This is a genomic window from Paenibacillus sp. FSL H8-0168 (assembly GCF_038592955.1).
In the GTDB taxonomy this organism is placed as follows: domain Bacteria; phylum Bacillota; class Bacilli; order Paenibacillales; family Paenibacillaceae; genus Paenibacillus; species Paenibacillus polymyxa_B.
Genome location: NZ_CP151948.1, coordinates 4,839,263 through 4,896,933 on the forward strand (window position 1 = coordinate 4,839,263; position 57,671 = coordinate 4,896,933).

Here is a 57,671-nt window from a genome sequence, read left to right on the forward strand (position 1 = left end):
CACATGCCAGAGCTGCGGTATAATCTTGCCACCTACCGCATGAACCTCCTCAACTACCTTGGCCCACCCCTTTAATCCCTCACCATAAAAATTAGGAATGCTTGTGTGCTCCACAGCTGCGGGATGATTAATAGCAGTCCCCTCTGTAATAATCAATCCAACTGCATTTTCGGCACGGCGACGATAATACGCAGCCACGTCAGGCCCTGGAATACCTTGAGGAGAAAAATTCCGTGTCATTGGCGCCATAACAATCCGATTGGGAAGAGATAAATTACCTAACTTAAAAGGTTTAAACAGTAATTCTGTGTTCATTACTTTTTCCTCCGCTCTCCACTAGTATTATCGTTTTCACTCTACTGTTATACAATTCCATTTTACACATATGTAAACTTGAGTTCAAGAAGCCACAGTTTTTATTTTAATAAGCTACACAAAAAAAGAAGAAGCGGCTCTAAGTCCGCTTCCTCTTTCCTAATTCGTTTGTACTTGAGTGATTTTGCAAAAATTTCAACTTATTAGTGTGCTACCATGTTGTATTCCATAATCCATACAGAACCACCAACAACAGTCAACAGGATAACTACCCCGAAAATCAAAGTCATGACATTCCAGCGCGGTCCATTGCTCTCACGAATGTGCATGAAGAAGAAAAGCTGAACCAGAAATTGCAGCACTGCCGCGGCTAAAATAACAACCATGGTCGAAGTGCGGCTCAACATATGATTCATAACCACACCGAGAGGAATGATGGTCAGTACGATGGACAGAATAAACCCGATAACATAGGATTTCACTGAACCGTGAGAATCATCATGACCATGCGAACCCGCTCCTGTTTGATGCTGTGCCATCTACATCACCCCCATCAAATAGACGACTGTCAGCAAGAAGATCCAGACAGCGTCCAAAAAGTGCCAGTACAAGCTCAATGCCGAAACTTTCCCCTTCGTCTCTGGTGTAAGCCCGCGTTTTTTCAACTGGAACATGAGTCCAATCATCCAAACCAGACCTAACGAAACGTGAAGTCCGTGCGTTCCGACTAAAGTGAAGAATGCCGACAAGAACGCACTGGTTCCAAAATTGGCTCCTTCGTGTACCAACTCAACAAACTCGTAAACCTCAAAACCGATAAAACCAAGACCCAGGATCGCCGTCACGATTAACCAGTTAATTAATCCCTTCATGCTTCCTTTGTTCATGGCCAACACAGCCAGACCACTTGTGAAGCTGCTCGTGAGCAAGAGGAACGTTTCAATAATAACGCCCGTCATGTTAAACAGCTCTGCGCCACCCGGTCCTCCGGCTGTGTTGTTCCGAAGGACGACGAAGGTTGCGAACAAGGTACTGAACAGGATTACGTCCGTTACGAGGAAGATCCAAAAACCAAGCATCTTCAATTCTTGCGGATCGTGATGCCCGTGGTCATGATCATGGCTTTGGTGTGCTGCAGCTTGTGCCATTATACAGACCCCCTTATTGCCGCTTCCGTGCGTTTTACTTCATCCGCAGGGATATAGTAGTCGCCATCATAGGAGAAGAACGAACGGCAAATCATACAAATTGCCACACCGATCAGTCCTGGAATATAGAAGAACGACCATCCGAATACGAACCCGAAACCTGCAATGAAAAAGAATACCGACATAATGAATGGAATCGCCGAGTTCTTCGGCATATGAATCGCTTCAATTGGCGGTTGCTTTCTGAAAATACCTTTTGCACGTTTATCTTTTTCTGCCCACCAGTCATCACGTTCTTCTACTTGTGGAATGGTAGCAAAATTGTACTCCGGTGCAGGTGAAGGAATCGACCATTCCAACGTATGGCCACCCCAAGGATCGCCTGTTGTATCCTTCAGCTTACGGTAATTCTTGATGCCCAAAAGAATTTGAAGAACCTGGAACAAGAAACCAATCCCCATCAAAAATGCCCCAACGGTCGAAACGAGGTTAAGCGGCTGCCAGCCGGTATCCCAGCCGTAAGTGCTCAGACGACGCGTCATACCCATCAGACCGAGAGAATATTGCGGAATAAAACATACATAGAAACCGATGTTCCAGAACCAGAAAGCCCATTTACCAGGCGTTTCAGGCAATGTGAAACCGAACATTTTAGGCCACCAATAGTACAGACCTGCCAAGTAACCGAACACTACACCACCAATCAGAGCGGAGTGAAAGTGAGCGATCAGGAAGTAACTGTTATGGAACTGGAAGTCAGCAGGCGCTACAGACAACATGACGCCCGTCAAACCAGCAATCAAGAAGTTCGGAATAAAAGCAATTGACCACATCATAGGAGTCTTGAATGTAATCTTACCCCGATACATCGTGAACAGCCAGTTAAATACTTTAACCCCTGTCGGTATTGCGATAACCATCGTCGAAATCGCAAAGAATGCATTAACATCTGCGCCTGATCCCATCGTGAAGAAGTGATGCGCCCAGGTGAAGAAGGACAAGATCGCAATAATGAACATGGCGTAAACCATGGACTTGTATCCAAACAATTTCTTTTTGGAGAATACGCTGATGACCTCGGAATAAATACCGAAGGCAGGCAAAACTACAATGTATACCTCAGGGTGACCCCACATCCAGATTAAGTTGATATACATCATCGGGTTACCGCCGAAATCAAGCGTAAAGAAGTGTCCTCCTCCGAAGCGGTCAAGGAACAGCAATGCCAAAGTAACCGTCAGAATCGGGAATGCGAAAATGATAATAACACATGACGAAAATACGGACCACGTAAAGACAGGCATTTTCATCCAAGTCATACCAGGTGCACGCATTTTAATAATGGTCACAATAAAGTTGATCCCCGTAGCCAATGAACCTATACCCGAAATCTGAATACCCCAGATATAGAAGTTCTGACCGACGCCTGGACTAAATTGCAGTTCTGAAAGCGGTGGATAACTCAACCAACCTGCGTCTGGCGAACCACCGATAACGAAGGACAGGTTGAACAACATCGCTCCCATAAAGAAAAGCCAGAAGCTCAATGCGTTCAGGAAAGGGAACGCAACGTCACGCGCACCAATTTGAAGTGGTACGGCAATGTTAAACAAACCAAACATCAACGGCATCGCCATAAACAGGATCATGATCGTGCCATGTGTTGTGAAAATCTGGTTGTAATGCTCAGGATGCAGTAGTGTAACATCCGGTGTAGCCAGTTGAACACGCATCAATAATGCATCCACGCCTCCGCGGAATAACATCAAGATGGCCGCAAGAATATACATAATACCGACTTTTTTATGGTCAACAGTAGTCAACCAGTTTTTCCAAAGCCAGCCCCATTTTTTGAAATAAGTGAGCACAAACACGATCCCGATCGTCGCTAATGCGATGGAGACGTCCGCTCCATAGATCATTGGGTCTCCAGTAACGAAGAAAGTGGATGCAAACTCTTTTATTTTGTCAAGCATTGGGGGCCTCCTTCCCTATAATCATTTAATTGTGTCCGCTCATATTCATATGACTCATGTCCATTGCCGCATGATCTTCTGTGCCGGACTGAGAAGAACCTTCTGTGGATGTAGCTTCACCATGTCCAGCATGTGGGTTAGAAGCACCCTCCACTACATACTTGTTAACAATGTCTTTGAACAAGCCATCTGGAATCGAAGAATACTCATCAGGCTGGGACAAACCTGGTTTTGCAAGCGCCAAATAGCCGTCTTTCGTCAGCGGCTTAGACTGCTTTTTGATGTCAGCGACCCAGTTTTTATACTCTTCATCCGACTGGACTTCTACATCAAAACGCATTTGTCCAAAATGCTCACCACTAAAGTTTGCACCCGAACCAAAGTAAGTTCCTTCGTGATCGGCCTGCAAATGCAGTTTCATAGCCATGCCTGACATGGTGTAGATTTGTCCGCCCAATTGCGGAATCCAGAACGAGTTCATCGGGGCGTCAGCAGTCAGTTCAAAACGGACTGGAACACCTTTAGGAATGTGAACTTGGTTAACTGTAGCTATACCTTCCTCTGGGTACATAAAGAGCCATTTCCAGTCCAGTGAAGTCACTTGAATGGTTACTGGCTTTTGCGTACTTGCCAACGGCTTGGAAGGCTCCAGCAAGTAGGTATATCTTGCAGTAATGACCGCAATAATACAGATAACGATAATTGGAATAGCCCACCATGTGGTCTCCAGCTTTTTGCTGTCATCCCAGTGGGGTTGATACTTCACCTTGTTTGTCGGTGTATCACGATACCGCCAAATGATGAAGAAAGTCAAAATCATGACCGGTACAATTATTAGCGCAGACAATGCCGTTGTAAGAATGATCAGCTCTTTTTGTGCTTGCCCAACGGGTCCTTTCGGATCGAAAACAACGTATTTTCCGCCAGCATAAAAACACGTCCAAATGAGCAATGCTACCGTGAGCACGGTCAAAACCAACGCAATAATCGCTTTTGGTTTTTTGTTCATGTTGTTCCCCTCTCCTTAAATAATAAATTACTCAAAACTTTACGAACTCCTGTAATGTTGCCCCTATATAAGATAGCAGAAAAGTGGCCACTTTTTTTATTGTTAACAGAATTGTCGATTATTTGTCCGTTTTTTGTGAAAAACATCTCTAAAAATAAAATTTCTCTTGCAAATTCAAAATTTCTTATTAATACAAAGATGACATAATAAAAACGTTATTTGTGTATCTTAAAGAAGTTATATTAAAGAAAAAAGCGGGACTCCTTACAGTTATCATCCTACACTGCTCGAAGCCCCACATTGTTGTTTTCAGCATATATTTGCTTTAAATCATTTTTAAATTGTATTAACTGCGGCCGTTTTCCTGGTCTTCCTTCTTGCGGGCAATGACAAATGATTTCCCAACTAGAAAAATAAAAATCCCGGCAACAACGCAGCCAATACCTGTCATTAAATATATATTCCGATCAGTTAAATTACCTATATCAAGCAAAATAAGGATAATACCTGCAATACAGGCGATCCAAGCGATAACAGATACCGTCCGGCTCATTTGCCCGTCAGTTGATCCTGATTTCCTAAAATTTGCAGCCATACCCTCCACTCCCTTCGGTCTAAAATAATTTTCAACGCCCTCGTCCGGTATTTTTGTCAGTATGCACATATCTTGCTTCTTTATTCCTTGGTCTCTACATACCTGAAACAACCCTCTGCATATCTTGACTATTATTACCCCGGAAGACCCAGTGTTCAAACAAAAGGGAGCAGAGACAGGCCTAAATCTGCCTTATTTTCAAAACATCTCTTCGTTTATCGTTTAACGTCTGGTCTCCAACCAGTTATTACTTATTACATTTCGATACCAATAGTAACTTTCCTTCGGGGTGCGGACCTGTGTGCGGAAATCGACATGAATCATGCCAAATCTCATATTATATCCCTCTGCCCACTCAAAATTGTCCATAAGTGACCATGCCATATATCCTTTGACATGAAGGCCGTCATGAATAGCCCGGTGCACCTGCACCAAATGCTGCTGCATATACGAAATACGACGGTCATCCTGAATCTTGCCATTCACGACATCATCATTGATGCAAGCCCCATTCTCTGTGATATAAATATCGAGGTTACCGTATTTTTGCAAATAATGCAGTACCTCGTACAGCCCACGCGACTCCACTGGCCAACCGATATCCGTTACAGGTAGCCCCATATTGATTTCTTCAGATTGAAGAAACCCGGCTTCAGGATTAAAACGATTAACTGACATAGCATAGTAATTGATACCGATCATATCAATAGGCTCGCCGATAATATCCATATCCCCATCCTGAATAGGCACGGTGGCTCCCTGCTCCGCAAACCAGTCTACCAAAAACTGAGGATACGAGCCTTGATAAATAGGTTGAAGAAACCAGTCACTGTGCAGGGAAATGGTGCGCGCACAAGCGGCTTTATCTTCCTCAGATGTGCTGTAAGGAACAGCCCAGGAGACATTGGGAGCGATACCGATCTGACCACTGGTGCCCAGCTCGCGGAAACGGCGCACAGAAAGACCATGCGCAACTAGCAAATGATGTCCTACATCAATGGCTGTCTGAAGATTTGTCAGACCCGGAGCATGAGCACCCAGCATATTAGATAAAAAGGCGATGCACCATGGTTCATTGAATGTTAGCCAATGGTGTATTTTACCGTGAAACTCGCGGAACATCGTTTCTGCAAACTGGACAAACGCTTGAATCGTGCGACGATTCTCCCATCCTCCAGCATCCTGAAGCGCTTGAGGCAGATCCCAATGGTACAGTGTACAAAACGGTTCAATCCCATTTTCGTTCAACAAATCGACTACGCGATGATAATAGTCCAATCCTTCTTGATTGACTTCACCGTCACCATTGGGAAATATACGCGGCCAGGACACTGAAAAACGGTATGTACGAATGCCCAGTTCCTTCATTAGGCGGATATCTTCCTCGTAGCGATGATAGCTGTCACAAGCTACATTGCCGTTATCACCGTTGAATACTTTGCCAGGCGTATGGGCAAAGGTATCCCAGATTGACAAACCTCTCCCATCCTCCTTATAAGCTCCCTCGATTTGATAGGCTGCCGTCGCGGTCCCCCACATAAAGTCCTGCGGAAATTGAAAAATGGTCATATTGTCTCTTCCTCTCTTTCAATTATAATCGTATGTCTGTTCGTTATTTCCTGCTCTTTGGTAAAAATCCATGACAAAATAAATCCTCCATGCTCAGGATCAGGCAGAGCCTGACGAGCATCTGCGCTAAACGGATGTGAATAGCGAATCGTGCAGCTTCCCGTCTGGACAGACGCGGTCAATTCAGCACGGACGAGCCTGGAACCAGACCATTCCATGCCGACCGTCATCCCGCCATGCCCCTTCAATCCACTGACCCGTCCCTCCGACCATGCCGTTGGCAAGGCAGGCAGTAACGTCAGCTCTCCCGGACGGCTTTGTAGCAGCATTTCTGCAATCCCCGCCGTCGCACCAAAATTACCGTCGATCTGAAAAGGCGGGTGAGCATCGAATAAATTAGGATAGATCGATCGCGACAGCAAGGTGCGAACATACCGATGTGCGGCGTCGCCATCTTCCAGCCGAGCGTACAGGTTAATCAACCAGGCACAGCTCCATCCGGTATGACCACCACCGTGATCAAGCCGTCGACGCAGCGATATGCGGGCTGCCTCAGCCAGCTCCGGGGTATCACGGATGTGAATTTGTCGACCGGGATATAACCCATATAGATGCGAAACATGTCGATGCCCAGGCTCCGCTTCCTCAAAATCGACAAACCATTCCTGTAACTGGCCGTGACGTCCGATTTGATAGGGCATTAACCGTGCCCGTGTCTCCTCGCAGCGGTTGCGGAATTCATCGTCTAATTCCAGCAGGTCCGCAGCTTGAATGCAGTTATCCAACAGCTCCCGAATCAGCGTCATATCCATGGTGGAGCCCATAGAGATACTGCAATCCTCGCCGTCCGACGTTTTGAATTTATTTTCAGGTGATGTAGATGGACATGTCACAAGCCGACCCTCCGGGCCTTCCACGAGCCAGTCCATGCAAAAGGCTGCCGCCCCCTTCATGAGGGGATAAGCTTGTTCTGCCAAATAGGCTGTATCCAGGGTAAACAGATAGCGCTCCCATAGGTGAGCAGTTAGCCATACACCCCCAAGCGGCCAAAACGCCCAACTGGCATGGCCCCCTGAAGGTCCGGCGTATCTCCACACATCTACATTGTGATGAGCTGCCCACCCTTGAGCACCATAATGGATGGAGGCTACCCTCCGTCCCGTACGAGCCACTTCTCCAATCATGTGCAGCAATGGTTCATGGCACTCGGCAAGATTGCATACCTCTGCGGGCCAATAGTTCATCTGAGTATTGATATTGGTTGTATAATTACTGTTCCACGGCGGCTGCACACGGTCATTCCAGATGCCCTGAAGATTGGCAGGCTGACTCCCCGGACGCGAACTGCCCATGAGCAAATAGCGGCCATACTGAAATAACAGCACCTCCAGCCCCAGGTCGGCCTGACCTTTCTGATAACGTTCTAATCGCAGATCGGTCGGTAGAACGGAGTCGTCGGTTAGAGTATCACCTCCCAGTTCTAATGCAACGCGGTCAAACAGCTTTCGATGATCCTGTTCATGGCGTTGCCACACCTGCTCACTTCCCAGCGAAATTGCTTCGTCTAAAATGACTTGACATGCTTCTGCTGATTCCGTTGCATCACTATTCGGCATAGCATGAAATCCCTGAAATCCGGTAGCTGCTGCCAAATACACCGTGATTTTATCCGCGCACGAGATGATCAGTGCTCCATCAGCACCCTTCGTCAAGGTTCCTCCCTCAGGAATAACCCTCGCCTGAACTGCAAAAGCCATCCCCAAATCATTTTCATAAACGACAGACTGTGGATGATTGCCATGATAATTAGATTCCACATGACTGGGCGCTCGCCCAGTCAACGTAATAAAGTCCCTGATCGGCTCATCGGATGGATCGCCATTATCGCTATCCCATTTGGATGAATCACCAAAATGTGCATCCTCTTCAACCTCGTCTTCACAAGGATGGGGGGAAGTGATGCGCACAGATGCATGGATCTTCCCAAGCTTATTCGCAGTCAGTGACACCATCATGATTCCATCTGGCGCACTGGCGATAACTTCACGAGTATAGCGGACTCCATCACTTTGAAAAGTGACCGCTGCCGTTCCAGTCAGCAAATCCAGTTCCCGTTCATAATGCACAATTTCCCCTAGGCCCTCCTGCGTAATCCACAAATCTCCCAAAGGCTGATAGGCTTCCGTATCGCGACCTAGCATATTCGCATTAATCAGTTGTTCCGCTTCCTTGTATTTTCCATCTGCAATCAGCTTTCTGACAGGTTGCAAATATCGCAAAGCATCATACTGAACGCCGTCTCTGGGAAACCCGGACCAGAGCGTATCCTCGTTTAATTGCAAATGCTCCTCTCTGATTCCGCCAAATACCATAGCTCCCAGTCTTCCATTGCCGACTGGCAATGCTTCCTCCCATGCCTCAGCAGGCTGGCGATACCATAAACGCAGGGACTGTGGCCTTTTGCCTTTCGTCACATCAAACCCTCCCCCATCAAGATGAAACAGAGCGCTAATCCCGTATGGACCATAAGGACAAGCGCTCTGTCATTCCGGCATTCAAATTTTCGTTAAAAGCAGTCTGCTACTTAGAAGCCTTACCGCTCCATAACTCCACTCTGTCCTTTACCAGTTGCGTGTATTGCTGTTCCATTTGGACAGCTCCGGCGGCATCCAGTTCTTTAATCATGTTGTCGTATACCGTATCAAAATTGGAAGCTGGTGCTAAAATAGCTTCGGGTATACGTTTGCGGATAATGTCTGTCGTTTTTTTGAATGTAACGTTATAGTTGGATTCATTGTCTGTTGTCAGGTTATAGGCTGCGCCCCAAGGCTTTACATCAAATTCTTTCTTGTCCGGGAACAGATCTTTCCACGTTTTTACGCCATACGCTTTAAGCGATTCTTTCTCTGGCTTCGAATAAGCCGCGATAATTTGTTCCGGGAATTTGGCAGTATAGTAGTTGCCTGTAGGGTCCTTCACGCCGTCACCATAGTGTCCACTGATGAGCGTGTACAAATCTATACCCGTGGATTTGTTGAAGTTGGTTGTATTGTTCGTTTTTTGCTCCAGTACATCAGCCGGAATGACGCGTTTGCCGTCTTTGATCTCATAATGCTTGCCCTCGATCCCCCAGTTCACTAGCACCTGTCCTTCATCGGAAGCTAAATAATCAAGGAATTGAATAGCCCGCACCGGGTCCTTGCAATTTTCCGTAATACCTACACCATAACCGGACGCGAAGCCCGTATCCTGAAAGGAGCTATCCTTGTATTTCTCCGAGAGTGTAACTGGAAAATGCGCGTAGCTGGAATCGGCCTTGCCTGAAGCTTTTAACGCATTTTCGGCATCCTGATACCCCCACTCCTGATCAATTAGACCGAGGACACGGCCGCTGGCAATTTTGGATTTGTATTGATCACTTTTTTGCACAAACGAATCTTTATCGAGCAGCCCTTCATTGTACATGTGGTTCAACCAACGGAAATATTCCTTTTCTTCAGGACGTTTGTAATGAAGCTTCGCTTCAAATGTTTTGGGATCAATAAAATATTCACCATCATCTGGCGCTCCAGTCGTCTGGAAGGCAGGATTCGTTACGGTAATCATAATTCTCCAGTCGTCTGCATCCAGCGTGAGTGGGATCGTTTTTTTGCCATTGATCGTTGGGTGCTTGGCTGTATAGGTTTTGAGTACGTTTTCATAATCCTGTAGCGTTCTTACCTTTGGATAACCTAACTCCTTGAGCACCTTATGCTGAATTTCAAATCCGCCCGTCGCGTCAAAACTCTCCTGTCCCACACCTGCATACGTAGGAAGGACATAGATGGATTGATCTTTATTACTGTATTTCAAACGATCCATATAGGGTCCATATAGCTTTTTGAGATTGGGTGCGTGATCGTTGATCAGATCTGTCAGATCAATCATGGCCCCCGCATCCACAAGCTTGTTAATATTTGCTTTAGGAGAAACCAAGTCCGGGTATTCTCCACTTGCTGCCATCAAAGCAATTCGGTCATCTCCACCTCCGCCGCTGACATCAAATTCCGCATTCAAGGTTACACCTGTTTTCTTGGTGATTTCCTTGCCTATTTCATCCTTCATTCCATTCCATTGCGGGCTTGTATCTGCTCCGAAGAAGCTAAACGTAATCGGGTCTGTGCCGCTGGACGTGCCTTCCTTCGCTGCTTTATCGCTTCCTCCACAACCTGCGAGTGCGGTAAGAGACACCGCGAGCAAGGGAATCAGTGCAAATCTGGACCAGTGTTTTTTCATGTATAAATCCTCCTATATTCCTATGATGACTTCTCCTGCAAATAACTTCTATTTCACTACCGGTATCCCGATTTTTATGATTTCACTGCCCCCAGCGTCATACCGCCTACAAAATATTTTTGCAAGAACGGATACACCATCAGGATGGGGAGCGTAACTGTAATCGTGATTGCCATTTTAATCGACTCTGGTGAAATTTGAGCCATTTGCTTAGCCATATCGTTACTATTCGTCATACTGGAGCCGCCTTGCTGCGTACTTTGCAGTATCTTCATCAGCTCATACTGTAGCGTCGTCCATTGCGGCGCCCCACCATTATACAAATACGTATCAAACCAAGCATTCCACTGACCTACTGCCAGAAAAAGAGCAATCGTCGCCAATACTGGTTTGCACAGCGGCAAAATAATTCTCCAGTAAATCGTAAAATCATTCGCCCCATCGAGTTTGGCAGACTCCTGCAGCGCATACGGCAAACCGTCCATAAAGGAACGAATAACAAACACGTTAAATGCGCTAATTAAGCCTGGAAAAATGTACACCCAAAACGAACCCAGCAGATGCAGATCCCGCATCAAAATAAACACGGGCACCATCCCGCCGGAAAAATACATCGTCAACGCCAAAAACGTAGAAATAAACTTACGAGCGCGAAACTCGACCCGACTCAATGTAAAAGCAAGCATAGACGCGCAGATCAATCCAAGTACCGTCCCGACCAAAGTACGAAGAATAGATATTTGCAGGCCCTGAAGAAGGCCATCGTACTGGAAAATCGTTTTGTAATTTTCGAGTGTAAATTGGCGAGGCCATATATAAATACCACCGCGAACCGTGTCCGTTGAATTGTTCAGGGAAATCGCAAGTACGTTCAGAAACGGGTACAGCGTCAACACCACGATCAGAGCCATGAGGATATAGTTGAACAGATCAAACAGCTTCTCAGACCGGGTAGCATTAAATGCCTTATTCGTCATTTCGCTTCTCCCTCCCTACATGATGCTTTCTTTGGTCAGTTTTTTAAATATACCGTTCGCCGTAAACAACAGCAGAATGCTAACCAGCGAGTTGAAAATACCAATTGCCGTCCCATAAGAGAAGCGACCCAAATTAATCCCGTAATTGAGCGCGTACAGATCCAGCACCTCGGAATAATCCGTCACGAGACTATTGCCAAGCAAGAACTGCTTTTCAAAACCATTGCTCACCAGATGTCCAATTGCCATAATGAACAGAACGGCAATCGTCGAGCGGATACCCGGCAGTGTAATATGCCACATCTGTCTCCAACGGCTCGCTCCATCTACGCGCGATGCTTCATACTGTTCTTGATCAATTCCGGTGATTGCAGCTAAATAAATAATCGTATTCCAACCTGTCTCTTTCCATATGTCGGAAGCGGTTACAATGTACCAGAACCAGCTCCCCTTTGCCATGAACTGAATCGGCTCATCCACAATATGAAGCGCTACCAATATATCGTTGACAATGCCTCCGTCAATGGACAGCATTTTCGTGACCAATCCAGCCACAACTACCCAGGATACAAAATGCGGGAGGTAGGATATCGTCTGTACAAACCGTTTGAACAACATACCACGCAGCTCATTTAACAGAATTGCAAAGAAGATCGGTACGACAAAACCAAATATAATCCCCATCAGGCTCATCGCCAGTGTATTACGTAATACTAGATAAAATCGTTCGTCCTGAAATAACTCAATAAAGTTATTCAGCCCTACCCATTTCTGGTCCGTAAAGGATTTGGCTGGCTTATAATTTTGAAACGCCATCGTCCAGCCCCAGAGCGGCAGATAGCTGAAAACAAACACCCATATGACGAAAGGAATGGACATAAAATAAAGATACTTTTGCTGCTTCACACTGTCCCACAAGCCTTTTCTACCACGTTCAGGCTTCGGTCCGCGAGCCTTGCGCGGTCTTCCCCGGTTGGATTCAGGAATCACAGCACCATTGTTGGAAGCGGTTTCAGTTGAAGATCCCATAACAAGCTCCTCCTCATCTCTAGATACTATTATCATACTTTGCTGGCTTGAAAGCGGGTACCCGACGAATTAGGAGAAAAATCAGTTCAAAATTAGATATATGGGATGAAAAAAATTACATTCGTGCCACTACGCATGCGGATGGTGCTTCCCTCGCTGTTGTCCCCGGATTTCTTGAATAAGCAACCAAAGGTAGAAATCCGGGGACAAAGGCGACCGCTTCGCTTGTCCAGCACCATTCCGCCTGCTCCGTTCTCATGTAAATTTTTTCTGAGAGAAGTCTTGTAAAAAACAAAAGATCAGCAATGTAAGCTGATCAGAGGTAAAGGATAAAGGATAAAGGATAAAGGATAAAGGATAAAGGATAATGCATATTGCACCACAGGTGGATGATGGTATATACAGACTGTCGCAATTAACCTGATTGATTAAAGGAAAAAAATAGCTTTCTAGCATCAAAGTGCTAGAAAGCTATTTTGATTTATTTTACCGTGATCGTCCCGAAGTACATGTACATGCCACAATTATACTCATATACCCCTGGCTTCAAATCCTTGACGGTAAAATAATTATTTTCGTGATCCAGGTAAACGTCCATTCCGATCTTCAACGACTGCACTTCATCAATGCAAGTAAAGGATGTCATTTTCTTGAAATTGATTTTGGTTGGAACGCCGGATTTCACTTCAATATTTTTAGGATAGAAACCGTCCCCTTTTACACCCACTGTAACAATCTCATATTTGGTCTTGTCTGGCTCTTCCTGAGCTTGTTTAGGTTGACTGGCCGGAAACGACGACACGCTCCCCTGAAAATAAAACAAGACAAACCCGCCCATGCTCAGGGCTACAAAACCAATCAGCATCAAATGCCAATGCTTAGAGATAAGTGTTTTCATTCATATCAGCCCCTCCTGTTGAATGTCTACATGTGACGCATCAACTCTAACCAGTATATAAAAGTTAATCAAAATTTTAAATACCTCATTTCACAGGCTCGGATGATCCAGCTCATACAGGTTGCGGTATCGGGGCTGCTCCTGCCACAGCTGTTCATGACTGCCCCGCATGGAAATGGTGCCCTGTTCCATAAAGATCACCTCGTCCATATGCTCCATTCCTGTCAGATGATGCGTGATCCAGATCAATGTTTTGCCTTTCAGCACACGAAACATCGTCTGCATGAGTTCATGCTCTGTCAGTGGGTCAAGTCCCACTGTTGGCTCATCCAGCAAAACAATCGGGTGATTTTGCAGCAAAATCCGCGCCAGTGCAATTCGCTGTTTTTCTCCACCGGAAAAACGAAGCCCCGTCTCCTGCATTCGGGTATCGTAGCCCTCTGGCAAAGAATCAATCAGGGCTCCAAGCCCTACCTGCTCTGTTACTGCACGAACCTCATCCAGCGTAGCATCGGGTCGTCCCAGCCGAATATTGTTCGCTACCGTTGTATCGAATAAATACGGCTGTTGGTTTAGCACTGCAAATAGACTGGAGTATGCTCCACCTGTATATACGGGAATCCCTGCGACAGTGACGCTACCTTCATCAGGCTGCAATGCTCCCTGAATCAGGTTCAGCAGCGTGGACTTGCCCGCACCACTGCGACCAAGCAATGCAACCTTGCCCCCCTGTGGTACGTGCAAAGAGATATCACGAACGCTCCATTCCTGTGTTGCCGCATAGCGGTAGCTTACGTTGCTCAGCAGCAGGTCTCCTCCGTGGCCCAATCGCATAGCGGTAGCCTGTTCCTCTAGAGTGTCTGCTGTTCCACCTGCTCCAGGTGTAGGTGTGTCTTTCTCCGAATCCTTTAACCGTCGAAGTGAATCCTGATACTCCGGCGCATGAACCACTGCTTCTCCAGCGCGAACGAAGGCATCCAGCAATGGAAAAGCCACAAGGGCAAAGGATGCCAGCCATGTGGCTTCTATACGATTCTGTGCTACCAGTCCCCCGGCCCACACAGTCATAATCACAACCCCGCCACCTACAACGCATTGTGCGATCCAATGAGAACGCCACTCGCTCCGGCGAAGTGAATTTTCCATTACGGCAGCGCTATTGTGTCGTTGTGTAAAGGTGCTCAGGAAATGCCCAGTCCGTCCGCTCAGCACCAGATCACTCATGCCGAACAGAGCATCCATTAGCTCCTGATAGGCTTTACTCCGTTCCTGCTTGAACACTCGCCGTTTGGCGAGTGAGGTCCATAGTGAGATAGCTGGGGCAATAAAAAGCAAAAATCCACCATATAGTGCCATGAGCAAGGCAAAGGTAACGTCCATCCGTCCGAGCGCCGAGATGCCTGCTGCATAAATTAGCAAAGCCGATAGCGCAGGCAGAACTAGCTTCAAATAGATGTTTTGAAGCTGCTCAATATCCTCTGCCAGCAGTCCCAAGAGGTCCCCTGTACGGAATTTGCTGCGAATCATCAGCGCCTGCGGTTCCACTGCCCGATATAAGCGTACCCGCATACGGGACACAAGGCGCAGTGCGGCATCATGCCCTACCAAGCGCTCCAGGTACTGAATAACTGCTTTACTAAAGCCAAATGTTCGCACAAGCACAATGGGAACGTACACCATTAATATATTTTCCGGTTTTAAGGCCGAACGGGTAATCAGATGACCGGACGTAAAGAGCAACGCGCCCGCACATCCAATGGCCAATGCACCCATAAGAGCAGCTACCAGAAAGGCCCAAAAATATTGTCTCAGATACGTCACAAACCAGCCTTGTCTGCTATTGTCCGTTACTCTCATATCGTCCGTTCCCTCCTTCCGACATCCCCGTCAGCAATCGGTAATATGCCCCCTTACGGGCAATCAATTGTTGATGGGAACCTACTTCTTCCAGACGACCTTGATTCATCATCCAGACACAGTCCATATCTGGCATCCAATGTAGCCGGTGGGTGGCAAGAAACACTCTTTTGTGTTTCAAAACCGATAAAATCGTCTGTTTTAGCTCCCACTCTGTCTCAATATCCAGATGCGCCGTAGGCTCATCCAATAAAATGACCGGACGGTTACTGAGCAATGCCCGCGCCAATGCAATCCGCTGCGCCTGCCCTCCGCTCAGTGTCCTACCTGCTTCACCAATGGGTTCATTCATTCCACCCGGAAGACCGTCTACCAGTTCACGCAGTCCAACCGCGTCAATCGCCCACTCTACCTGCTGGTTGGATGCCTCAGGTTCATAAAAGCGGATATTATCTGCCAAAGAAGCGCTAAACAGGTAAGGATGCTGTGGAATATAGGCAATATGCCGTTGCCATTCAGTTTTGGCTTCCCCAGCCAATCCGCATCCATTCAGGAGTAGCTCGCCTGAAGTCGGATCAGCAAAGCCGCCAAGCAGACTAAGCAGCGTCGTTTTACCTGCACCGCTAGCTCCAACGATGCCGATCATGTTCATGTGCGGTTCAACATGTGCAGACACATGTTCAAGCCGAGCCGAACCGTCTTCATTCAGGAGGCACACATCAGACAGCTCAAGAATGTCCTGTCCCGTGATGTCCAATCCTTTATCGTTAGCTGCCTGTTTATTCGGCTTGGTCGCATCATCCTCTGTACTGAGAATGGAGCGTATTGCTCCCCAAGCCTCCTTACCATCCAGTGAAGCATGATAGTCTGATCCCAACTGGCGTATGGGCATAAAATATTCTGGTGCCAGAATAAGCACCGCAAGCGCTGCCTCCAGACCCACCGAGCCACTAATCAGGCGCAGCCCCAAGCCTACCGCGACAAAAGCGACCGATAGCATACTAAAAAAATCGAGGGCAAATGAGGAAAGAAACGCTACCCGCAGCGTGCGCATCGTTGCTGTGCGGTATTGGTCGCTGACCTTCCCAACCGTTTCCCCATGCTCTTGGCTACGACCCAAAAACCTTAGTGTCTGAAGTCCACGTAGCGAATCCGTGAAATGGTGAGATAACAAACGATAGGAACGCCATTGCTTGTCTGCCTGCTTCCGCGCCGCCAAGCCGAGCAAAATAAAGAAACCCACCAGAATCGGCATCGTAGTCGTCAAAATCACACCTGAAATGACATCCAATGTGAAAACATACACAAGTACAAGTATAGTTACAGCCATCATGTCAATCATTCGAGGAATGGACAGTTCCAAATACGTGCGAAAACGATCCATGCCGTCCAGCGCTAGCGTCACCAATTTGCCGCTGCCTTCCTGCGCTGCAAAACCCGGCCCCCGTTCGAACAAACGTGCAAGCAGACGCTCCCGTAAGGAAGCGCCTGAAACTTCGGCAAAACGGCCGGCTGTCCGGCGTTGCAGCCAGATCATCGTATGCCTCATTGCAAAAGCTGCGAAAAACAACGCCAGCGACGGCCAAGCCATCACCAGCGGATTTTTATCAAATAAAATCGTAACAGCCTTTGCTAAGAAGATTGCTTGTGCAATCACAGCGGCCCCCTGGAGCAGGGAAAGGGCAGCCAGTAGCAGCATCACTGGCCGAATGCCCTTTAATTCAAACCATGCCTTATCCATTAGTATTCCAAATGATCCTTCTCACTGAGGCGCTTATGGAAAACAAAATAGCTCCACGCCTGATAAGCCAGCACAAAGGGTAAAAGCGTTGCTGCAACAATCGTCATGGCTTTCAGTGTGTAATGACTGGAGCTTGCATTATAAATCGTCAAATCAAAAGCACTGTTAATCGAGCTCACCATAAATCTTGGGAACAAACCGACGAATAACGAAACGAAGGTCAGTAAAATCACTGCACCTGTCATCCCGAAGGCCCATCCTTCGCGGCGCTGCTTCAGGAAGTACCATGTCAGCACATAGGCGACAATTCCCACTGCTACCGCAGCATACATAAAGGGACCGCGACGTGCAAATAAATCCGTTGCAAAATAAGTCCATACCACCATGCCCACAAGTAAAATGCCCAATACCGGAAGAAACTTGGACGCAATCACACGAGCGCGATCCCGTACTTCTCCAATCGTCCGCAGGGAAATAAACGTCAGTCCGTGCATTAGACACATTCCGACCACTGTCAGTCCAATCCATATGGTGTATCCATTGAATACATCGGAAAATCCAGCTTTCAAATCCATGTTTTGCTGAATAGGTACACCTTTCACCAAAGCCGCAAAAGCCATACCGAACAGCATCGGCGGTAGAAAGCTACCAATCAGAATGCAGGCATCCCACGTTCCTGTCCACCATTTCCCTTCAGCCTTGCCGCGGAACTCAAAAGAAACTCCACGCAAGATCAAACCTAGCAAAATAAAGACAAATACCAGATAATATCCGCTGAACATAGTTGCATAAAAATGCGGGAAAGCGGCAAACATCGCACCTGCTGCTGTAATCAGCCACACTTCGTTGGCATCCCAAAATGGACCAATCGTATTGATCATCAAACGTTTTTGTTGGTCATTGCGCGGTACCAATCCCGTGGCCATCCCCACGCCAAAATCAAAGCCCTCCAGAAAAAAGAAACCAGTAAACAACACTGCGATCAATAAGAACCATAAATCATTTAGCGACAATGGTGTCACCCCCTTGAGCAAAAGGATCATGAATTACCGTTTGCTGATGCGGCTCAATATCTGGACCTTTGCGAGCCGTACGGTAAAACAGAAACGCCAGCACACCTGTTAAAATTAAATACAATGTGGTAAATGAGATGAACGAGAACAACACTTCTCCAGCCACAACAGTAGGCGAAACAGAATCTTTCGTTTGAAGTAAACCAAATACAGTCCACGGTTGGCGACCTATTTCAGTCATGATCCAACCTGAAGTATTCCCAATGAATGGAAGGGATATCCCCCATATCATAAGACGGAAGAACCAGCGATGTGAACCTTCCAACTTTTTACGGAACGTCAGGTAAGCTCCGTATAAAGCGAGTGCAATCATGCCACATCCCGCCGCAATCATAATGCGGAAGCTCCAGAACGTGGTTCTTACTGGCGGGATATAATCTCCCGGACCATAGGTTTTCTCATATTCTGCCTGAAGCTCATTCATACCAGGCACAGAGCCGGTAAATTTACTATAGGATAGAAAACTCAAAGCAAAAGGAACTTTAATCTCAAAGGTATTTTCCTTGTTTCCAGGATCAATCCATGCGATAACTGTCCAAGGAGCGGGGTCACCGCTGTTCTCCCATAAGCCCTCACTGGCAGCCATCTTCATCGGTTGTGTTTTCACTAAATATTGAGCCTGACCATGACCAAACAAAGGAATAGCTATGGCGCTGATTAAGGCAACAATAATGCTCAATTTGAAAGAAGGTTTAAAAAAGTCCATATTCTTTTTTTGCATCAGCTTCCATGCACTGATACCCGCGATCAGAAATGCTCCTGTCGCAAAAGCAGCAAACAGCGTATGGGGAAATTCCCATAGCAGTTGTTCGTTCGTTAGCAGAGCGGCAAAATCTTTCATTTCTGCACGTCCATTTTGAATCTCATATCCTACGGGACGCTGCATGAATGAATTAGCAGCTAGAATCCACAATGCCGATAACATCGTACCGATAGATACCAACCACATACAGATTAAATGGACCGTTTTGGACAATCTTTCCCAACCGAATACCCATAATCCGATAAACGTCGATTCTAGAAAAAATGCAAGCAATGCTTCAATCGCCAGCGGCGTACCGAATACATCACCGACAAAACGGGAAAAGTCCGACCAGTTCATCCCGAACTGGAATTCTTGCAAAATCCCGGTGACTACGCCCAGTGCAAAGTTAATCAGCAGAAACGTTCCCCAGAATTGAGCCATTTTTTTGTACAAGTCATTTTTCTTGATAACATACATAGTCTCCATAATTGCCACCAATAACGACAATCCAATAGAGATCGGCACATAAACAAAGTGAAGAATCGTTGTGGTTGCAAACTGCAACCGTGCCAAATCCAATACGTCCATGATGTTGCTCCTCCCCCTGCACTTCTCTTAACAATGATTTATAGTGTCTGTAATCTGAAGTCTTCTACATTTGTGATAGTATTCACATTCTTACATATGCAGCGGTCACTTTTTAGAAAATGACTCACTCCGTACCTTCACCATGGCTGTCATGATCCGGCTTCAGATTATCCCCATTATATAGAATAAATTTAAATGAAATAGAATCGAAAATGTGAACATCGTGTCGAAGCTGTGTCATAATGGTGTCGATTTGATGAAAACGCCCTAAACTCCATAATAAATGTGACATTTTCGATTGATCTATCCATTTTTTCACCATAAAAAAAGAGCCTCTCTTCGTTCGAAGGTTATACCTCCGACATCTGCAAGAGAGACTTCATAGCGTTAAACCTAGGAATCTATCAACAGCCATCTGTTCCTCCATTCTTTTGAACCCGATTACGGTAGGAGGAAGGTGACATTCCAGCATACTTTTTAAATTTACTATGAAAATAATCTGCATTCGCATATCCCACGCGTTCCGCCACCTGGTGTACCTTAATTCCTTGTGCAAGCAATTCCCTTGCTCGCTCAATCCTCACCTTATCCAGATAGGCATTAAAGGCCTCGCCAGTATGACTTTTGAACAGTTTGCCCAAATATCCACTATTGTAATTGAACATATCTGCCAGTAACTCCAGTCGCAAATTTTCATCATAATGACTATGTATAAAGTCAATCATTTGTTTCATGATGATGCCCTTGCCACCAGATTCAGTCTGGCCAATCCATTGCAACACATGCTCCAGCGAGTGATCCACCAGCTCGCCCAATGTGGAATAAGCATATACATCGGTTATAAAGCTGGAGTGCTCCTCCACCACGGTTCGGCTGTGATCCTGTCCGGCTGCATACTTGTTCAACGCCAGTGTGAATGTTTGGGCGAACGCCGCCTTGATTGCAGATTCTGTGCGATAAATCCGTGGAAATTGGTCTTCCATTTCCTTAATGACACGGGTTGCAGCTTCACTATTAGCCATATCTAGCGCATAGTACAGCTTTTCTGCATAACGTAGGGGATCATTTGTAGCACGATCAGACGCTCCACTCATTTCAGCCTCAACTGTCTCCAATTCGTGTAGGTCTCCAGAAAGCAAGACTCTTTCTGCCCGGAACAAAAACGTACGTTCTAACAATCGTAGTGCCTGCTCAAAAGATCTGGGAATGTCGTTAAGAATGGATACAGGATCACCGGCAGCCACATAAATTTCCGTTGCCCACGGCTTTAGCTCCTGTCGCCAAGCAGCCAGTAACTGAAAAGCATCTTTCTCCGTTTTTAACGTGGCGGGAAGCAAAAGACCCATATATATTCCAGCCTCAAACACGATACCTCTGCCCTGCTCATGGCACAATTCCGTTAGCCGCTGCTTTGCTGCCGACTGCCGAGCTTGCCGATCCCAGTCAGGAATACGTAAATCCAGCAGAATAACCTGATAGCTACTCCAGTCCAACGCTGGTAACGCAGGCTGTTGTCCATGTTTTCCGTTACCGCTTTGATGTTCAGCTTGCTCGGATGCTTTGTGCGGAGAATCGCTGCTTTCTACGGCATTACGAGCATGCTCTCGATGAACCGGAAACAATAATGCTTCGATCCAATTACGCTCATGGGAAGGCGTACTTCCCCATTTACCGTCTTCTTTCTCGTCCTCAATGTTTTGCCATACCCGTTTCAACTCTGTCGTCATTTCTTCCTCATCAACTGGCTTCAGTAGATAGCCATCTACCCCGAAGCCCAAGGCTTGCCGTGCATAATCAAAGTCTGCATATCCGCTTAATATGAGAAAATGAAACGGCTCTCCGTTCTTTTCACGTATGCTTCGTATGACCTCCAGTCCACTCATCCCGGGCATACGAATATCTACAATGACCAGCTCCGGCCGATGCTCTCCGAACTTATCCAGAGCCTCGCGTCCGTTCCCTGCCGTATCAACAATACGGAAGCCACAATTCCCCCAGTCAATAATAGAGGACAATCCTTCACGAATCGCAGGCTCATCATCTACAATCATTGCTTTATACATTTGACTCTTCCTCCCTTGGTATGGAAAAGTATACGGTTGTTCCTACTTGTAATGCGCTTTCAATATGCAGACCATTACGTTCGCCGTACATCAATGTCAGACGTTGGTGTACATTACGCAGGCCAATACTGCTCCCTTCCGGCTCATCCGCCCCCCTGATCCGAGCTAGCAGACGGGTCAGTTGCCCAGCTTCCATGCCGATCCCGTCATCTTCTACTTTAATTTTCAACTCTCTTTGTTCTATTGTAATATCTACCTTCACGGTAACTGGCTCTTCCTTATTTTCCAGGCCATGAATGACTGCATTTTCCACCAGCGGTTGTATGATTAAGGGAGGAATCGACATGTCCGTCGCGCTTTCTTCCAAATTCACTTCATAGATCAAACGATTTCCAAATCTGAACTGCTGAATTTGCAAATAGGATCGCACCATATCCAGCTCCTGTAGTACCGTCGTTTTACCACTGCCAATCTCCAGATTCCGGCGCATCAGCCTGCCAAGCAAACGCACCGTCGTTGCAATTTCCGCTTCCCCATTCAGATGTGCTTTCATTCGAATGGACTCTAGCGCATTAAACAGAAAGTGCGGATTAATTTGGCTGGCCATCATTTTTAGCTTGATATCCTTTTGTGCCAATTCCAGCCTGTTGTTGTGCTCACTCGTCTCATAGACCTGCGCCATGAGTTGGCGAATACTACTCACCATATAGTTGAAACGGCGGGATAAATCCCCGATCTCATCTCTTCCCTCCACACTCGATACCACATGAAAATCGCCCGCGGCTACCTTACCCAGCTCATAGCTCAACCGCTGTAGTCGTTTGGTAATCAGCCAGGAAATGATGGTGATTAGAATCAGTGCCATAACCAGCACTGCAAGAACACATAAAGCACCAATCAGGCTGATTCGGTTGGCTCCCTGTACAATATGCTCCGTCGAAAACACTGAAATAATCGTAAATCCGCTCACACTGGAGGCGGGCAGCAGCTCATCCACGATGATGTTGGAGGGCACTCCGTTGATTTTCGCTTCATATATTCCCTTACCCGCACGCTGGACGTCAAAGCCCAAATGTAAATCTCCCAACGTCTGACCCACCGACTGTGGACGAGTAGCTGCGACTACAATCCCGTTACGATCCGTAATCAATGTTTCAAAAGGCTCCTTGCTCAGCATATGATTCAACTCGGTCTGGCTCAGCGATATCATCAGAACTCCCTTGGTATTGTATTCAGGAAATGGAATTTGCCGTATCAGGCTCAGGCGATTAACCGGGTTATCCTCCTTATCCTGAATGTAAAACCAGTTAATCGCCGTCCCCTTCAAAGCCGTCTGGAACCACGGCTGCCGCTCAATATTAGAATCTACAGGAATAAACTCCAGATTATTGACAAGCGTCGGATTGTACGAATAGAACCGGATGGTAGCAACTTCTCTATATTGCTGAGTATACTCATTAAAATCCTTGTATTGATGATACGCATTCATGAGCTCAAGCATGCCCGAATAGCGGCGGTTCGCCATCTCCTTTAGCCTTTTATCGAACATGAGCCCATTTGAAATATCCGTTGGCACACGCAGTAAATTTGCCGTCTGGCTCTTGATCTTTTCCACATTGTTTACCGTCTGGGCAATTGCACTATTCAATGCCTGCTCTCGCAAATAAAAAGTAACGCAGCCGCCCACCACCAGCACCGGGATCATGACAATCAGTACGTAGGAGAACAGCAGCTTATTCCGCATACGCATATTATTCATCAAAAGCCGTACTCCACGATTCATGCCATCCCTCCCATAAGATAAGCGCTTACATTTTTATGTATTTTCACATTCTCTATCACAATCTACACGTTTCCAGTTTAAAGCTTCGTAACCTCTATATCTATATTTTTGTAAAATTTAAAAATGTGGCGAACGGAGTCACCACACTTTACGATTCCTAAACTATTTACGTACAAAAGGTTCGATATGCACTCCCTGCGGCAGCTTATGCGGATCTTCCGGGTTGATACGGTCATAGAACATAATGCCGTCCAAATGGTCCATTTCATGCTGCACGACAACCGCTGCATAACCTTTGAAAGTCAATAGCTCCTGTGTTCCGTCTGGTAAAGTGGCCTTAATACGAATTTTTTCGTAACGCGGTACATATCCGGCTACGTACCGATCTACAGACAAGCACCCCTCACCCTGTTCCAAATAAATCATGGACGTGGAGTGACTGACCAGCTTCGGATTAAACAATGCATACTCTACCGTTTTGTCCCCATCTTCATAATAAATAGCGCACATTCTTTTGTTCAAACCTACCTGGTTCGCAGATAACCCCACACCCGGGCGCAGATCATAGCGGCCAGCCAGCTCTTCATTTTGGCTATTTTTCAGATAATCTAGCATCCATTGCATCTGTTGCAGGTCCTCTTCAGACAGCGGCAGGCATACCGGCTCAACCTTTGTGCGCAAAATCGGTTCCCCTTCACGCACGATATCCTTCGTGAGAAGCATGTCCATCGATTGATTACTCATTCGTCAGCCTCGATTCATTTAAATAAATATACTTTCATGTTATTCTGCAAAAGTTAGGGAGTTCCCAATATTCCTACAAGTTTTATCCCATAAATTATATCTATTCATGAAATGAATTGTCAAAATGAAGCGGTATTTAAGCCATTAAATATTCATTGCCTTAATGGTTTATCTAATTAACAATTATACTGATGCTCTATATATCCTTAAACGAAAAACCCCCTTAACCAATGAAGTGGTCAGGAGATTTTTTGCCGTTATCATACCTTTGAAATTAATCTACGTATCTTTTCTTACTATTAAGATGGCTGCTCCAACGCACTGGGAGCTTCACTAAACAGCTGCGCCTTTGGATTCGGCTGTGTCCAGGTATTATAATATTGCGAGTTCTTGCCGTAGGAGTTGTCAATGACAACGTGCGGCATATCAAGCAGACAGGCCAGAATGTGACCATGCAGCCGTGAAGTGCGAACCTCTCGGTAAGAGCTGAACAGCGTAACCGCTTTGTTCATGAGATGGTCTGTATACTTGTACCAGAATGTACGCGTAGGCAACGGGCCACCAATTTTCTTATCCAGTCGATAAAACTTCTGGAAATAGACAATTCCCTTCACTTCCAGCGGAGTGAACAAAGTATCCCAGTCCAGCCGGTGAGCGGCATCTGCCTCGTCATCGAACTTCTTTTGTCCACCCACCGTTTCAATATCTGTGCGCAGGAAATACAATACATCCTTCACAGTTTCCGTAGTCGGCTTCAATGGCCAGAGCTGGTGTGCCATATCAGGACATAGTGTGATACTGCACTGGTTCAGCTTGTCCTTAGCCCACTGATAAGAGCGTGTATCCCGCACAAACATATGTAGATCCGGATGAGCATTGAACAAGGCAGCGACTTCATTAGCCTTCTGTTCAGATTGAAAGTGGATCGTCTGCGGCATAATCACAATTCGGTGGTTAGGGAAATCGCGAACGATGCGTTCTCGCAAATTTTGGTGATTTGAATAGAGATCGCCGAAGTTGCCGCCGCCGTGGCACACGATAATCCAGTCACCCGGAATTTGGAGCCGATCGGGAATATCCATAGCGCTATAACGGGCACGGACACGGATGCCATTATCCTTGAAGAACGCCTCGGTGCCTTTCATGATGAGTACATCCCCACCGTTATTATAGACGGGATAATCGACATAAATGATATTCGAACCTTGGGGGACTACGTCGAGAATGACGCTCAGCTTATTTTTCAGTTTAGCCATGGGATGCAAATTCGGCATCTTTCAGTTCTCCCTTCCTGCGCTTCTTTTGTATAGTCTGAATGACAAATGTAATATCACTTTTATCAAAAATGATCCGTGATAGCGGAACATTGAAAAACATCGGGAATGAGAACAGTGAGAACGCCAATCGTACACAAGCGCCTACAAGCAAAGCAATCGCAATGCCGTCCAGACCGAAGATCGGTGTACAAATAAAAAATAGACCGACGGTGATTGCATAGGCTACAATTTGCCGGAACAATACCAGTCCCGGACGTCCCAGCGCGTTAAAGGCCGAAGCCAGAATCCATGAGCCGCCACCAATGATACATTCCAGTGATAGCAGGTAGAACGTTAGCGATGCTTCCAGAAAAGCGGGGCCGTACAGCAAACCCAGCATGTATCGTCCAATGAAGAGAGCAGGCACAATGACGATTAGCATCGCAGCCATAGAGATGCGAAAAGCACGACCCACCGTTTCGACAATCTTGCTGTGCTCCATCCCCGTCACCTTAGGAAAAGTAACGTTAGTGACGGCATTTTGCACCACATTGAACACACGAGACAAGGCGTAGACGACAGAGTATAGACCGAACGCTTTGGGTGATAGCAGCGCCACAATAACGATTTTGTCCGTTTGTGTGGACAGCGTCCCCATCAGCTCCATCCCGTAAACCCTCGCTCCATAGCTATAATAAGGACGAAGCACTTGGCGGCTGGTAAATGGGCGGAAAGCACGCATATTCATATACTTGCGCAAACGGAGGAACGCCCACACTAGTGCAAGGAAACTCGCGGCAAAATTCACTGCCCCAGCCAGTTGCACATTGAGCAGGCCCATCAGCCACAGTGTCACCAGACCAATGAAATTCAGTAATGGGTAATAAAACAACAGACCATTATATACGCTAAATCGATCCAGCCCTTGCGACAATGCTGTCGTCAGCGCTGTAAGCACTGCCAGCGGTATGGCTGCCGCACAATAAAGCTGGGACAGTTGGATGATGTCCGCACCATAACCATTCAGCCACAGCGGCATGCATATCCAGGCCACCGCTCCCGCCAACAAGCTGGCAGGCAACTGAATCCAGAGCGACAACGCCAGCAGTTCTTCCGTCGTGCCTGTTTTCTTCTTGATGTTATAAATTAACGACGTTGGTAATCCGAAGCTCAACACACTGCCGATCAGCGTAGGCCAGAACAGAACTGCCGCCAGTTCTCCTTTCCCCTCTACTCCGAGCATACGTGCGGTCAGGATGGAAGTCAGGGTCGTGACGATTAGCACAAAAAAATTGTTAAAGCTCGTGCGCATGATCGTTTTAGCGAGACTGTCACCCGTGAATACTTTCCTTGCTGCTGTCCATGTGCTCATGTTACGTCCAACTCCTGTTCCTTATTAAGCCTCTCGTCTCTATGCTCAATCGCGTCTTATGACGCACCTCCATCAGCCTACCGTTTTTTTTGAATTACGTTCAGGCAACTGTCCCCCGCCAATAGGCTCCTTCGGGCTTGAAAAGATCGCTTTCAACGCTCTTCTATAGCCTTGAATGGCAGTATGATTTTTCTTGGGCTTTTCTCTCAAAATCTGATACAACGTCGTCCAGTATAGTGCTGCATAACCGATCGGCCCAGATCCCTCTTCACGCAAGAGATGAATATGATTCATCACCCGCATATAAGTAACCTGCTCCATATTGTCGCGTGAGGACGGCGATTCGTGATGAAGCAGCGTAAGCGCCGGGTTAATGTATAACGGACCGCTTTTCATCGCGATGCGCGAAAGTAACAAATCCTCGCCTACGCTATAGCTTTGCAACCAAGGTACCGGCTCCAGACCGCGAATCGCTTCACGACGAAATGACATATTACAGCCATGGAAAAACTGGGTTCTAAACGTCTTCTTGGCCTTATGCCAGTTATACATCGAGCCGGACTGACCGCTGAGGGATAGCCTTCCTTTGGACAAAGACTGCTGGAATGACAGCAAGCATCGAATTGTTCCCATGAAGCTGTTACTCATTCCCTGTGCAATACCGCCGACACCAGCGGCCTGCGGGTAAGCCTCATAGGTACGCATCAACTCATTCAAGTAGTTGCTCGGCAGCTCAACGTCATCGTCAAGGAACAAAATGATGTCACCCTGCGCAAGTTCAGCTGTCTTTACACGAGATAACCATAATCCCGGCTGCTCCTTACGATGATATCGGTAGGTAATTCCCGCTCTGCCCAACTGACGCTCATAACGTTCCAGCACATGCTTCGGCAGTTCTCCGTCGTCAATAATCCATAGCTCGGTTTCACATGCCTCCGGTGCTCCCCCAATGGCAATTGAATTAATGCATCGGGTCAGATCATCAACCCGATTTCGGGTGCACAGAGCAATGGACAAGCTTAACATCATACTCCCCCTTTATCCTGTCAGTGTGTAAAAAAACAGTTTACTGAACCGCCGGGCCTAAATATTCGTTATATTTTTGCTTGCGCGGATTCAGAATGAACAACACCCCCTGCTTGTATCCATCTGCGGCATTAAAATTGCGGCGCAGCGTTTCTTTGAGCATCAAGTAGGATAAGGTCCATAAAAGGGCTCCATACTGAATCACTCCAGCCTTTTTCAAGGCAAGAAAATAATAGTGGTTAATCGCTGTAGCCTTGGCTACTTTGCCCGCCTTATCGCGCGAGCTTGGAGATTCATGATGAATGATGGTTAAGTCAGGATTGATAACCAATTTGCCATAACGGCTCGCCAACTGGCACATGTACAAATCGTCAGCCACGGCATAACTGGTCATCCACGGATACGGCTTCATGTCCCGAAGCGCATCTCTCCGAAATGACATATTGCAGCCATGGAAAAATTCTGTATCGAAAACCTCCGTTGCTTCGCCCCAGCGCAGCAAGGAACCTGCCAGACTACTAGGCGAGAGCTTGCCGAGGGATGAAGACATCTGAAATGTCAAAACGCCCAGCAGCTTTCCTGCCCGGCTCGAATATAATCCCTTTGCAATCCCTCCAACACCCACAATCGTTTTATCCTGATCATAGGTATCGAGCAAGCGCCGGATATAGAGTTTATCGTCCAGTTCTGCATCATCGTCAAAATACAGCACAATATCATACCGCACAAGGGACAAGGCCTCATAGCGGGATAACCAAACGCCGGGACGACTTTTTTTATAATATTTCAAAACGCTTTGAGGCAATCCGGATACCATGTGACGGTACTGCTCGATCTGTTGGTCGGAAATATCGCCGTCATCAACAATTAGCAGTTCTACAGCCGTATGTTCCAATTGCTGCTGTACTGCAATAGATTGTATACAGCGTGTCAGGTCTTCGATCCGATTGCGGGTACAAATGATGATGGAGACATCGGACATGCCATTACCTCCTGTGTGTGTATCCAGATGCTTTGGAAGAGATATTCAAAGTTTTTCCAATTGCTGGATTATATATGTTTATTGTATCTTTGACAGCGTTTTAGTGTATATACCTCTTTTGTATACTTTTTCAGTCTCCAAAAGGGTAGAAATCCTCTAAAAAGAGCAAAAAAATAGGATTGGCTTCTAGTGCCAATCCTGATTTACCCTTGGAAGTCCAGAAACAACGTCGCATTCACATACCGACGTGCCATGGACAAAAAATAACTATTTTGCACCGCAACTGCTGCCACCAGCAAAGTATTACGCACTGCTTCACACTGGTTAGGGGTCAAATGCTGTAAACGACTGGTGTATTGATCAGCCGCCTGAACCAGCAGCTCCTCTGTCGCACCTTCCTGACGCTGCTGTCCTGTAACGGAATTTCCGTTGTCCTTTGCATAGCCTGCTCCAGCAACATCGAGCAGTTGGTCTCCGTTCGCATCCAGCTCCTCAAACAAAGTTGAATAGGCGGCGTACAAATCGACCGGCTGAATCAGATCGTCCGTATCATCTTCGGGTTGTTGGAACAGGATATGAAATAGCTGACGAATGGATTCAAAATCAAGACATGATTTTAAATCTTCCACAATGAGCAATATAGCTGCCTGGTTGACCGAGTATTTTTTGCCGATCTTCGGAGCGCCGAGAAATTCCTTGAAGTCGCGTTTGACCCAATTTTGCATAGATGCCAGTGAGACATGGCTGTATTCGACCAGTTGACCCAGGGAAACGATCTCCTGCAGCGAAAAGGCTGCGCTGTGCTTACCCTTGATGATTTTATCTAGCACAGGTGTCACGTCGGTGTATAAAAATGTCGGCATCGTGCTCCCGGAACGGGCGAGATGGCTATGAGTGCGCCTCCAGGCGTCCTGCAGAACGGCCAGAGGCTGCAATTCGCGGCGACCTTCCATGGCCAGCAGCAAATGGGCCATATCACGACGAGTAAGGGTAAAAGACTCCATCTGCTTTCCTCCCTTTCTTACATTTCAAGTTCATTTGAACTCATCATACGCCCTCAAACTAGGCTTGTAAAGCGAAGCAATGAGCCGTGCGGGTTCTATTATGCCTTATTTTCCGTGTAAATTGGAGGTAGGTGACCTGCTACGATTCCATATGAACCTTGTATATTTCCTTTTAAGTTCTTAAAATAAGTTCAAGTGAACTTAAAATGGAGTTCCTTAAAAAATTGAACGAAAAAGGGATGAGTGAAAATTATATGGGTATAGGTGTCAGTCTATTTTTGTTTGCGGTGTTGATTTTATTTAGTGCTTTCTTCGTGGCTACCGAGTTTGCGATTATTAAAATCCGTTCCAGCCGGGTCGATCAGCTGGTCGTGGAGAACCGTAAAAACGCACTGGCGCTACAAAAAGTCGTCAATAATCTGGACGGCTACCTGTCCGCCTGTCAGCTTGGTATTACGATTACAGCGTTGGGACTCGGCTGGCTCGGTGAACCGACCGTAGTCAAATTGCTGGAGCCTCTCTTTCAACAGCTCAACATCAATGGGGATTTTTCACATATCCTGGCCTTTATTATTTCATTCGTCATTGTAACTTACCTGCACGTGGTGATCGGCGAACTGGCTCCCAAAACATTGGCGATCCGCAAAGCGGAAGCTGTCAGTCTGTTAACCTCTCCAGTCATCGTGTGGTTTAACCGGATTATGTATCCGTTTATTTGGCTCCTTAACGGCTCGGCCAATCGTCTGGTTCGTCTGTTTGGTCTTCAACCGGCTAGTGAGCATGAAGAAGCGCACTCTCAGGAAGAAATTCAGATCATTTTGTCCGAAAGCGTGGAAAGTGGTAAGATCAATAACACCGAATATGGCTACGTAAATCGTATCTTTGCTTTTGACGAGACCGTTGCCAAGGAAATTATGGTGCCACGTACAGATATGGTATGCTTGTTTACGAATCGCTCGCTACAAGAAAACATGCTGACTATTCACGAAGAGCAGTATACCCGTTTTCCGGTGGCGACAGATAGCAAGGATCAGATCATTGGTATGATTAATACCAAACAGCTCTTCCTTGAGTATGATCGCAATCCCGAGCTTGTTTTCGACAGCCTGATTCAACCGATCTTGACCGTTCCGGAAGTTATCCCCGTCAACACGCTGCTGAAACGTATGCAGAAGGAGCAGGTTCATATCGCTCTCCTGGTCGATGAATACGGTGGAACCTCCGGCCTCATTACCATCGAGGACATTTTGGAGGAGATTGTTGGCGAAATTCGGGACGAATTTGATAAGGATGAACGGAAGGAAATCGAGAAACTGACGGAGAACAGTTATTTGATGGATGGTAAAGTGATGCTTTCCGATCTGAGTGATCTGACGGGCTTGGCATTGGACGATGAAGACGTGGATACTGTCGGAGGGTGGGTGTATAGCCGGGTTCCGGAACCTAGACAGGGCAAGGAATTCATAGAAGAGAATGTGAAATTTATCATTCGTGAAATGGGTAAAAATCGTATTCGTCGGGTGGAGATTATTTTACACCATACATCCCCCGCATCTGAATTGGAAGCAGAATCGGACACTTCTTCCCGGGAGTGAACCGTGTGACCTGAGCGTTTATCTTTGCACTTGTGACACTTGCGTTCACTCCTACTGAAATGACATATTTTCAGGGCAAACGACTTAGGTCGTTTGCCCTGCACGCGTGTAAGGAGGAGCTAGTAAAGTGGATATTTTATCTTCTATTATTATGGGAATTATTGAAGGACTGACAGAGTTTTTGCCGGTCTCTTCGACGGGTCACATGATCCTCACGGCTAATCTTCTAGGATTAAACACAGAGAATGATACGGTCAAAACGTTTGAGGTAATCGTGCAATTAGGTGCTGTGCTGGCAGTCGTCGTATTATACTGGCGCAGATTCCTGAGCCTGTTTGATTTCAGACGCAAAATCTCGAGCCAGCCACGTCTAAACCTGTTACATATTATTTTAGCCATGATCCCTGCGGGCCTGATTGGCGTACTGTTCCGTGATGTAATTAAGCAATACCTGTTTGGTCCTGAAACGGTTTTGTACAGTTTGGTGATCGGGGGCCTGCTCATGATCGCGGCTGAGAAATTTCATCCGCCTATTAGATCACATACGCTGGATGAGATCACGTACAAACAAGCATTTACCATCGGTATGTTCCAAGTCCTAGCTCTATGGCCAGGCTTCTCCCGTTCAGGCTCAACCATGTCTGGGGGCCTATTCGCACGTGTAAGCCATACGGCAGCCGCGGAATTTACATTCCTCGTATCTGTTCCGATCATGCTGGGTGCATCGGGTATTGATATGATCAAAAGTATGGATCATCTGTCTATGAGTGATTTTCCAGTGTTCGCAGCCGGCTTTATTACTGCCTTTATCGTCGGAATGCTGGCGATCAAAACATTCCTCGGTCTGCTCAAACGCTTGAGCCTGACTACGTTCGCCATTTACCGCTTCGTGCTGGCGGCTGTGTTCTTTTTCATTATTTTATAAGCCATTGTTTGGTACCAATAACCAATAACTAAAAAGGGATATCCATAGGGTCTGAATGATCAGCCTTGGATATCCCTTTTACTATTTTGCAGAAAGGATAGATCGTACTGAACTATCCCTATCATGCGTTCTGATTATTGTTTGGATTCCAGCGTAGTCAAATATTCCGAGATTTGAGCTGGCGTTTTAGCGTATTTGCTGTGCAAATGAGCAATTTTTTCGCCATTACGGAACACGAGCAGACTCGGAATGCCGCGCACTTGATTTTCGTCGGCAATCGGCTGAAATTTCTCTGCATCAAGCGCAAAGAAACGCTTATCCGCGTTTTCCTCAATAATACCGTCCATAAATTTATCCAGTGTCTTGCAATCCGGACACCAGGTTGTATCAAATTTCACGACGGTCAGACCGTCACCGTTAATTAAATCCTGATATTGCTGCTGAGATTCGATGCGTTCCATTCGTTGGTCCCTCCTAGAGTGTATTTATAACGTCTCCATATTCACATATGAATAATAAACCGAAGCTTATTCTTATATTGTAATGATTCTTTTATAAATTGCAACTGGGATAGGTACATGTTCAAGCGTGTACTTGGTTATAGACTGAAATGTAGCGTTTATAGCTAGGAGCAACAGATGAACACGCTTTTGTACCATCATTGCCCTTATCAGCGGTAATGCGCATCATAACGATTGGCTCGGCTGATTTGCTGTAGCGTCTGCCGCTCTTGCCTGGTTAGCGGTGCAATATCCGCAGCAGAAATATTATGCTCCAATTGTCCCAAAGAGCTTGCACCCGGGATCACAGCAGCGACAGTCGGATGTGAAAGACTATAACGAATCGCTGTCTGCCCCATACTACGGTCGGACCCTGCAAATGCCTTTAATTGCTTACGCACATCCAACAGCTCTGCTTCATTGTAGTCCAGATATCCCTTGGCTATCTTCCCTTCCCCTTCGTCAGCCAATACACCACTGGCCACAGGCCCACGTGCAATCACGCTAATTCCCCGCTCCTGAAGCAAAGACAGTACCTCCTCCTCTGCACGCCGATCCAGTAAACTATACTGATTCATAACACTAACGATATTCGAACGTTCGATATATTCACGGATGACATGAGGGCGAATCGAGGAAATACCATAGTAACGGATGACGCCCTCCCGCTGCAATTGCTCAAAAGCCTCAATGGTTTCGTCCATCGGATCGTCAATCGTCCCTCCGTGCAACTGATACAGGTCGATGTAGTCCGTTCCAAGGCGGCGTAGGCTCTCTTTAACAGCAGACAGAATATATTTCTTGGATGGGTCCCATCCCCAGCCCTCCTGCCCCGGTAGACGCCGATTGCCGACCTTGGTCGCCAGGATGACCTCCTGCCGCCGTCCACGGATCGCTGCACCCACGATTTCTTCATTGCGTCCGTGCTGGTACAAATCTGCCGTATCCAACAGGTTTACGCCCCTGTCTAGCGCTTCATGAATCAAGTAAACACCTTGCTGCTCCTCCGTACCGACCGACATACATCCCAAACCAATTTCACCTACCAGCAAATCCGATGATCCCAGGCGGTTTTTTTTCATTTATGCTCCCCTCACTTCCAACAACGTATAACTTTAAATTTTTAATATTCCTCTATTATACGAAAAAAATATACAAAAAAAACAACCCCAAAGACATAGAGACTCCACGCTCTCCAATCCTTTGAGGTTGTTGTATGAGATTCGTATTCCATTCATGCTATCCGAACAGCCATTGGACGGCCTTAGGAAATTGACGCTGAAAACAATCCACACGATGCACTGCATCCTGATCCAACTCAAGAAGCACATCTTTTGCATCCAGTCCCTGTGTCCGCAGCATCTCGTGTGCCTGGAGGGTCAGCGGAACCATATCTTTTTGTACATTCGTTTTCCCTTCACCTTCACGGGTCCCAACAGATATATAAAAGCGATGTATCCCATCCCTCACAGTTGCACAAGATGCAGATCGCATATAATCAATCATACCCGGATACCAATACGAGCCTGAGATGGAACCGACGCGTCCGAATACGTCCTTATACTTGAAGGCGGCATACATGGAAATTAATCCGCCCAATGAGGCGCCGATGATGCCCGTATGCTCCGATCCAGTGCGCACTGGATATCTTGCCTCGACGTACGGCATTACTCTTGTAACCACAAACGCCAGATAGGCATTTCCGACACCGCCAAAAGCAGGTCTTCCTTCTACTAAAGCAGCTGCCTTCCAAGGCGTATAATCATCCAGTCGATTTACGGGCTGAATACCTACCAGCACCACACGGGGCAGTTCTCCCGTAGAAAAACCTCTTTCCAGCTCATCCAACCCGCTTAGAAATAAAGAGCTGCCATCCTGCACATACAGCACAGGATACAGCTCATTATGATTCATGGAGACGGGAGGTGTATAGACGTGCACAAGGTACCCATCTAATGGAATTTCATCTATATGACCTTTCATCCTACACAGTCCTCCATGATGTGAATGTATTCATTACAGTGCAGCATCCATTTCCTTGATCATTTCAGATACGGATTCCAGACCATTACCTGACAGGTACCAGTAGTTAGGATCAAGGTATACAATATGACCGTTTTTAAATGCATTGGTTTTCTTCACCAGTTCATTTTCCATGGTTTGTTTGCCTGTAACCTGTTCCTTGCCTTCTTCGACCACCACAGCCCCACGGTCAACGACAAAAATATAATCCGGATTTTTTTGCTGTACATATTCAAAAGAAACCTTTTGTCCATGCGTGGATACTTTAATGCCAGGATCTACAGGGGTTACGCCAAAAGCATCATGAATGATACCGAAGCGGGATTGTGAGCCATATGCGCTCAGGCTTCCTTCATTCGTCAGCACGATCAGTCCTTTAGCTTTGCTCGCTACAGCCTTGTCATGTACGGCCTTGATGGAGCTATCAATCGCAGCCAGTTCCTGCTTGGCAGCATCTTCTTTGTCGAAGATTTGACCCAGTGTTTCAACGTTTTTCTTAAAGGAATTGATATAATCCTTGGTGTCTACAGCCATCGAAATGGTCGGTGCAATTTTACTCAACTCTTTATATGCATCAGCTTGTCTGCCGCCGATGATGATGAGTTCAGGAGACAGATCACTGATTTTCTCGTAATCCGGTTCAAACAACGTGCCCGCGCTTGCATATTTGGAATCTTTATATTTGCTCAAATACGTAGGAAGATCCTGCTGCGCTACTGCCGCAACGTCAACACCCAGCTTATCCAGCGTATCCAATGAACCAAAATCAAAGACAACGACATTTTTTGGATTAACTTTGACTTGGACCGGGTTTTCATCCAGTGCGTGTTTGACCGAGATAGTTTTGGATTCCGTTGTTGCAGCAGAGGAGCCGTTTCCAGTCGCTTCCGGTGTTGCCGGAGCTGCTGTGCCACAGGCCGACACAATCAGTACCAATGCAAGCATTAGCGTTAAAAACATCATATTTTTCTTCATTTAACATTCCCCCTAAGTGAAATAAACGCAAATTTTATGGTCACCGATCTGTTGAATCGGAATATCCATATCGTACAAATCCTTTAATACCTGACTATCAATCATCTCGTCAGCCGTTCCTTGTTTTAGCAACCTGCCATCCTTCATCCCTACAATATAGTCTGAATAGCAGGAGGCAAAATTAATGTCATGCAACACGACCAGAATCGTTTTGCCGAGATCATCCACCAAACCGCGCAACGTCTTCATAATCTGAACCGAATGCTTCATATCCAGATTGTTCAGCGGCTCATCCAGCAGGATGTATTCTGTGTCCTGAGCCAAAATCATGGCAATAAAAGCCCGCTGTCGCTGTCCCCCACTAAGCAAATCAATATGCTTATCTTTCATATCCTCCAGTCCCATGTAAGCCATAGACTGCTCCACCATTTTGCGATCCTCGCTGTTCAATCTACCCTTGGAATACGGAAAACGGCCGAAGCTAACCAGCTCCTTCACGGTTAAGCGGATATTGACATCGTTCGTCTGTTTTAAAATAGATATCTTCCGGGCTAGCTCCTCACTTTTCGTCAGGCTCACGGCCTGCCCGTCAATGAGGATTTCTCCCTCATCACTGTCAGTCAGGCGACTAATCATCGACAACAAAGTGCTTTTTCCAGCGCCGTTAGGTCCAATAAAGGAGGTAATCGTACCTTTAGGTACAGTGACGGATACCTGATCCACCACATTTTTATTCCCGTAGCGTTTGGATACGTTTCTGACTTCTACCATGATTTATTCTCCCGCAGCAAAAGGTACAGGAAGTACACCCCCCCGATAAAGTTAATAATGACGCTGACCGTTGTCGATAAGTCGAATACTCTTTCTGCCAGCAGTTGGCATCCTGCCAACGCAATGACGCTGACACAGATAGAGGCCGGAATAATATAACGATGCTGATAGGTTTTCATCACCTGATAAGCCACATTGGCCACAATTAATCCGAGAAACGTAATCGGCCCGACCAGTGCCGTGGATATGGAGATAAGAATCGCTACGATAATTAGCAACCTTTTGATAATAAAACCATAAGGGAGACCTAAATTAATCGCATGCTCTCGTCCGAGCGACAGCACGTCCAGATACTTGATGAATCTCCACGCATAAGCGAATACGAGCACAAGAATGAATACAGAAAGCCACAATAGCTCGGTATTTACGTTACTGAAGCTAGCAAAGCTCTTGTCCTGGATTTTCGCAAATTCGTTCGGATCAATCAGTACCTCCATAAAGGTAGATAAACTGTTAAACAGCGTGCCGAACACCAGACCAATCAGCAAAAGTACATAAATCCCGCGTCCATCTTTGCGGAAAATTAATTTGTATAGCAGTCCTGCGAACAGCACCATCAGCCCCACCGATATCAAAAAGTTCAATTCTTTGCTGGTCGAAATGAAAGGGACGGAACCAAATGCAAAAATAATCGTCGTCTGAATCAGCATATACAGTGAATCCAGTCCGATAATACCGGGAGTCAAAATCTTATTATTCGTAACCGTCTGGAAAATAACGGTTGCAAAAGCAATGGAGCCACCTGTCAGAATGAAGGCTGCGATCTTTTTCAATCGTCGTGGCAGCGCGTAATGCCAGGTATGCGGAAGATCTATAAACACGAAAGCAGCAATCAACACAAGCGCGGCAGCGGCTAATATTCCGATTTTTAATTTAGGATTCATAAGCCCTTCTCCTCAACAGCAAATACAAGAACAACGCGCTCCCGATCACGCCAACCGTAAGCCCTACAGAAATTTCATACGGATAAATGATCACCCGTCCCAAAATATCGCAAAACAGCACAAAGACGGCGCCCAGGATTGCTGTATGGGCCAGGCTTTTTTTCAGATTATCCCCCATATACATGCTGACCAGATTGGGTACAACCAGCCCCAAAAAGGGAATCGTCCCGACCGTTAAGATGACAACAGAGGAAACCAAAGCCACGATCACCAACCCAACATTGACGGTGCGCTTATAATGAACTCCCAAATTCGCCGCAAAATCCTCGCCCATGCCTGCAATTGTGAAACGATTCGCATATATGTACGCCAGCGCAACCAAAGGAACACTAAGATATAGCATCTCATAGCGACCACTCATGATTAGAGAAAAATCCCCCTGCATCCACGAAGAAATGCCCTGGATCAGATTGTATTTGTAAGCAAAAAAGGTCGTTACCGAATTTAAAATACCTCCAAACATCAAGCCGACAAGCGGGATAAATACCGGGTCCTTGAAACGAATTTTATCCAGTATTTTCATAAAAATCAGCGTTCCCCCTAAAGCAAATCCAAAAGCCGTCAGCATCTTCGTCCAAAATCCCGCCGCTCCAAACACCATAATAGCCATCAGCACACCTAGTCGTGCCGCATCCATCGTCCCTGCGGTGGTGGGCGATACAAATCGGTTTCGGGTAAGCTGCTGCATGATCAATCCACAGATACTCATACTCGCCCCTGCGATAATGATACTGATCAATCGTGGGAATCTGCTAATCAGGAGTACCTGCGCCTGATCGTTGGTTAAGTGGAACACATCAAGTGGAGTTACATCATGAACACCAATAAAAACCGAGGCGAAGGCCAGTACCAGAAAAGCCAGTATTAAATAACGTAATTTCATCTCTAACTAAGGGAGCCTGTCCAATAACCTCTACCAAGCTTCGGCCCTGTCCTCCCCTCCAATAATGATAATCATTATCAAAAATCAACTAGGATAAATTATATCAGTCAACTCGTATCTGTCAATGTGAGGAGGTTTTAAAGTAGGACAAAAAAAGCTGCTGAGAACTTTCTCGACATCCCGCCTAGGCAATCCAAGGAGCAAATAAGAGTAAAATCCGGTAAACTGGAAATGGAGAGTTTGGGAGCCTCTTTTTTATGTTTATGATGAGTAGTTCTGGAAATCGAGTTCAATGACTTTGGTTAGTAAAAAAATAGGAGGAGAATGATGAATCACATATTAATCATCGAGGACGATATCGCCTTGAGTAACGGTATTGTTCTTGCTCTTAAAGAACCTAACAACGTATTTACGCAAACGCATGACATAGCTACTGCAAAAGAACATTTGAATGTTACTGCCTTTGACCTAGTGATTCTTGATATTAATTTACCAGATGGAAACGGGCTTGATCTTTTAACAGATATACGAAAAAAAACAACTATACCCGTCATCGTTCTGACTGCGAATGATATGGAAACAGATGTCGTCACTGGTTTTGAGCTGGGTGCTGACGACTATATCACCAAACCCTTCAGTCTTATGGTACTGAGAGCAAGAGTTGGCGTTCAGCTAAAGAAATCCAGATACTCGCTTGCAGACTCCATTCAGCTAGACAATTTTTCTTTTTCATTCGAGAGAATGGAATTTATTAAGAATGGTACACCTATTGAACTAAGTAAAACGGAGCAAAAATTGTTGCGCATCCTAATCAACAATCGAGGAAATACCGTTTCGCGTGATCATTTGATAGACAGCATCTGGACTGACGGGGCTGAATATGTAGGTGAAAATGCCTTGTCAGTTACGATAAAAAGGCTACGTGACAAGCTCGAGGATCATCCTTCTTCCCCACAATATATTAAAACGGTTTATGGGCTGGGCTACACATGGGCGTTGAAATGACAACACTCCTCTATATATGTACAGGAATTGCCGTTGTTGCTGTATGCACCGCTGTGGGTGCTATTATGCTTTATCGCAGGAGCATCCATAAAACAATGAAAACCATTGAAAACATGCTGGATGCCGCGATAAATGGCAGCTTCTCAGAGGATGTCTTTGATGAATCCGTTCTCTCTGCAATAGAAGCTAAATTTGCGAAATTTCTTTCCATTTGTTCCGTGTCCTCCAAAAATCTGCTTGCTGAAAAGAATAAAATAAATGAGCTGATTTCCGATATTTCACACCAAACGAAAACACCATTGGCCAACATCCTGCTTTATTCCCAACTACTTAGCGAATACGAACTATCACAGGATACCTCCACTTGTGTGAAAGCTCTATCTGCACAGGCCGAAAAGCTTAACTTTCTGATCCAGGCATTGTTGAAAACATCGCGGCTTGAAACGGGGATTATCACGGTAGCGCCAAGGCGAGAATCTGTTCAAAAGCTCCTTGATGCTGCACTGGAGCAAATGATGCCAAAAGCTGACGCCAAAGGGATTTCAGTTGTTATGGAGGACACAGTTACCCATGCTTATTTTGACCTAAAGTGGACGAGTGAAGCTGTCTATAACATTATGGATAACGCCATAAAATATACAGAGACAGGCGGAAGCATGAATATAAAAGTAATGGCATACGATTTGTTTTGCCGAATTGATATTACCGATAGCGGCATAGGCATTGCAGAAGAAGAACAAGGTAAAATCTTTACCCGCTTCTATCGCTCTCCCACTGTTAACTCGCAGGAGGGTGTAGGTATTGGACTGTTTTTAGCTAGAGAAATCATCGCTGCAGAGGGGGGTTACATCAAGGTACAATCACGCTACGGCCGTGGTTCTACCTTCTCTATTTTTCTTTCTATGGATACTTAATTCTTTCAATACCGTTAGATTTCAGAAAGATTGTAGAAAGATCAGTGTGTTAATGTCTGTACTGTAGATGACTACGATCCAGACATTTTTTGTAGAGGAGAACGTATATGGGCCTATTGAAAACTCAGGCATTAAGGAAGCATTACGGGAACGGAGATACTGCTGTTCATGCCTTAGATGGTGTGAATCTGGAGGTGGAAAGCGGCGAATTTGTCGCTATTGTCGGTACTTCGGGGAGCGGCAAATCTACCCTTCTGCATATGTTGGGTGGACTTGATCGTCCGACAAGTGGAACCGTTACGATTGATGGTAAGGATATTTCTTCACTGAAAGACGAAGAATTGACTATTTTTCGCAGACGAAAGATTGGCTTCGTGTTTCAAAATTACAACCTGGTACCTGTCTTGAATGTCTACGAAAATATTGTGCTTCCTATTGAACTGGACGGTAAAGAACCGGACAAAGCCCACGTAGATAAAATTGTACATACCTTGGGCCTTCACCACAAAATGAATAATCTGCCAAACAATCTTTCCGGTGGACAACAGCAACGTGTAGCTATTGCCAGAGCACTGGCAGCCAAGCCCGCCATTATCTTGGCAGATGAACCCACTGGAAACCTGGACAGTAAAACCAGTCTGGATGTGATGGGATTGATCAAAGTTTCCAGCCAGCAGTTCCGCCAAACGATAGTGATGATTACTCATAATGAAGAAATCGCGCAGATGGCAGACCGTATCATCCGCATTGAGGACGGTAAAATAGTTGGCGGTGAAGGCGAATGATCAAGGTAAAGAACAAAAAAGTAATCCGCAAGCTGGCAGATAAGAGCTTCAAAGTAAACAAAGCCCGTAACCTCATTGCTATTGTTGCTATAGCACTAACCTCATTGCTATTTACAACACTGTTCACTATGGGGATTGGCGCTGGGGAAAGCTTACAACGGGCGACCATGCGCCAGGCCGGTGGAGATGGGCATGCCGTACTTAAATATATAACGGATGACGAATTTAATCATGTCAAGAATCATCCGTTGATCAAGGAAATAGCTTATAACCGTATATTAAGCGACGAAGTTAAAAACGATAAATTTCTAAAACGCCACACAGAGTTCTGGTATTACGATGATGTAGGGATGAAGCTTGGTTTTATTGAGCTTAAAGAGGGGCACAAGCCTGCGGCGGAAAATGAAGTGATCGCAGACTCCAAGACGTTGCAGCTATTGGGTGTTCCACTGGAGGTTGGAGCACCTTTGAGGCTAAAGCTTGACATACGAGGTAAAGAAGTACAGCGTGATTTTATCCTCTCCGGCTGGTGGAAAAGCGATCCTGTGTTTAACACAGGACAAATATTCGCCTCCAGATCCTATGTCGATGCTCATGCAAAGGAATTACAAAGCACCTATAAAAAAGATCATTTCTATACAGGAACCATTAGTGCATATATGATGTTCGACAATAGCCTTGATTCGCGAGGAAAGCTCAATAAAGTGATTACCGAAAGCGGATATTCGCTTGACGAAGATGCACCGAACTATATCGCGAGTAATGTAAATTGGGCATACATCTCAACCAATTTTAGTCTAGATACAGAGACCATCATAGCGTTAACTTCTGCCCTGTTACTGATCATGTTTACCGGTTATTTGATCATATATAATATATTCCAAATATCAGTGATGCGAGATATTCGTTTTTATGGTCTTTTAAAGACGATCGGCACAAGCGGCAAGCAGATCCGCCGGATCATTCGCAGACAGGCGTTAGTTCTTTCAGTGATAGGAATCCCGTTTGGATTAATAGCAGGTTTTTTTGTCGGTAAAGCACTTATACCACTTCTTATGAACAACACTACCTTTGCTGGTACCGAGATATCGGTATCTCCCAACCCATGGATTTTTATAGGATCGGCTTTGTTCGCGCTCATTACCGTAATGATCAGCACTTTCAAGCCAGGCAGGATTGCGGCAGCTGTTTCGCCGGTTGAGGCAGTAAGATACACAGACGGAAATACCAAGGGCAGCCGTAAGCTGAAAAAATCCACCGAAGGCGCTAAAATGATCCACATGGCTCGCTCCAACTTGGGGCGCAATACAAAGCGTACCGTGTTGGTAGTCATCAGTCTTTCGTTAAGCCTTGTACTTCTTAACACGGCGTTCACCCTGTCTCAGAGCATTGATATGGATAAGTTTGTATCCAAATTCAATGACACTGACTTTCTCATTGCTCATGCTGAATATTTTCATCGTCCCTATTTTAGCGGCCCTAAAAATGAGACCTCCGAGAGTTTTATTCAGGCTGTACAGACACAGCCCGGCTTTGAAGAGGGCGGTCGCTTGTACGGCGGCAGATTAGTGCTTACTGTCGAGAATGGAAAAGACACCCATGAGGACGATGAGACTGATTCTCGCGGCAACTTCATTGCGGCAGTATATGGGCTGGAAGATTTACCACTGCACCGGTTGCGATTACTAGACGGTGAGCTCGACTTTGAGAAGCTGGCTTCCGGTAAGTATATATTGGAAGGGGTAGATTTAGATGACCATGACATCCCCCAGATGGAAGAAGCTCTTTATAAGGTGGGTGAAAAGGTCACGCTTCACAGTTATATGGGAGCAGCAGAAGCTCCGCTGGATAGAGAGTATACTACGCATGCATTCACAGTGCTTGGTCATGTTGCAATTAAATATAGTACCAATTCTGATCGCTTTTCAAGTAAGTATAACTTCTATCTTCCGGCGAATATTTACAAGCCGCTTGCGGAGCAGCCTGCTGTGATGAGCTACGCCTTTAATGTATCCCCTGATCAGGAAGATGCCATGGAGAGCTTTTTAAAAAGTTACACCGAAACTACAGAGCCGGTAATGAACTACACATCCAAATTCACTTCAATGAATGAGTTTTCCGGTATGCAAAACACCATCATGATGATCGGAGGCACGCTCAGTCTGATTATCGGCATGATTGGTATCCTCAACTTTGTAAACGCAATTCTGACAAGTATATTGACCCGACGTCAGGAGTTTGCCATGCTGCAAAGTATCGGCATGACCAAAAAGCAATTGCGGGGTATGCTGATCTATGAAGGGCTATATTATGTTCTCGGCACCGCCCTATCCTCCATTTTATTAGGGATCATATTCTCTATTTCAATTGTGAAACCCCTAAGCAGTATGATGTGGTTTTTAAGCTATCACTTTATAATCTGGCCACTTCTAGCCTTATTGCCTGTACTATTATTGCTTGGGATACTTATTCCAGTAGCAGTCTATTCTATGAACAACAAACAAAGTATTGTGGAGCGACTTCGAGAATCAGAGTAGATGCACCTAAAAATAAGAAATTAAAATACCCATAAGCGTCAAAAAAGATGACTTCTAATCCATTCAGAGGTCATCTTTTTATGCTTAGAAAGGCTTTTAGTTGCAGAACAACTATAACCTCCACTCTTCCCGTAAAAGCCCCATTCGGATCGAATCATAATACTCTCCATTATAATATCTGCACTTTCGAAGCCTGGCTTCGAGGGTCATGCCCAGCTTCTCCCCAACCTTCATCATCCGATGGTTTCCTGACCAGGTTGTAAAGCCCACTCTTACTAGAGGTAATGTATTAAACAAATGCGTGATCCACAGTCGAAGCACCCTCGTACCGTACCCACCGCTCCAATACCGCGAATCAAAGATACCTATCCCCATTTCAAGCCATTGTGAAGGCTGATGCTCCCAATAGTAGCTCACCGATCCAATGATCTTGCCTTCCACTTCAATGATCCAAAAGTCATCTTGTCCGATTCGTTTTTCCTTCTCTTTTAAATAATCATCAAAAGAAAGTGGCTTATGTTCATAGTAAGGTGCATCCCACTGCTTCCATTCCGGTGCTTCTTCCTTAAAAGTTAACGTCCAAAGAGCCGGCAGGTCTTCTTCTGTAACAGGCCTAATCGTTAAATCCTTATCCGTATACATTTAGTGCACTCCTTTTATAATAAAATTTGTTCTATCTATATTGGGCTATATCGGGCTTTATTGTATCTGCTTTTGCATTATTTCGAATTTCTATTTTTGTCCGTCTTTGTAGCTAGTGTATAATTCAAGTTGACAAACAATCAAAAAACATATATCTTAATATCAAGATAATAAATATAAAGAAAAGTTTTTCGACTGTTTATTTTGTTTAGAAAAACCTAATCATATAAAAACCAAGGAGGATAATGACATGAAACTATTAGGATTGCATCACGTTTCGGCGATTACAGCGGCAGCGGCTAAAAATGTTGATTTTTATACTCAGATAATGGGACTTCGGCTGATCAAGAAAACGGTGAACCAAGATGATGTTAGTGTGTATCACCTTTTTTACGGAGATGAGCGTGGAACTGCGGGTACAGAAGTCACTTTCTTTGAAATTCCACATGCGGGACAAACTCGTACAGGAAATAACAGCATTTCAGCACTCTCCTTACGGGTACCGAACGACAAGGCACTGGATTACTGGAAAAACCGCTTTGAGCAGCTGGATGTAAAACATGGTGAAATTACGGATCAAGCGGGACGCCTGGCACTTTCGTTCGAGGATTTTGAAGGACAACGCTTCTTCCTCGTTTCAGATGAGCATGATCACGGAATGCGCGGCGGCACGCCTTGGGAGAAAAGCCCTGTCCCTGCCGAATACGGCATTGTAGGGCTGGGGCCGGTTCATCTGACTATTCCCAAAGCGGAGAATACCATTCTTATTCTTGAACAGGTTATGGGCTTCCGCAAAAAGGGCTCCTATCCTTCTCCTGTTGCTGGACAACCGGATGTGCTTATCTATGAAACGGGTGAAGGCGGTACAGGAACCGAAGTTCATCTGGAAGAGCGCAACGATCTGCCACAAGAGCGACCAGGACGCGGCAGTGTGCATCACGTAGCCTTCCGTGTTGAAACTGAGGAAGAGCTCAAACAGTGGGTAGACCGTATTGGGCAGCTGCAAATTTCCAACTCAGGCTTTGTAGATCGCTTTTACTTCCGTTCATTGTATTTCCGTGAGCCGAACGGCATTCTGTTTGAATTGGCCACCGATGGGCCCGGCTTTGATACGGATGAAGAACTGGAGTTTCTGGGTGAATCGCTGGCGTTACCGCCATTTTTGGAATCGCGCCGCGCATCTATTGAAGCCAATCTCAAACCGCTTAACACCAAACATTAATTGAAGTTTCATTTACACAAAAGGGCATTCCGCTATCTGCAAGCTTTTCAGCTTTGACAGGTAAGCGAAATGCCCTTTTTAGTTATGCTTACAGCTTTTTATCATCCACACTGTTCAGCCATGCTTCGATTTCTCCGATTACAGAGGCGATACAGCCATCTTGGAAGGGCGAGATCAGTCCAGCCAGCTCAACCAATCCGGTAAAGGATCGACTTCCCCCAGCACGACACAGCTTCAAATAATCTTCCCACGCCGCTGTCCGGTCGATACTCATGCGTTTCCAGAATTGGAACGCGCACAGTTGCGCGAGTGTATAGTCAATGTAGTAGAACGGAGATTGGAAAATATGCCCCTGTTTGTGCCAGAATCCGCCCTGCTCCAGATACTCGTTGCCTTCATAATCCAGATGCGGTTTATACTTACGTTCAATGGAGCGCCATGCGCTTTTACGTTCGGCTGGGGTCCAGTCCGGATGTTCGTATACGGCATGCTGGAATTCGTCCACGGCTACACCGTAAGGCACAAACAGCAATGATGAAGATAGATGTTCAAAGTGATATTTGTCCGTATCTTCTTCGAAGAACAGATTCATCCAAGGCCATGCGAAAAACTCCATGCTCATAGAGTGGATCTCAGCCGCCTCCATCGTTGGCCAATGGTACTCAGGAATTTCAAAATGTCGGCTTTCATAGACCTGGAAGGCATGACCTGCTTCATGCGTCAATACGTCGATATCACCGGATGTACCATTGAAATTGGAGAAAATAAACGGTGTGCCATATTCGCTCAAAAATGTACAATAGCCTCCGCTTTGCTTGCCCTTTTTGCTGATCAAATCCATCAATCCACGTTCGATCATAAAGCTGAAAAATTCATGTGTTTCCGCTGAAAGTTCCTCATACATACGTGCTCCATTACGAATGATCCACTCCGGGTCACCTTTAGGCGTAGGATTGCCTGACAGGAAGTTGAAGCCCTCGTCATAATAGCGAAGCTGATCTACTCCGATCCGTTCGCGCTGGCGCTCCTTCAACTTGGTTGCCAGAGGAACGATATGCTTCAGCACCTGCTCGCGGAAATTGGCTACCATTTCGGCATTATAATCTGTACGTCCCAATCGGGCATAGCCCAATTCTACGAAGTTGTCATAGCCCAACTTGTGTGCCATGCGCGTGCGCACCTTCACCAGTTCATCATAAATCCGGTCCAGCTCGTCCTCATGCTCACTCATAAATTGATATTTAGCCTCGGAGGCCTGTTTGCGCGTCTCCCGGTTGGTAGCCATTTCAAAAGGCAGGAGCTGCGACAATGTGCGTTCTTCTCCCTCGAACGGGATCTTCGCTGAAGCAATCAATTGAGCATATTCCGAGGTCAGCTTATTTTCCTGCTGCAAATCCTCAATAATATCCGGATGGAACGACTTGAGTGCTACCTCGGCAATACTGAAAAGCTGGCTGCCCCATTGACTCTCCAACTCGGTTCGGAATGGAGAATCCACCAATGCCCGGTAGTAATCGGTTACATACTCCTGAATAACCGGCATGAAATCATCAGCATACTCTTGCTCCGCTTTGTAAAAGGCATCCTCCGTATTAATGGAGTGCCGAACTTCCACCAATTGCAATTGTGTTTCCACATTACTGCGCAGCTTGTTAATTGCATGAATCACTTCATTTTGACGTTCTACGCTGTCTGCTTCACGAAACTGCTGCAACAGCGTTTTAAACCACTGTTCAATTTCAGGTTGCTCTGGTCGACTGTAAGCCATTTGGCTGAATAATGTCATTGCTTCGGTTCCTCCTTAAATGTAATAAATCTGATGCTTATTATACAGTACGATTAGACCAAACTGGAAGCTGCAATTCCAAAAAAATACAACCTCAAAAGCCGCAATACTATGTATTGCGGCTTTTGAGCCACATCTAACTCTATATATTAAAAAAGTCATGGTCTAAAACAATCTAATATATATTCAGCCTGATGGAGATTTATAAGTCTTTCTAAGATCGCATACCTTCATGCTTTATTGATTTTGCAAACGATGTGCCGCATGCAGGGTCGGACCGACGAATTCATTCAGCTTGAAGCTACCTTCAATGGCCTGTGTAATAAATCTCTTGGCCTGATCCACTGCTTCACGTATAGTCAGCCCTTGAGCCAAACCAGCCGTTACCGCTGCCGAAGTAGTGCAGCCTGCACCGTGGGTAAAGTTTGTTTTTACAACATCGGCTTCAAACCAGTCAAAAGTGATTCCGTCATATAGCAGATCCATCGCTTTACCTGCGCGAATTTTGCCACGGTCCTTGATCAGTACATGCTTAGCTCCACGCTCATGGATAATCGCAGCCGCTTCCTGCATCTGCTCCAGTGTCGTGATTGGTCCATTCTTCGCCAGTTGCGAAGCCTCGAACAAGTTCGGTGTTACCAGGTCAGCGCCAGGAATCAACAATTCCAGCATCGCCTCTGTATTTTCCGGCTGAAGCACTTCGTCCGTGCCTTTGCAGACCATAACCGGGTCAATTACGATCCGCTTCAGATCATGCTTTTTCAAATGGCTGGCTACCAGCTCGATAATTTCAACGGAACCAAGCATACCGGTTTTCATCGCATCAAAACCGATACCTTCCAATACAGTACGCAGCTGCGCTTCTACCACATCCAACGCAACAGGATATACAAGATGATCCCAGGTTTTAGGACCCATCGCTACTACGGTTGTCAATACGGTCATGCCATATACGCCAAGCTCCTGAAAGGTTTTCAGGTCTGCCTGAATACCCGCTCCACCGCTTGTGTCGGAGCCGGCTATCGTTAATGTTTTGGGAATCGTCATTTGTACATGCTCTCCTTCACTTTCTGTGCTGCATTTATCCTAATCCCGCTTGCAAAACTTGTCAACGCGCAAAACGGTCCTCTCTATGCTAAAAGTCACAAGCGACAGCAGCAGCTAAAAAACGAGAACATCCCCTTTTGAAACGGGAACATCCTCGCAATAACGTGTTATATGAAGAATTCGAATGAAATTTGGAATTATAAATATCCACCGGTACTGTGATCATAGGCATGATTCTTTTCATTTGCACGTACGCCCAGGCACAGACTCTGATACAACTGCTGCTGTTCCGGTGTAGCAAAATTCCGATGCTGCTCAAATAAAGCCATACAACCAATGATATGTTCGGTATAGCTATTATCGACAGACAGTTGCAAGCAATGCAGTATTTGTCCCACTCCCTCGGGGTAATCGCCTTTTCGGAAATAATACTCCGCATACACCTTACAAAAGGATGCAAAGCGAAATGCATTAAAGTGCTTGCGATAATGAGTGTCCCATCGTTCCGGTGCAAGCTCCCAGAAGCTCTTGAGTTGCTGACTAAACAGTCCCAGTTCGGCATCCACGAAATAACCGAATCGGTTCGCCGATTCGAGCAAGGTGTTCAAGCCTTCCAGTATCTCATCCGGATGCTCACGCAGGTAAGTAATATATTCATAGATTGCAGAAGTGTTGCCCATTTTAATTTCAATACAAAGTCGGTTGCCCTGTGCATATACACGATGCAGGTTGACCACTTTCCAGCCTTCTTCGTCTAAACCCTCAAACCAGCTCAAATCTGCATAACCCTCAATCCATTGCTTGGATTCCTCATATCTGCCCTGAAACTCATAGCAGCTGGCCTTGAGCAGATGCCCCTGAGCATAGTAATAAACGAGCGGCTTAAGCAGCTCCAGGTGCTCATCTCCAAAACGGTTCCGATTGCGATACAATGCCTGCGCCAGCTCTCTTAGCTCGTCCGCATACATTTCCATCTCGGACCATTGCATTTTTAAAGCAAACACTTGAGATAGCATATGTAAGCCTTCCAGTGCGTAAATTTCCGGTAGACGACTACGGTACAAATGGAATTGTACAGCAGCCTTCAAGTTCCGTTGGTTATCCTTGATCTGAATCTGGAATATACGGAAATAGCTGATCGCCAACCGTTCAGAGTGGGTATACTTCTCACTCTCGATGACACAATCATACAGAAGCATGGCGGCTTCATGTCTGCCATCCTCAAACATCGCTTCTGCGGTCTCAAAAATAGCAGGAACGTTCGATAAATCGTCCATCAAATAGCCAAGTACACTGCGTATACACTCCAGCTTGTTCAACTCTGAGCAACGTAGGAGAAACGGACGCAACCTCCTCCAGTGTGGTAAGGAATGAATAAAACATTCATCCACATACATCTCGAACAAAGATCCTTCTTCCAATCCCATGGCCTCGGTAATCAGATCAAGCTGATTGACTGAGATAGGCCGTGGTGGGTTCCGATTAAGTATACCGCTAAGTGTACCCGGATTTACCTTGGAAGCATCTGCAAAACATTGCATTGAAATGCCTTCACTTTGAATATACTTTTCTATTTCTGCGCGGATCGTGGTGTTTTTTTCCAAAGGGACACCCCCTCAAACGAATGATGGTGACTTTTTCATTACCTTTTAAACCAAAATTTGTTTAATCAAAGTATATGTCTATTTATACGAGAGGTCAATAACTTTAAACACGACTCAGGACATATAAAATCACGAATTTTGTACGATTTTAAAACTGTTTTATGAAAAAAGACCGTCCTCTGCGGGACAGTCTATTTCTATTATTTTGATGCTTGGACTTATAGGACAAAAACTAGTTAGCAGTTCTACCGTGAACGTCCGAAATCGATGGCAAACTTAGCGTATCCCTCTACCGTTAACCCTTCATAAAGCAACTCCGAACAGGCATTAGCGGCATCCGTTGCTTGCGGCGAGGTCAGAAACGTCACATGCGGACGCCCCGACCATGGGGCGAGGGACCAATGGCCGTCAGCTTTTGGCGTCAACGTCTTCATATGCCGCACGTATTCGGTCAGCACATGACGGTTCTCATCCGGTGAAGCAAGTATAATTCGCTCTCCACCCGGATTGACCAGCGCAGAGGAAAACGCGCGATAGTTATTCGTAACAACCAGATAATTTCGCTGCATATCCATCGGTTCGCCATCAAAAGACATCTGAATGATTCTGTGTGCATCTGGGTCCTTTAGGCCCCCGTCAGCATCATATTTGGCTGGCTGTGTTACATCAATCTGATACCTGATGCCGTCGATGATATCAAAATTAAAGCTTGGAAAATCAGAATTAATCAGCTCTTGCTCTTGTTCTGCTGAAGGATCAATTTGCCGGAATTGTCCAGCAGACCACTCTAGCCATTCCCGAATTTCCGTTCCGGTCAGTTGAACGACATGCAGCGTATTAGGAAAATTGTACAGATCGGCGATATGCTTGATCGCCAACGTCCCCGCCGGAATATGGGTATAGTACGACGGGCCATATCTGCCGCCTGTTTTAAAAGGAGCTGCTGCCGACAGAACGGGCAATCCTTCGTACTCGCTCCCTTGCATCTGCTGCTTCACATACCACATTTGCGCATCATTCACGAGCTGAACCGAAGCATCATCCATCACCTGAGCAAAAAAGCTGTTCACCGCCATCGTCGTCTGACCTACAGGTGCACGAATATACTCTAATGTTCCGGCGTGCTCTTCTGCTACCGCCAGCTGAATGGCAGTATCCGGTTGTACCAGCGCCTCCTTGCGTATCGGATCATACACCGGGCGTACCTCGGCAGCAGATGCAGCCACTTGCCACTTCCCTCCACTAAAGGTCAGCTCCAGATCAATGATCCCCAGATGATCCCCCCAAAAGCCCGGCTCCACTGCTGGAATATCGTGGATGGTACCTCGCTCTATATCAACACCTGTTTTCCCCATAAACGAAGGTCCGGGAAATACTTTATGTGCATGACCAAACACAATGGCATCGATCCCTTCCACCCTGCTCAGATGCAGCACCGCATTTTCCATATCAAGCGTTTCGGGAATATCCTCAAAGCCTGCATGGGGCATGGCAATGATCAGATCGGCTCCCGCCGCCTTCATTTGTGGAATAAACCATCTTGCCGTTTCCAGCATATCTTTGACAATGATTTTCCCCTCCAGCCACGCCTTGTCCCATTGCATAATTTGCGGAGGAACAAAGCCGATGATCCCTACCTTCAACAGATGCTTACCGCCTGCTTCATCCTCTACCGTCTTATCCAGCAATAGATAAGGTGTAAAGTAATTTCGTTCTTGTTCTCCTGCTATATAAATGTTGGCATTCACATAAGGAAATTGCGCTCCTCGAAGGCAAGTCTGCAAGTATTCCAGTCCATAGTTAAATTCATGATTCCCGATATTGCCAGCCTCATATCCAAGCAGATTCATGGCTTTATAGGCGGGATGCACCGCGCTTGGGTCCTGTTGGATTCGCTGTACAGCATAATCTCCCATTGGATTCCCCTGAATCACATCTCCGTTATCCAGCAGCATATGGTTGGGTACCTCCGCCCGGGCTGTTTGAATGAGACTGGCCGTTTGCGCCAGACCGTAATGCAGCGTTTCCTGATCCGTATAATAATCGTAATTCCACAAACTGACATGCAAATCGGTTGTAACCATAATGCGGAATTTCACTCTCACAAGGCTTACATTGTCTTGGTCTGCCTTTTCGTTAACATCAAAAATATCCACTCTTGTTCTCTCCCTCAGCTTCGGTCATAGAGCTTGAACAAGTCTAACAGAGCACTGTTAAGAGAATGTTAAAATAAGCATTTCGCATAAATCCAGAAAATGGTTTTACCATACGATAAATTTTACATCATTTTTACCAAAGTCAGGAGTGGTTTTTACCCTAGCTGTGGGACTAGCTGTTAAGATTTGGTTTGTCACAGCATTTACAGGTTTTTAATTTTATTTTCGTTATCACTATGTTTAGGGGGAAATTATTTTGTTCAAAAAAGCACTGACCTTGTGCATGACCTTCACACTGGCAGCGGGTCTAGCCGCTTGTGGCTCCAATGCAAGCAATAACAACAGCGCGTCCACTCCGGGTACAGACGGCTCTAAAAACGAAAGCACAGCCTATGTTCCTAAAGAGTTAAAGGTACAGTTCGTTCCTTCTCAAAATGCAGATACGCTCGAAGCCAAAGCCAAACCGCTCGAAAATCTACTGGGTGACAAGCTTGGAATCCCGGTGAAAGTAACGGTATCTCCTGACTACAATACAATTGTGGAAGCCATGTCTTCCAAACAGGTAGATGTAGGATTCCTTCCGCCGAATGCTTATGTACTGGCCCACGATAACCGTAAAGCAGCCGACTTGCTGTTGCAAGCTCAACGCTACGGCATTGAAGATGCTACAGGTAAGGACACGACTGAAAAAGTAAACTTTTATAAAGCAATGATCGTGGTGAAAAAGGATTCTCCGATTCAAAGTCTAGCTGATCTGAAAGGCAAGAAGGTTGGCTGGCAAAATGTAACCTCCTCCGCAGGCTACGTGTACCCTGCAGCAGAGCTGAAAAAAGCTGGAGTGGACCCGGACACGGATGTGCAGGGTGTGACAATCAAAGGCCACGATGCTGCTATTCTGGCGTTGCTGAACGGTCAAGTTGATGCGGTAGCTGTTTTCCAGGATGCACGTAACACGGTGAAGAAGGAAATCCCGGATGTATTTGAAAAAACTCGCGTCATTCATTACACAGCTAAAATTCCAAATGACACCGTCAGCGTACGTTCTGATATGGATCAAGCGTGGAGAGACAAGATCAGCCAAGCCTTTATTGACATTGCCAAAGACCCTGCAGGCGGCGAGATCATTAAAGAAATTTACACCCATGTAGGTTATGAAAAGGGCGACGATAAAAACTTCGACTCCGTGCGTGAATACGCCGAAGCCGTTGGCCAAGCGGTTAAGTAATCGGAGCAAACAAGATACTGTAATGAAGTAACAGCTACGAAACAGGCTTTACGAATGACAGGGCAGCACCGTCCATGTATTCATGGCGGTGTTGTTTTCATTCCACCCCATCGGGGGAGAAAGTTGGGAGCATATGATCGAATTCCGTAACGTATCGAAAACATACCCGAACGGCACCAAAGGGTTGAACCATATTAATTTGACGATTCAGGAGGGAGAAATGGTCGTCATTGTCGGCTTATCCGGTGCAGGTAAGTCTACCCTGCTCCGTTCCATTAACCGACTGCATGACATTACGTCCGGCGACATTGTCGTGGGTGGCAGGTCCGTCACGTCTGCTGGAAGCAGCGAGTTGCGGCGCATTCGCCGTGATATCGGCATGATCTTTCAAAGCTTCAATCTGGTTAAGCGTTCGACAGTGCTCCGCAATGTACTTTCCGGCCGCGTCGGCTATCATTCGACGCTGCGGACCATTCTCGGTCTCTTCCCGAAGGAGGATATCGAACTGGCACTAACAGCGCTGGAGCGCGTGAACATCCGCGAAAAAGCTTACAGCCGGGCAGATGAACTGTCCGGTGGCCAACAGCAGCGCGTATCCATCGCCCGCGCCCTGGCGCAGGAGGCAAAAATCATTCTGGCGGACGAGCCTGTCGCATCGCTGGATCCGCTGACCACCCGCCAGGTCATGGATGACCTCCAGCGCATCAACCGTGAAATGCAGATTACGACCATCGTCAATCTGCATTTCATTGATCTCGCGCGCGAATATGCAACGCGGATCATCGGATTGCGCGCCGGAGAAGTGGTCTTTGACGGCACACCGGAGGAGGCTACGGATGAGGCCTTTGCGGAGATCTACGGCCGGGCCATCAAGCATGATGAGCTGCTAGGAGTGGGATCATGAAGCCCGGCTCCACTGCCCAGCCGCTCTCTTCGACGCAACCGTCACCGCATGCTGGACCGCCGCAGCCAAGTAAGCCGCCAGCAGGGCCACCTTTGCCAGGACGTTACAAGCGTTATGCCACCTGGATGATTTTTATCGTAGTGCTGGTAGCCTGCTCCATTCATACGGATGCCACACCTTACCAGTTGATCATCGGCTTGCCGGAGATGGGCAAATTGTTGGGCGAAATGTTTCCACCCGACTGGAGCTATCTGCCTACCATCTGGAAACCGATGCTGGAAACGATCCAGATCGCCATTGTCGGCACGACACTGGGAGCCATATTGGCGATCCCTGTCGCGTTGCTGTGTGCCTATAATGTGATGCCGCGCAAACTGATTTCGCTGCCAATGCGCACGATCCTGAACCTAGTACGGACAATTCCTGATTTGCTGTTTGCCTCAATCTTTGTGGCGGTGTTCGGCATCGGGCCGTTTGCAGGGATGCTCGCCCTGCTCTTCTTCTCCTTTGGCATCATAGCCAAGCTGACCTTTGAGGCGATTGAAGCCATTGATCCCGGGCCGCTGGAAGCCATGACCGCTGTTGGCGCGAGTCGCATTCAAGTCATAGCCTTTGGTGTGGTTCCGCAGGCTCTTCCTTATTTTGTGTCGTACTTGCTGTATACCTTTGAGGTTAATGTGCGCGCGGCTTCCGTTCTGGGCCTGGTCGGGGCTGGTGGTATCGGTCTGTTGCTTGACCGTTCTCTGGGGCTGTTCCGATATGATCGGGCAAGCATCATTATTCTACTGACCCTCGTCATCGTCCTTGCGATTGATTACGGCAGTAACCTGCTACGGAGGAAATTATTATGAATGATCCTACGCTTCGCAGACCTATTGGCTCCCGCCTACGCCTATGGGCGATAGCTATTCTGCTAATCATCATTTATATTTGGGCTTTTCGCGGGATGCAGTTTGAAGGATTACAGGGAACGGCCAAAAGTGTCTCTGTCGCTATATTGGACGGCTTCCTTCATCCCGACTGGTCGTTCGTCTACATCCCTGAGGGAGAGGATTTACTGCGCGGGTTGCTGGATACGCTGGTCATTTCAGTACTCGGAACCTTCGTGTCCGCATTTGTCTGCCTTCCGTTCGCCTTTTGGGCGTCCAGCAATATGACCCGTCTACGCCCCTTATCGGGTAGCGGGAAATTTGTGCTTAGTGTCATCCGGGTTTTTCCAGAAATGATCGTCGCCATCCTATTTATCAAAGCCGTTGGCCCCGGTTCGTTTGCGGGTGTGCTTGCCCTCGGCATTCATTCCATCGGCATGCTAGCGAAGCTTTTCTCGGAAACGATCGAAAGTGTCGATCACGGGCCACAAGAGGCTTTGATCGCGTGCGGTGCCAACCGTTGGCAGGTGATTTTCTTCGCCGTGCTACCGCAGGTGATTCCACAGTTTCTTTCGTATTCGCTTTACCGTTTTGAAATTAATATCCGTTCCGCTACCACGCTCGGTCTGGTCGGTGCAGGTGGTATCGGTACTCCGCTACTGTTTGCACTCCAAATGCGCAACTGGAACCGTGTAGGCGTTATCTTGCTCGGCATTGTGGTCCTGATCATTTTGACGGATCTGATTTCCGGCTGGCTGCGCAAACGGATCGTATAATTAGAATTCTAAACGTCCAAAGAGCCTCTCCTGTGTAAAAAGGGATGTTATACTCCCATTCACTCGGAAGAGGCTTTTGCCGTTCGTTCAACATCGCCCTGCCAATTCATCTATGACTCGTCGGACTTCCTCAGCCGTATTGTAAAAATGCGGAGCCACACGGATAACATCCTTTCGTGCTGAAACGATCATATTTTGGCTTCTCAAATTCCTTTCCACAGCCGACACGTCGGCTACTTCAACAGCGAGCAGGCTTGGTAATGCGCCTCCCCTGTAAGGTACACGTATGTGTAACCCTTTGCGCCGTCCATATTCAACGGAAAAATCCAACAACTCACTCATATAGGCCTGAATATTCGTGACTCCAATCTCCAGCAGCAGCTTTAAGGCCGCATTGGCGGCAAAAATGCTAATGAAAGAAGGCAATCCCGTCTCAAAGCGTCGGGCTCCCACCGCCGGAACCGGGTGAGCAATATCAAACCGGGAAGCGGGCTCCTGCCCAAGCCAGCCTGTAAGACGGGGCTTGAAGCGGTCTATTCGGTCCTTGCTTACATAAAGAAAAGCCACGCCTGGAATTCCAAGCATATATTTGCGTGCTCCCGCGACCAAAATATCTACGCCCATTGCCTTTACATCCACTGGAACGATCCCTGCAGACTGATAAGCATCCACAAACAGCAACGCCTGCTTTCGGTGGGCTATATCGGCAATGGATTTTAAATCCTGCTGAAATCCGTTGGTATAGTTCACTTGTGACACCATAACGAGCGCAGTTTTCTCCGTAACATGCTCCTCATACTGCTCTATCGTCACTTCTCCCTCGATGGAAGGGATACAGCAGATGTGATCCCGGAACATCTCCTGTGCCTGCCAGATGTGTCCCACCGTCGGAAAGTCGGTGTCCGCATACACAATGCCTTCTTTTCCCGGTACATAAGGAAGGGCTGTGGCCACCCCGGCAATCGCCTCAGAGGCTGAGGACAGGACCCCAATTTCGTCAGGCTCCGCCCCAATGAGCTTGGCAAAATGCTCTCTAGCCTCCTCCAAACGTGCCATAGACAGATCGCCGTTATGACCGTGTTGCAGCAAACTTCGATGATATTCCTCAATGGCAGCGGAAACCGGCCTTGATACGGCCCCCTGGGAACAACTCCCTACATGGATATGTGAGGACAGCACTGGAAACAGCTGACGGTAGGACTGAAACGGATGTTTCATTTTTCCCTTCGCTCCTCCTGGGCACACCAACGTGCCTTGATATGATCATTTTATTATCCATATAAGCCACCTTAGAACAAGGGCCTCTCTTCCCATCTTCCCGCCGTTAACAGACGATAGACGCAAAGAGAGGCCCTGAGAAATCATATACAAAATCATAAATTAATGCACGCGTTTGCGTCCAAACCAGCTTTTAAGCACCAAAGTAGCCAGAGCAAGTAGCAATAACAACGAGGCCACCGCAAAAGATGCCGAGAACTGATATTCGTTATACAAAATTT

50 protein-coding genes (2 of these 50 running past the window's edge) are annotated in these 57,671 nt (G+C 46.4%); 11 read left to right on the forward strand and 39 right to left on the reverse strand.

What is annotated here, in order from left to right; all coding sequences use genetic code 11:
• The 25 genes from MHI21_RS21540 to MHI21_RS21660 all read right to left on the reverse strand — a co-directional run.
• Positions 1–315, reverse strand: partial view of an NADH:flavin oxidoreductase gene (locus tag MHI21_RS21540; RefSeq protein ID WP_341163101.1) — the beginning only. It extends 807 nt beyond the left edge of the window; 315 of the gene's 1,122 nt are visible here — the first part of the coding sequence; it begins with the start codon at positions 313–315; the stop codon falls past the left edge of the window.
• Positions 316–518: 203 nt separating this feature from the next.
• Positions 519–854, reverse strand: a complete 336-nt coding sequence (gene cyoD / locus MHI21_RS21545; protein WP_013311980.1) for a cytochrome o ubiquinol oxidase subunit IV — start codon at positions 852–854, stop codon at positions 519–521.
• Positions 855–1,463, reverse strand: coding sequence for a cytochrome o ubiquinol oxidase subunit III (gene cyoC, locus MHI21_RS21550; RefSeq protein ID WP_023990327.1), 609 nt, complete (start codon positions 1,461–1,463; stop codon positions 855–857).
• The gene (locus tag MHI21_RS21555; RefSeq protein WP_013311982.1) at positions 1,463–3,439 is read right to left on the reverse strand and encodes a cbb3-type cytochrome c oxidase subunit I; all 1,977 of its coding nucleotides are present in this window, start codon (positions 3,437–3,439) and stop codon (positions 1,463–1,465) included. Before MHI21_RS21555 ends, cyoC begins: the two co-directional genes overlap by 1 nt.
• Positions 3,440–3,464: 25 nt before the next feature.
• The gene (gene cyoA / locus MHI21_RS21560; protein WP_061828908.1) at positions 3,465–4,448 is read right to left on the reverse strand and encodes a ubiquinol oxidase subunit II; all 984 of its coding nucleotides are present in this window, start codon (positions 4,446–4,448) and stop codon (positions 3,465–3,467) included.
• Positions 4,449–4,794: 346 nt separating this feature from the next.
• A complete protein-coding gene (locus tag MHI21_RS21565) occupies positions 4,795–5,043 on the reverse strand; it encodes a hypothetical protein (RefSeq protein WP_061828909.1) in 249 nt (82 codons plus the stop codon).
• A gap of 222 nt (positions 5,044–5,265) precedes the next feature.
• Positions 5,266–6,612 (reverse strand): GH1 family beta-glucosidase, encoded by a 1,347-nt coding sequence (locus tag MHI21_RS21570; RefSeq protein ID WP_341163099.1) that lies wholly within the window; start codon positions 6,610–6,612, stop codon positions 5,266–5,268.
• Positions 6,609–9,086 carry a glycoside hydrolase N-terminal domain-containing protein gene (locus MHI21_RS21575; RefSeq protein ID WP_342418881.1) on the reverse strand — a complete coding sequence of 826 codons (2,478 nt, stop codon included), beginning with the start codon at positions 9,084–9,086 and terminating at the stop codon, positions 6,609–6,611. The genes MHI21_RS21570 and MHI21_RS21575 overlap by 4 nt, the downstream gene beginning before the upstream one ends.
• Before the next feature lie 106 nt (positions 9,087–9,192).
• Positions 9,193–10,887, reverse strand: coding sequence for an ABC transporter substrate-binding protein (locus tag MHI21_RS21580; RefSeq protein WP_341163097.1), 1,695 nt, complete (start codon positions 10,885–10,887; stop codon positions 9,193–9,195).
• A gap of 74 nt (positions 10,888–10,961) precedes the next feature.
• A complete protein-coding gene (locus MHI21_RS21585) occupies positions 10,962–11,864 on the reverse strand; it encodes a carbohydrate ABC transporter permease (RefSeq protein WP_023990333.1) in 903 nt (300 codons plus the stop codon).
• A gap of 15 nt (positions 11,865–11,879) precedes the next feature.
• Positions 11,880–12,893: a sugar ABC transporter permease gene (locus MHI21_RS21590; RefSeq protein ID WP_342418882.1), complete on the reverse strand. Its 1,014-nt coding sequence runs from the start codon at positions 12,891–12,893 to the stop codon at positions 11,880–11,882.
• Positions 12,894–13,008: 115 nt separating this feature from the next.
• The gene (locus tag MHI21_RS21595; protein WP_342418883.1) at positions 13,009–13,152 is read right to left on the reverse strand and encodes a hypothetical protein; all 144 of its coding nucleotides are present in this window, start codon (positions 13,150–13,152) and stop codon (positions 13,009–13,011) included.
• Between the two features lie 222 nt (positions 13,153–13,374).
• Positions 13,375–13,791 (reverse strand): cupredoxin domain-containing protein, encoded by a 417-nt coding sequence (locus tag MHI21_RS21600; protein WP_341163095.1) that lies wholly within the window; start codon positions 13,789–13,791, stop codon positions 13,375–13,377.
• 90 nt (positions 13,792–13,881) lie between these two features.
• Complete coding sequence (gene cydC, locus MHI21_RS21605; RefSeq protein WP_342418884.1) at positions 13,882–15,648, reverse strand: thiol reductant ABC exporter subunit CydC; 1,767 nt, start codon at positions 15,646–15,648, stop codon at positions 13,882–13,884.
• A complete protein-coding gene (gene cydD / locus MHI21_RS21610) occupies positions 15,629–17,389 on the reverse strand; it encodes a thiol reductant ABC exporter subunit CydD (RefSeq protein ID WP_342418885.1) in 1,761 nt (586 codons plus the stop codon). The genes cydC and cydD overlap by 20 nt, the downstream gene beginning before the upstream one ends.
• On the reverse strand, positions 17,389–18,402 hold the full coding sequence (gene cydB / locus MHI21_RS21615; RefSeq protein WP_341163092.1) for a cytochrome d ubiquinol oxidase subunit II: 1,014 nt from the start codon (positions 18,400–18,402) through the stop codon (positions 17,389–17,391). The genes cydD and cydB overlap by 1 nt, the downstream gene beginning before the upstream one ends.
• Positions 18,389–19,795, reverse strand: coding sequence for a cytochrome ubiquinol oxidase subunit I (locus MHI21_RS21620; RefSeq protein WP_342418886.1), 1,407 nt, complete (start codon positions 19,793–19,795; stop codon positions 18,389–18,391). Before MHI21_RS21620 ends, cydB begins: the two co-directional genes overlap by 14 nt.
• Positions 19,796–20,199: 404 nt before the next feature.
• A complete protein-coding gene (locus MHI21_RS21625; protein ID WP_342418887.1) occupies positions 20,200–21,858 on the reverse strand; it encodes a response regulator transcription factor in 1,659 nt (552 codons plus the stop codon).
• Complete coding sequence (locus MHI21_RS21630; protein ID WP_341163090.1) at positions 21,851–23,641, reverse strand: sensor histidine kinase; 1,791 nt, start codon at positions 23,639–23,641, stop codon at positions 21,851–21,853. Before MHI21_RS21630 ends, MHI21_RS21625 begins: the two co-directional genes overlap by 8 nt.
• Positions 23,642–23,803: 162 nt before the next feature.
• Positions 23,804–24,385 (reverse strand): peptide deformylase, encoded by a 582-nt coding sequence (def, locus tag MHI21_RS21635; protein ID WP_322161327.1) that lies wholly within the window; start codon positions 24,383–24,385, stop codon positions 23,804–23,806.
• 299 nt (positions 24,386–24,684) lie between these two features.
• Positions 24,685–25,659 carry a polysaccharide pyruvyl transferase family protein gene (locus MHI21_RS21640; protein ID WP_023990345.1) on the reverse strand — a complete coding sequence of 325 codons (975 nt, stop codon included), beginning with the start codon at positions 25,657–25,659 and terminating at the stop codon, positions 24,685–24,687.
• Positions 25,634–27,013: an oligosaccharide flippase family protein gene (locus tag MHI21_RS21645; protein ID WP_342418888.1), complete on the reverse strand. Its 1,380-nt coding sequence runs from the start codon at positions 27,011–27,013 to the stop codon at positions 25,634–25,636. The genes MHI21_RS21640 and MHI21_RS21645 overlap by 26 nt, the downstream gene beginning before the upstream one ends.
• 72 nt (positions 27,014–27,085) lie before the next feature.
• On the reverse strand, positions 27,086–28,039 hold the full coding sequence (locus MHI21_RS21650) for a glycosyltransferase family 2 protein (RefSeq protein ID WP_342420234.1): 954 nt from the start codon (positions 28,037–28,039) through the stop codon (positions 27,086–27,088).
• Positions 28,040–28,079: 40 nt separating this feature from the next.
• On the reverse strand, positions 28,080–29,021 hold the full coding sequence (locus tag MHI21_RS21655; protein WP_342418889.1) for a glycosyltransferase: 942 nt from the start codon (positions 29,019–29,021) through the stop codon (positions 28,080–28,082).
• A gap of 203 nt (positions 29,022–29,224) precedes the next feature.
• Positions 29,225–30,025, reverse strand: coding sequence for a DUF1836 domain-containing protein (locus MHI21_RS21660; protein ID WP_025721933.1), 801 nt, complete (start codon positions 30,023–30,025; stop codon positions 29,225–29,227).
• A 224-nt stretch (positions 30,026–30,249) separates the two neighbouring features.
• Here MHI21_RS21660 and MHI21_RS21665 point away from each other — a divergent pair, with 224 nt between their 5' ends.
• Together MHI21_RS21665 and bacA are read left to right on the forward strand one after the other, a co-directional pair.
• The gene (locus MHI21_RS21665; RefSeq protein ID WP_342418890.1) at positions 30,250–31,620 is read left to right on the forward strand and encodes a hemolysin family protein; all 1,371 of its coding nucleotides are present in this window, start codon (positions 30,250–30,252) and stop codon (positions 31,618–31,620) included.
• A gap of 127 nt (positions 31,621–31,747) precedes the next feature.
• Complete coding sequence (gene bacA, locus MHI21_RS21670; protein WP_103048284.1) at positions 31,748–32,545, forward strand: undecaprenyl-diphosphate phosphatase; 798 nt, start codon at positions 31,748–31,750, stop codon at positions 32,543–32,545.
• A 134-nt stretch (positions 32,546–32,679) separates the two neighbouring features.
• Here the strand turns inward: bacA and MHI21_RS21675 are convergent, their stop codons facing one another.
• The 7 genes from MHI21_RS21675 to MHI21_RS21705 all read right to left on the reverse strand — a co-directional run bounded on the left by MHI21_RS21675 (position 32,680) and on the right by MHI21_RS21705 (position 38,700).
• Positions 32,680–33,006, reverse strand: a complete 327-nt coding sequence (locus MHI21_RS21675) for a thioredoxin family protein (protein WP_025721930.1) — start codon at positions 33,004–33,006, stop codon at positions 32,680–32,682.
• A gap of 209 nt (positions 33,007–33,215) precedes the next feature.
• Entirely contained in the window at positions 33,216–34,127 is a 912-nt protein-coding gene (locus MHI21_RS21680; protein WP_342418891.1) for an aldo/keto reductase, read from the reverse strand.
• Positions 34,128–34,284: 157 nt separating this feature from the next.
• Positions 34,285–35,028, reverse strand: coding sequence for an alpha/beta hydrolase-fold protein (locus MHI21_RS21685; RefSeq protein WP_342418892.1), 744 nt, complete (start codon positions 35,026–35,028; stop codon positions 34,285–34,287).
• 33 nt (positions 35,029–35,061) lie between these two features.
• A complete protein-coding gene (locus MHI21_RS21690; RefSeq protein WP_342418893.1) occupies positions 35,062–36,042 on the reverse strand; it encodes a siderophore ABC transporter substrate-binding protein in 981 nt (326 codons plus the stop codon).
• Between the two features lie 12 nt (positions 36,043–36,054).
• Complete coding sequence (locus MHI21_RS21695; protein ID WP_028541804.1) at positions 36,055–36,813, reverse strand: ABC transporter ATP-binding protein; 759 nt, start codon at positions 36,811–36,813, stop codon at positions 36,055–36,057.
• Entirely contained in the window at positions 36,807–37,757 is a 951-nt protein-coding gene (locus MHI21_RS21700; RefSeq protein WP_316244224.1) for an iron chelate uptake ABC transporter family permease subunit, read from the reverse strand. Before MHI21_RS21700 ends, MHI21_RS21695 begins: the two co-directional genes overlap by 7 nt.
• Positions 37,747–38,700 (reverse strand): ABC transporter permease, encoded by a 954-nt coding sequence (locus MHI21_RS21705; RefSeq protein WP_025721924.1) that lies wholly within the window; start codon positions 38,698–38,700, stop codon positions 37,747–37,749. Before MHI21_RS21705 ends, MHI21_RS21700 begins: the two co-directional genes overlap by 11 nt.
• A 327-nt stretch (positions 38,701–39,027) precedes the next feature.
• Between MHI21_RS21705 and MHI21_RS21710 the strand changes: the two genes are divergently transcribed.
• The 4 genes from MHI21_RS21710 to MHI21_RS21725 all read left to right on the forward strand — a co-directional run bounded on the left by MHI21_RS21710 (position 39,028) and on the right by MHI21_RS21725 (position 43,941).
• Positions 39,028–39,705: a response regulator transcription factor gene (locus MHI21_RS21710; RefSeq protein WP_342420235.1), complete on the forward strand. Its 678-nt coding sequence runs from the start codon at positions 39,028–39,030 to the stop codon at positions 39,703–39,705.
• A complete protein-coding gene (locus MHI21_RS21715) occupies positions 39,702–40,619 on the forward strand; it encodes a HAMP domain-containing sensor histidine kinase (protein ID WP_342420236.1) in 918 nt (305 codons plus the stop codon). The genes MHI21_RS21710 and MHI21_RS21715 overlap by 4 nt, the downstream gene beginning before the upstream one ends.
• A gap of 107 nt (positions 40,620–40,726) precedes the next feature.
• A complete protein-coding gene (locus MHI21_RS21720; protein WP_342418894.1) occupies positions 40,727–41,404 on the forward strand; it encodes an ABC transporter ATP-binding protein in 678 nt (225 codons plus the stop codon).
• Entirely contained in the window at positions 41,401–43,941 is a 2,541-nt protein-coding gene (locus MHI21_RS21725; RefSeq protein ID WP_341163083.1) for an FtsX-like permease family protein, read from the forward strand. The genes MHI21_RS21720 and MHI21_RS21725 overlap by 4 nt, the downstream gene beginning before the upstream one ends.
• 111 nt (positions 43,942–44,052) lie before the next feature.
• Here the strand turns inward: MHI21_RS21725 and MHI21_RS21730 are convergent, their stop codons facing one another.
• Positions 44,053–44,583: a GNAT family protein gene (locus tag MHI21_RS21730; protein ID WP_342418895.1), complete on the reverse strand. Its 531-nt coding sequence runs from the start codon at positions 44,581–44,583 to the stop codon at positions 44,053–44,055.
• Between the two features lie 250 nt (positions 44,584–44,833).
• On the opposite strand from MHI21_RS21730, the gene MHI21_RS21735 reads away from it, so the two are divergent.
• Positions 44,834–45,805, forward strand: a complete 972-nt coding sequence (locus tag MHI21_RS21735) for a ring-cleaving dioxygenase (RefSeq protein WP_342418896.1) — start codon at positions 44,834–44,836, stop codon at positions 45,803–45,805.
• Between the two features lie 88 nt (positions 45,806–45,893).
• Here the strand turns inward: MHI21_RS21735 and MHI21_RS21740 are convergent, their stop codons facing one another.
• The 4 genes from MHI21_RS21740 to MHI21_RS21755 form a co-directional block, all read right to left on the reverse strand.
• Positions 45,894–47,591 (reverse strand): M3 family oligoendopeptidase, encoded by a 1,698-nt coding sequence (locus MHI21_RS21740; protein ID WP_342418897.1) that lies wholly within the window; start codon positions 47,589–47,591, stop codon positions 45,894–45,896.
• 237 nt (positions 47,592–47,828) lie between these two features.
• The gene (thiD, locus tag MHI21_RS21745; RefSeq protein WP_341163079.1) at positions 47,829–48,638 is read right to left on the reverse strand and encodes a bifunctional hydroxymethylpyrimidine kinase/phosphomethylpyrimidine kinase; all 810 of its coding nucleotides are present in this window, start codon (positions 48,636–48,638) and stop codon (positions 47,829–47,831) included.
• Positions 48,639–48,835: 197 nt separating this feature from the next.
• On the reverse strand, positions 48,836–50,242 hold the full coding sequence (locus MHI21_RS21750) for a DNA-binding protein (RefSeq protein WP_341163078.1): 1,407 nt from the start codon (positions 50,240–50,242) through the stop codon (positions 48,836–48,838).
• A gap of 245 nt (positions 50,243–50,487) precedes the next feature.
• Entirely contained in the window at positions 50,488–52,398 is a 1,911-nt protein-coding gene (locus MHI21_RS21755) for a bifunctional 2',3'-cyclic-nucleotide 2'-phosphodiesterase/3'-nucleotidase (RefSeq protein ID WP_342418898.1), read from the reverse strand.
• A 256-nt stretch (positions 52,399–52,654) separates the two neighbouring features.
• Between MHI21_RS21755 and MHI21_RS21760 the strand changes: the two genes are divergently transcribed.
• The 4 genes from MHI21_RS21760 to phnE (MHI21_RS21775) all read left to right on the forward strand — a co-directional run bounded on the left by MHI21_RS21760 (position 52,655) and on the right by phnE (MHI21_RS21775) (position 56,172).
• Complete coding sequence (locus tag MHI21_RS21760; protein ID WP_025722520.1) at positions 52,655–53,623, forward strand: phosphate/phosphite/phosphonate ABC transporter substrate-binding protein; 969 nt, start codon at positions 52,655–52,657, stop codon at positions 53,621–53,623.
• A gap of 133 nt (positions 53,624–53,756) precedes the next feature.
• Positions 53,757–54,527, forward strand: a complete 771-nt coding sequence (gene phnC / locus MHI21_RS21765) for a phosphonate ABC transporter ATP-binding protein (protein ID WP_039273947.1) — start codon at positions 53,757–53,759, stop codon at positions 54,525–54,527.
• Positions 54,524–55,378, forward strand: a complete 855-nt coding sequence (gene phnE, locus MHI21_RS21770) for a phosphonate ABC transporter, permease protein PhnE (protein ID WP_165179294.1) — start codon at positions 54,524–54,526, stop codon at positions 55,376–55,378. The genes phnC and phnE (MHI21_RS21770) overlap by 4 nt, the downstream gene beginning before the upstream one ends.
• Positions 55,375–56,172 (forward strand): phosphonate ABC transporter, permease protein PhnE, encoded by a 798-nt coding sequence (gene phnE, locus MHI21_RS21775; protein WP_013312028.1) that lies wholly within the window; start codon positions 55,375–55,377, stop codon positions 56,170–56,172. The genes phnE (MHI21_RS21770) and phnE (MHI21_RS21775) overlap by 4 nt, the downstream gene beginning before the upstream one ends.
• An 87-nt stretch (positions 56,173–56,259) precedes the next feature.
• On the opposite strand, the gene MHI21_RS21780 is transcribed toward phnE (MHI21_RS21775), so the two are convergent.
• The gene (locus MHI21_RS21780) at positions 56,260–57,390 is read right to left on the reverse strand and encodes an aminotransferase class V-fold PLP-dependent enzyme (RefSeq protein WP_342418899.1); all 1,131 of its coding nucleotides are present in this window, start codon (positions 57,388–57,390) and stop codon (positions 56,260–56,262) included.
• Between the two features lie 162 nt (positions 57,391–57,552).
• On the reverse strand, positions 57,553–57,671 hold the 3' end of the coding sequence (cysW, locus tag MHI21_RS21785; RefSeq protein WP_013312030.1) for a sulfate ABC transporter permease subunit CysW. It continues 757 nt past the right edge of the window; 119 of the gene's 876 nt are visible here — the last part of the coding sequence; its start codon lies beyond the right edge, outside the window; its stop codon occupies positions 57,553–57,555.

Coding starts and splice junctions, on each gene's coding strand:
- cyoD (WP_013311980.1), bottom strand. CDS start 854: ATGGCACAGCATCAAACAGGAGCGGGTTCGCATGGTCATGATGATTCT.
- cyoC (WP_023990327.1), bottom strand. CDS start 1,463: ATGGCACAAGCTGCAGCACACCAAAGCCATGATCATGACCACGGGCAT.
- MHI21_RS21555 (WP_013311982.1), bottom strand. CDS start 3,439: ATGCTTGACAAAATAAAAGAGTTTGCATCCACTTTCTTCGTTACTGGA.
- cyoA (WP_061828908.1), bottom strand. CDS start 4,448: ATGAACAAAAAACCAAAAGCGATTATTGCGTTGGTTTTGACCGTGCTC.
- MHI21_RS21565 (WP_061828909.1), bottom strand. CDS start 5,043: ATGGCTGCAAATTTTAGGAAATCAGGATCAACTGACGGGCAAATGAGC.
- MHI21_RS21570 (WP_341163099.1), bottom strand. CDS start 6,612: ATGACCATTTTTCAATTTCCGCAGGACTTTATGTGGGGGACCGCGACG.
- MHI21_RS21580 (WP_341163097.1), bottom strand. CDS start 10,887: ATGAAAAAACACTGGTCCAGATTTGCACTGATTCCCTTGCTCGCGGTG.
- MHI21_RS21585 (WP_023990333.1), bottom strand. CDS start 11,864: ATGACGAATAAGGCATTTAATGCTACCCGGTCTGAGAAGCTGTTTGAT.
- MHI21_RS21590 (WP_342418882.1), bottom strand. CDS start 12,893: ATGGGATCTTCAACTGAAACCGCTTCCAACAATGGTGCTGTGATTCCT.
- MHI21_RS21595 (WP_342418883.1), bottom strand. CDS start 13,152: ATGAGAACGGAGCAGGCGGAATGGTGCTGGACAAGCGAAGCGGTCGCC.
- MHI21_RS21600 (WP_341163095.1), bottom strand. CDS start 13,791: ATGAAAACACTTATCTCTAAGCATTGGCATTTGATGCTGATTGGTTTT.
- cydC (WP_342418884.1), bottom strand. CDS start 15,648: ATGAGAGTAACGGACAATAGCAGACAAGGCTGGTTTGTGACGTATCTG.
- cydD (WP_342418885.1), bottom strand. CDS start 17,389: ATGGATAAGGCATGGTTTGAATTAAAGGGCATTCGGCCAGTGATGCTG.
- MHI21_RS21620 (WP_342418886.1), bottom strand. CDS start 19,795: ATGGACGTATTGGATTTGGCACGGTTGCAGTTTGCAACCACAACGATT.
- MHI21_RS21625 (WP_342418887.1), bottom strand. CDS start 21,858: ATGTATAAAGCAATGATTGTAGATGATGAGCCTGCGATTCGTGAAGGA.
- MHI21_RS21630 (WP_341163090.1), bottom strand. CDS start 23,641: ATGAATCGTGGAGTACGGCTTTTGATGAATAATATGCGTATGCGGAAT.
- def (WP_322161327.1), bottom strand. CDS start 24,385: ATGAGTAATCAATCGATGGACATGCTTCTCACGAAGGATATCGTGCGT.
- MHI21_RS21640 (WP_023990345.1), bottom strand. CDS start 25,659: ATGCCGAATTTGCATCCCATGGCTAAACTGAAAAATAAGCTGAGCGTC.
- MHI21_RS21645 (WP_342418888.1), bottom strand. CDS start 27,013: ATGAGCACATGGACAGCAGCAAGGAAAGTATTCACGGGTGACAGTCTC.
- MHI21_RS21650 (WP_342420234.1), bottom strand. CDS start 28,039: ATGTTAAGCTTGTCCATTGCTCTGTGCACCCGAAATCGGGTTGATGAT.
- MHI21_RS21655 (WP_342418889.1), bottom strand. CDS start 29,021: ATGTCCGATGTCTCCATCATCATTTGTACCCGCAATCGGATCGAAGAC.
- MHI21_RS21660 (WP_025721933.1), bottom strand. CDS start 30,025: ATGGAGTCTTTTACCCTTACTCGTCGTGATATGGCCCATTTGCTGCTG.
- MHI21_RS21675 (WP_025721930.1), bottom strand. CDS start 33,006: ATGGAACGCATCGAATCTCAGCAGCAATATCAGGATTTAATTAACGGT.
- MHI21_RS21680 (WP_342418891.1), bottom strand. CDS start 34,127: ATGAAAAAAAACCGCCTGGGATCATCGGATTTGCTGGTAGGTGAAATT.
- MHI21_RS21685 (WP_342418892.1), bottom strand. CDS start 35,028: ATGAAAGGTCATATAGATGAAATTCCATTAGATGGGTACCTTGTGCAC.
- MHI21_RS21690 (WP_342418893.1), bottom strand. CDS start 36,042: ATGAAGAAAAATATGATGTTTTTAACGCTAATGCTTGCATTGGTACTG.
- MHI21_RS21695 (WP_028541804.1), bottom strand. CDS start 36,813: ATGGTAGAAGTCAGAAACGTATCCAAACGCTACGGGAATAAAAATGTG.
- MHI21_RS21700 (WP_316244224.1), bottom strand. CDS start 37,757: ATGAATCCTAAATTAAAAATCGGAATATTAGCCGCTGCCGCGCTTGTG.
- MHI21_RS21705 (WP_025721924.1), bottom strand. CDS start 38,700: ATGAAATTACGTTATTTAATACTGGCTTTTCTGGTACTGGCCTTCGCC.
- MHI21_RS21710 (WP_342420235.1), top strand. CDS start 39,028: ATGAATCACATATTAATCATCGAGGACGATATCGCCTTGAGTAACGGT.
- MHI21_RS21715 (WP_342420236.1), top strand. CDS start 39,702: ATGACAACACTCCTCTATATATGTACAGGAATTGCCGTTGTTGCTGTA.
- MHI21_RS21720 (WP_342418894.1), top strand. CDS start 40,727: ATGGGCCTATTGAAAACTCAGGCATTAAGGAAGCATTACGGGAACGGA.
- MHI21_RS21725 (WP_341163083.1), top strand. CDS start 41,401: ATGATCAAGGTAAAGAACAAAAAAGTAATCCGCAAGCTGGCAGATAAG.
- MHI21_RS21730 (WP_342418895.1), bottom strand. CDS start 44,583: ATGTATACGGATAAGGATTTAACGATTAGGCCTGTTACAGAAGAAGAC.
- MHI21_RS21735 (WP_342418896.1), top strand. CDS start 44,834: ATGAAACTATTAGGATTGCATCACGTTTCGGCGATTACAGCGGCAGCG.
- MHI21_RS21740 (WP_342418897.1), bottom strand. CDS start 47,591: ATGACATTATTCAGCCAAATGGCTTACAGTCGACCAGAGCAACCTGAA.
- thiD (WP_341163079.1), bottom strand. CDS start 48,638: ATGACGATTCCCAAAACATTAACGATAGCCGGCTCCGACACAAGCGGT.
- phnC (WP_039273947.1), top strand. CDS start 53,757: ATGATCGAATTCCGTAACGTATCGAAAACATACCCGAACGGCACCAAA.
- phnE (WP_165179294.1), top strand. CDS start 54,524: ATGAAGCCCGGCTCCACTGCCCAGCCGCTCTCTTCGACGCAACCGTCA.
- phnE (WP_013312028.1), top strand. CDS start 55,375: ATGAATGATCCTACGCTTCGCAGACCTATTGGCTCCCGCCTACGCCTA.
- MHI21_RS21780 (WP_342418899.1), bottom strand. CDS start 57,390: ATGAAACATCCGTTTCAGTCCTACCGTCAGCTGTTTCCAGTGCTGTCC.